The organism is Streptomyces sp. 12E (assembly GCF_055633275.1).
In genome coordinates this window covers 2,705,405-2,760,097 of the sequence record NZ_JBVNCJ010000001.1, presented here as the reverse complement: position 1 = coordinate 2,760,097, position 54,693 = coordinate 2,705,405, and the positions used below count along the sequence as shown (strand labels likewise).

At 71.7% G+C, this 54,693-nt stretch carries 49 protein-coding genes, 3 tRNA genes and 3 pseudogenes (2 of these 55 only partly in view); 25 read left to right on the top strand and 30 right to left on the bottom strand.

The genetic code is table 11. The features are described from left to right. Positions 1–195, bottom strand: partial view of a hypothetical protein gene (locus ACZ8ZB_RS12885; RefSeq protein WP_470737857.1) — the 5' portion only. 126 nt of this gene lie to the left of the window's left edge; 195 of the gene's 321 nt are visible here — the first part of the coding sequence; it begins with the start codon at positions 193–195; its stop codon lies off the left edge, out of view. Positions 196–333: 138 nt separating this feature from the next. On the opposite strand from ACZ8ZB_RS12885, the gene ACZ8ZB_RS12880 reads away from it, so the two are divergent. Both ACZ8ZB_RS12880 and ACZ8ZB_RS12875 read left to right on the top strand, forming a co-directional pair. Beyond that, positions 334–1,242: an ADP-ribosylglycohydrolase family protein gene (locus ACZ8ZB_RS12880; protein WP_470737856.1), complete on the top strand. Its 909-nt coding sequence runs from the start codon at positions 334–336 to the stop codon at positions 1,240–1,242. Positions 1,243–1,452: 210 nt separating this feature from the next. Further along, positions 1,453–1,935: a DUF7919 family protein gene (locus ACZ8ZB_RS12875; protein ID WP_470737855.1), complete on the top strand. Its 483-nt coding sequence runs from the start codon at positions 1,453–1,455 to the stop codon at positions 1,933–1,935. 14 nt (positions 1,936–1,949) lie between these two features. On the opposite strand, the gene ACZ8ZB_RS12870 is transcribed toward ACZ8ZB_RS12875, so the two are convergent. Both ACZ8ZB_RS12870 and ACZ8ZB_RS12865 read right to left on the bottom strand, forming a co-directional pair. Further along, positions 1,950–2,156, bottom strand: a complete 207-nt coding sequence (locus ACZ8ZB_RS12870; protein WP_470737854.1) for a DUF397 domain-containing protein — start codon at positions 2,154–2,156, stop codon at positions 1,950–1,952. Then, positions 2,156–3,001: a helix-turn-helix domain-containing protein gene (locus ACZ8ZB_RS12865; protein ID WP_470737853.1), complete on the bottom strand. Its 846-nt coding sequence runs from the start codon at positions 2,999–3,001 to the stop codon at positions 2,156–2,158. Before ACZ8ZB_RS12865 ends, ACZ8ZB_RS12870 begins: the two co-directional genes overlap by 1 nt. A 202-nt stretch (positions 3,002–3,203) precedes the next feature. Between ACZ8ZB_RS12865 and ACZ8ZB_RS12860 the strand changes: the two genes are divergently transcribed. Further along, on the top strand, positions 3,204–3,863 hold the full coding sequence (locus ACZ8ZB_RS12860; protein WP_470737852.1) for an ATP-binding protein: 660 nt from the start codon (positions 3,204–3,206) through the stop codon (positions 3,861–3,863). Between the two features lie 3 nt (positions 3,864–3,866). Here ACZ8ZB_RS12860 and ACZ8ZB_RS12855 read toward each other — a convergent pair whose 3' ends face one another. Then, positions 3,867–7,022, bottom strand: a complete 3,156-nt coding sequence (locus tag ACZ8ZB_RS12855; RefSeq protein ID WP_470737851.1) for a DEAD/DEAH box helicase — start codon at positions 7,020–7,022, stop codon at positions 3,867–3,869. Between the two features lie 162 nt (positions 7,023–7,184). On the opposite strand from ACZ8ZB_RS12855, the gene ACZ8ZB_RS12850 reads away from it, so the two are divergent. Next, the gene (locus ACZ8ZB_RS12850; RefSeq protein WP_470737850.1) at positions 7,185–8,228 is read left to right on the top strand and encodes a YDG/SRA domain-containing protein; all 1,044 of its coding nucleotides are present in this window, start codon (positions 7,185–7,187) and stop codon (positions 8,226–8,228) included. Positions 8,229–8,610: 382 nt separating this feature from the next. On the opposite strand, the gene ACZ8ZB_RS12845 is transcribed toward ACZ8ZB_RS12850, so the two are convergent. Next, the gene (locus ACZ8ZB_RS12845) at positions 8,611–9,423 is read right to left on the bottom strand and encodes a helix-turn-helix domain-containing protein (RefSeq protein WP_470737849.1); all 813 of its coding nucleotides are present in this window, start codon (positions 9,421–9,423) and stop codon (positions 8,611–8,613) included. Between the two features lie 302 nt (positions 9,424–9,725). On the opposite strand from ACZ8ZB_RS12845, the gene ACZ8ZB_RS12840 reads away from it, so the two are divergent. After that, positions 9,726–10,700: an alpha/beta hydrolase family protein gene (locus tag ACZ8ZB_RS12840; protein WP_470741472.1), complete on the top strand. Its 975-nt coding sequence runs from the start codon at positions 9,726–9,728 to the stop codon at positions 10,698–10,700. A gap of 155 nt (positions 10,701–10,855) precedes the next feature. Here the strand turns inward: ACZ8ZB_RS12840 and ACZ8ZB_RS12835 are convergent. Further along, positions 10,856–11,035: pseudogene (locus ACZ8ZB_RS12835) on the bottom strand (ISAzo13 family transposase); the annotation flags it as partial. Between the two features lie 93 nt (positions 11,036–11,128). Further along, a complete protein-coding gene (locus ACZ8ZB_RS12830) occupies positions 11,129–12,058 on the bottom strand; it encodes an alpha/beta hydrolase (RefSeq protein WP_470737848.1) in 930 nt (309 codons plus the stop codon). Positions 12,059–12,166: 108 nt separating this feature from the next. Between ACZ8ZB_RS12830 and ACZ8ZB_RS12825 the strand changes: the two genes are divergently transcribed. The 3 genes from ACZ8ZB_RS12825 (at position 12,167) to ACZ8ZB_RS12815 (ending at position 13,880) form a co-directional block, all read left to right on the top strand. After that, complete coding sequence (locus tag ACZ8ZB_RS12825; RefSeq protein WP_470737847.1) at positions 12,167–12,613, top strand: MarR family winged helix-turn-helix transcriptional regulator; 447 nt, start codon at positions 12,167–12,169, stop codon at positions 12,611–12,613. 51 nt (positions 12,614–12,664) lie between these two features. Then, positions 12,665–12,874, top strand: coding sequence for a hypothetical protein (locus tag ACZ8ZB_RS12820; RefSeq protein WP_470737846.1), 210 nt, complete (start codon positions 12,665–12,667; stop codon positions 12,872–12,874). Between the two features lie 169 nt (positions 12,875–13,043). Continuing rightward, the gene (locus ACZ8ZB_RS12815; protein WP_470737845.1) at positions 13,044–13,880 is read left to right on the top strand and encodes an MBL fold metallo-hydrolase; all 837 of its coding nucleotides are present in this window, start codon (positions 13,044–13,046) and stop codon (positions 13,878–13,880) included. Positions 13,881–13,907: 27 nt separating this feature from the next. Here ACZ8ZB_RS12815 and ACZ8ZB_RS12810 read toward each other — a convergent pair whose 3' ends face one another. Further along, positions 13,908–14,918 (bottom strand): SEC-C domain-containing protein, encoded by a 1,011-nt coding sequence (locus ACZ8ZB_RS12810; RefSeq protein ID WP_470737844.1) that lies wholly within the window; start codon positions 14,916–14,918, stop codon positions 13,908–13,910. 223 nt (positions 14,919–15,141) lie between these two features. On the opposite strand from ACZ8ZB_RS12810, the gene ACZ8ZB_RS12805 reads away from it, so the two are divergent. From ACZ8ZB_RS12805 to ACZ8ZB_RS12795, 3 genes are all read left to right on the top strand, one after another. Next, a complete protein-coding gene (locus ACZ8ZB_RS12805) occupies positions 15,142–15,516 on the top strand; it encodes a DUF6412 domain-containing protein (protein ID WP_470737843.1) in 375 nt (124 codons plus the stop codon). Positions 15,517–15,625: 109 nt separating this feature from the next. Continuing rightward, complete coding sequence (locus ACZ8ZB_RS12800; protein ID WP_470737842.1) at positions 15,626–16,342, top strand: YidC/Oxa1 family membrane protein insertase; 717 nt, start codon at positions 15,626–15,628, stop codon at positions 16,340–16,342. Positions 16,343–16,597: 255 nt separating this feature from the next. After that, positions 16,598–17,455 carry a fumarylacetoacetate hydrolase family protein gene (locus tag ACZ8ZB_RS12795; RefSeq protein ID WP_470737841.1) on the top strand — a complete coding sequence of 286 codons (858 nt, stop codon included), beginning with the start codon at positions 16,598–16,600 and terminating at the stop codon, positions 17,453–17,455. A 113-nt stretch (positions 17,456–17,568) separates the two neighbouring features. Here the strand turns inward: ACZ8ZB_RS12795 and ACZ8ZB_RS12790 are convergent, their stop codons facing one another. The 3 genes from ACZ8ZB_RS12790 to ACZ8ZB_RS12780 all read right to left on the bottom strand — a co-directional run bounded on the left by ACZ8ZB_RS12790 (position 17,569) and on the right by ACZ8ZB_RS12780 (position 22,000). Continuing rightward, positions 17,569–20,253, bottom strand: a complete 2,685-nt coding sequence (locus ACZ8ZB_RS12790; protein ID WP_470737840.1) for an erythromycin esterase family protein — start codon at positions 20,251–20,253, stop codon at positions 17,569–17,571. A gap of 191 nt (positions 20,254–20,444) precedes the next feature. Beyond that, positions 20,445–20,936, bottom strand: coding sequence for a heme-degrading domain-containing protein (locus tag ACZ8ZB_RS12785; RefSeq protein WP_470737839.1), 492 nt, complete (start codon positions 20,934–20,936; stop codon positions 20,445–20,447). Continuing rightward, complete coding sequence (locus ACZ8ZB_RS12780) at positions 20,933–22,000, bottom strand: Gfo/Idh/MocA family protein (RefSeq protein ID WP_470737838.1); 1,068 nt, start codon at positions 21,998–22,000, stop codon at positions 20,933–20,935. Before ACZ8ZB_RS12780 ends, ACZ8ZB_RS12785 begins: the two co-directional genes overlap by 4 nt. Positions 22,001–22,056: 56 nt before the next feature. On the opposite strand from ACZ8ZB_RS12780, the gene ACZ8ZB_RS12775 reads away from it, so the two are divergent. Next, positions 22,057–23,184: an ROK family transcriptional regulator gene (locus tag ACZ8ZB_RS12775; RefSeq protein ID WP_470737837.1), complete on the top strand. Its 1,128-nt coding sequence runs from the start codon at positions 22,057–22,059 to the stop codon at positions 23,182–23,184. 260 nt (positions 23,185–23,444) lie between these two features. Here the strand turns inward: ACZ8ZB_RS12775 and ACZ8ZB_RS12770 are convergent, their stop codons facing one another. After that, positions 23,445–24,950 (bottom strand): PQQ-dependent sugar dehydrogenase, encoded by a 1,506-nt coding sequence (locus ACZ8ZB_RS12770; protein ID WP_470737836.1) that lies wholly within the window; start codon positions 24,948–24,950, stop codon positions 23,445–23,447. 310 nt (positions 24,951–25,260) lie between these two features. On the opposite strand from ACZ8ZB_RS12770, the gene ACZ8ZB_RS12765 reads away from it, so the two are divergent. The 3 genes from ACZ8ZB_RS12765 (at position 25,261) to ACZ8ZB_RS12755 (ending at position 28,036) form a co-directional block, all read left to right on the top strand. After that, the gene (locus ACZ8ZB_RS12765) at positions 25,261–26,040 is read left to right on the top strand and encodes an HAD-IIA family hydrolase (RefSeq protein ID WP_470737835.1); all 780 of its coding nucleotides are present in this window, start codon (positions 25,261–25,263) and stop codon (positions 26,038–26,040) included. A 90-nt stretch (positions 26,041–26,130) separates the two neighbouring features. Then, a complete protein-coding gene (locus ACZ8ZB_RS12760; RefSeq protein ID WP_470737834.1) occupies positions 26,131–26,766 on the top strand; it encodes a sortase domain-containing protein in 636 nt (211 codons plus the stop codon). Positions 26,767–27,004: 238 nt separating this feature from the next. Beyond that, positions 27,005–28,036, top strand: a complete 1,032-nt coding sequence (locus tag ACZ8ZB_RS12755) for a glycoside hydrolase family 6 protein (RefSeq protein ID WP_470737833.1) — start codon at positions 27,005–27,007, stop codon at positions 28,034–28,036. 65 nt (positions 28,037–28,101) lie between these two features. Here ACZ8ZB_RS12755 and glxA read toward each other — a convergent pair whose 3' ends face one another. From glxA to ACZ8ZB_RS12740, 3 genes are all read right to left on the bottom strand, one after another. After that, the gene (gene glxA, locus ACZ8ZB_RS12750) at positions 28,102–30,042 is read right to left on the bottom strand and encodes a radical copper oxidase GlxA (protein WP_470737832.1); all 1,941 of its coding nucleotides are present in this window, start codon (positions 30,040–30,042) and stop codon (positions 28,102–28,104) included. Next, the gene (locus ACZ8ZB_RS12745) at positions 30,039–32,048 is read right to left on the bottom strand and encodes a glycosyltransferase family 2 protein (protein ID WP_470737831.1); all 2,010 of its coding nucleotides are present in this window, start codon (positions 32,046–32,048) and stop codon (positions 30,039–30,041) included. Before ACZ8ZB_RS12745 ends, glxA begins: the two co-directional genes overlap by 4 nt. A 467-nt stretch (positions 32,049–32,515) precedes the next feature. After that, positions 32,516–32,589 (bottom strand) — tRNA-Lys (locus tag ACZ8ZB_RS12740). 222 nt (positions 32,590–32,811) lie between these two features. On the opposite strand from ACZ8ZB_RS12740, the gene ACZ8ZB_RS12735 reads away from it, so the two are divergent. The 3 genes from ACZ8ZB_RS12735 (at position 32,812) to ACZ8ZB_RS12725 (ending at position 36,195) form a co-directional block, all read left to right on the top strand. Further along, a complete protein-coding gene (locus ACZ8ZB_RS12735) occupies positions 32,812–34,143 on the top strand; it encodes a peptidoglycan-binding protein (RefSeq protein ID WP_470741471.1) in 1,332 nt (443 codons plus the stop codon). Between the two features lie 87 nt (positions 34,144–34,230). Further along, positions 34,231–35,463 (top strand): SPFH domain-containing protein, encoded by a 1,233-nt coding sequence (locus ACZ8ZB_RS12730; RefSeq protein WP_470737830.1) that lies wholly within the window; start codon positions 34,231–34,233, stop codon positions 35,461–35,463. A 126-nt stretch (positions 35,464–35,589) separates the two neighbouring features. Then, positions 35,590–36,195 (top strand): lytic polysaccharide monooxygenase auxiliary activity family 9 protein, encoded by a 606-nt coding sequence (locus ACZ8ZB_RS12725; protein ID WP_470737829.1) that lies wholly within the window; start codon positions 35,590–35,592, stop codon positions 36,193–36,195. An 88-nt stretch (positions 36,196–36,283) separates the two neighbouring features. Here ACZ8ZB_RS12725 and ACZ8ZB_RS12720 read toward each other — a convergent pair. From ACZ8ZB_RS12720 to ehuB, 6 genes are all read right to left on the bottom strand, one after another. Then, positions 36,284–36,357 (bottom strand) — tRNA-Lys (locus ACZ8ZB_RS12720). 86 nt (positions 36,358–36,443) lie between these two features. Beyond that, positions 36,444–37,202 carry an IclR family transcriptional regulator gene (locus tag ACZ8ZB_RS12715; protein ID WP_470737828.1) on the bottom strand — a complete coding sequence of 253 codons (759 nt, stop codon included), beginning with the start codon at positions 37,200–37,202 and terminating at the stop codon, positions 36,444–36,446. A gap of 209 nt (positions 37,203–37,411) precedes the next feature. Then, positions 37,412–38,212 carry an ectoine/hydroxyectoine ABC transporter ATP-binding protein EhuA gene (ehuA, locus tag ACZ8ZB_RS12710; RefSeq protein WP_470737827.1) on the bottom strand — a complete coding sequence of 267 codons (801 nt, stop codon included), beginning with the start codon at positions 38,210–38,212 and terminating at the stop codon, positions 37,412–37,414. Next, positions 38,202–38,852, bottom strand: coding sequence for an ectoine/hydroxyectoine ABC transporter permease subunit EhuD (gene ehuD, locus ACZ8ZB_RS12705; RefSeq protein WP_470737826.1), 651 nt, complete (start codon positions 38,850–38,852; stop codon positions 38,202–38,204). Before ehuD ends, ehuA begins: the two co-directional genes overlap by 11 nt. Then, positions 38,852–39,565 (bottom strand): ectoine/hydroxyectoine ABC transporter permease subunit EhuC, encoded by a 714-nt coding sequence (ehuC, locus tag ACZ8ZB_RS12700; protein WP_470737825.1) that lies wholly within the window; start codon positions 39,563–39,565, stop codon positions 38,852–38,854. The genes ehuD and ehuC overlap by 1 nt, the downstream gene beginning before the upstream one ends. Next, on the bottom strand, positions 39,562–40,476 hold the full coding sequence (ehuB, locus tag ACZ8ZB_RS12695; RefSeq protein ID WP_470737824.1) for an ectoine/hydroxyectoine ABC transporter substrate-binding protein EhuB: 915 nt from the start codon (positions 40,474–40,476) through the stop codon (positions 39,562–39,564). Before ehuB ends, ehuC begins: the two co-directional genes overlap by 4 nt. Here ehuB and ACZ8ZB_RS12690 point away from each other — a divergent pair. Beyond that, positions 40,475–41,026: a DUF3830 family protein gene (locus tag ACZ8ZB_RS12690; RefSeq protein WP_470737823.1), complete on the top strand. Its 552-nt coding sequence runs from the start codon at positions 40,475–40,477 to the stop codon at positions 41,024–41,026. The genes ehuB and ACZ8ZB_RS12690 overlap by 2 nt on opposite strands. 27 nt (positions 41,027–41,053) lie before the next feature. Here the strand turns inward: ACZ8ZB_RS12690 and ACZ8ZB_RS12685 are convergent. Next, positions 41,054–41,408 (bottom strand): annotated as a pseudogene (locus ACZ8ZB_RS12685) (NAD(P)-dependent oxidoreductase); the annotation flags it as partial. Positions 41,409–41,410: 2 nt separating this feature from the next. Between ACZ8ZB_RS12685 and ACZ8ZB_RS12680 the strand changes: the two are divergent. The 4 genes and pseudogenes from ACZ8ZB_RS12680 to ACZ8ZB_RS12665 form a co-directional block, all read left to right on the top strand. Continuing rightward, positions 41,411–41,777: pseudogene (locus ACZ8ZB_RS12680) on the top strand (maleate cis-trans isomerase family protein); the annotation flags it as partial. Next, positions 41,774–42,505, top strand: coding sequence for a maleate cis-trans isomerase family protein (locus ACZ8ZB_RS12675; protein WP_470737822.1), 732 nt, complete (start codon positions 41,774–41,776; stop codon positions 42,503–42,505). The pseudogene ACZ8ZB_RS12680 and the gene ACZ8ZB_RS12675, both read left to right, overlap by 4 nt. 101 nt (positions 42,506–42,606) lie before the next feature. Continuing rightward, positions 42,607–43,410 (top strand): hypothetical protein, encoded by an 804-nt coding sequence (locus tag ACZ8ZB_RS12670; protein ID WP_470737821.1) that lies wholly within the window; start codon positions 42,607–42,609, stop codon positions 43,408–43,410. A 379-nt stretch (positions 43,411–43,789) separates the two neighbouring features. Beyond that, positions 43,790–44,890 carry an LLM class flavin-dependent oxidoreductase gene (locus ACZ8ZB_RS12665; RefSeq protein ID WP_470737820.1) on the top strand — a complete coding sequence of 367 codons (1,101 nt, stop codon included), beginning with the start codon at positions 43,790–43,792 and terminating at the stop codon, positions 44,888–44,890. Here ACZ8ZB_RS12665 and ACZ8ZB_RS12660 read toward each other — a convergent pair. Continuing rightward, complete coding sequence (locus ACZ8ZB_RS12660) at positions 44,866–46,713, bottom strand: putative bifunctional diguanylate cyclase/phosphodiesterase (RefSeq protein ID WP_470737819.1); 1,848 nt, start codon at positions 46,711–46,713, stop codon at positions 44,866–44,868. The genes ACZ8ZB_RS12665 and ACZ8ZB_RS12660 overlap by 25 nt on opposite strands. A 458-nt stretch (positions 46,714–47,171) precedes the next feature. On the opposite strand from ACZ8ZB_RS12660, the gene ACZ8ZB_RS12655 reads away from it, so the two are divergent. Further along, the gene (locus tag ACZ8ZB_RS12655) at positions 47,172–48,389 is read left to right on the top strand and encodes a M6 family metalloprotease domain-containing protein (RefSeq protein ID WP_470737818.1); all 1,218 of its coding nucleotides are present in this window, start codon (positions 47,172–47,174) and stop codon (positions 48,387–48,389) included. A gap of 47 nt (positions 48,390–48,436) precedes the next feature. Here the strand turns inward: ACZ8ZB_RS12655 and ACZ8ZB_RS12650 are convergent. The 3 genes from ACZ8ZB_RS12650 to ACZ8ZB_RS12640 form a co-directional block, all read right to left on the bottom strand. Beyond that, positions 48,437–48,510 (bottom strand) — tRNA-Lys (locus ACZ8ZB_RS12650). Continuing rightward, positions 48,501–49,076: a bifunctional DNA primase/polymerase gene (locus ACZ8ZB_RS12645; RefSeq protein ID WP_470737817.1), complete on the bottom strand. Its 576-nt coding sequence runs from the start codon at positions 49,074–49,076 to the stop codon at positions 48,501–48,503. Before ACZ8ZB_RS12645 ends, ACZ8ZB_RS12650 begins: the two co-directional genes overlap by 10 nt. Before the next feature lie 106 nt (positions 49,077–49,182). Further along, the gene (locus ACZ8ZB_RS12640) at positions 49,183–49,548 is read right to left on the bottom strand and encodes a hypothetical protein (protein WP_470737816.1); all 366 of its coding nucleotides are present in this window, start codon (positions 49,546–49,548) and stop codon (positions 49,183–49,185) included. A gap of 321 nt (positions 49,549–49,869) precedes the next feature. On the opposite strand from ACZ8ZB_RS12640, the gene ACZ8ZB_RS12635 reads away from it, so the two are divergent. Then, positions 49,870–50,355: a hypothetical protein gene (locus ACZ8ZB_RS12635; RefSeq protein WP_470737815.1), complete on the top strand. Its 486-nt coding sequence runs from the start codon at positions 49,870–49,872 to the stop codon at positions 50,353–50,355. Between the two features lie 171 nt (positions 50,356–50,526). Here the strand turns inward: ACZ8ZB_RS12635 and ACZ8ZB_RS12630 are convergent, their stop codons facing one another. The 4 genes in view from ACZ8ZB_RS12630 to ACZ8ZB_RS12615 are tightly spaced (each overlapping or abutting the next) and all read right to left on the bottom strand, a layout consistent with a single transcriptional unit that may run on beyond the window. Beyond that, positions 50,527–51,876, bottom strand: a complete 1,350-nt coding sequence (locus ACZ8ZB_RS12630; RefSeq protein WP_470737814.1) for an AAA domain-containing protein — start codon at positions 51,874–51,876, stop codon at positions 50,527–50,529. Further along, positions 51,873–53,474: a hypothetical protein gene (locus ACZ8ZB_RS12625; protein ID WP_470737813.1), complete on the bottom strand. Its 1,602-nt coding sequence runs from the start codon at positions 53,472–53,474 to the stop codon at positions 51,873–51,875. The genes ACZ8ZB_RS12630 and ACZ8ZB_RS12625 overlap by 4 nt, the downstream gene beginning before the upstream one ends. Then, complete coding sequence (locus tag ACZ8ZB_RS12620) at positions 53,465–54,604, bottom strand: hypothetical protein (RefSeq protein WP_470737812.1); 1,140 nt, start codon at positions 54,602–54,604, stop codon at positions 53,465–53,467. The genes ACZ8ZB_RS12625 and ACZ8ZB_RS12620 overlap by 10 nt, the downstream gene beginning before the upstream one ends. Continuing rightward, on the bottom strand, positions 54,555–54,693 hold the final stretch of the coding sequence (locus ACZ8ZB_RS12615) for a phosphatase PAP2 family protein (RefSeq protein ID WP_470737811.1). It continues 821 nt past the right edge of the window; 139 of the gene's 960 nt are visible here — the last part of the coding sequence; the start codon falls outside the window, past its right edge — the gene reads right to left on this strand; its stop codon occupies positions 54,555–54,557. The genes ACZ8ZB_RS12620 and ACZ8ZB_RS12615 overlap by 50 nt, the downstream gene beginning before the upstream one ends.

Genomic DNA, 54,693 nt, shown 5'->3' with positions numbered 1-54,693 from the left:
CGCATCGAGGTCCGTCTCCGAGGAGGCCTCCAGCGCACGCTGGAGATCCGCTTCGAAGGTCTCCCGGTCGCCGGGGAAGCCGTGCCCGGGCCGCGGAGCGGCCCGGATGTCGCCGATGGTCCTCAACGGCAACGGCAACGGCAACGGCAACGGCAACGGCGCAGGGACGGGTGTTTCCGCGTGCTCCGCACCCACGATCTCCCGCTCCTCGATCTCCCCGTTCCACGAGGAGCGTTCCGCACGTCCGCACCCTGTGCGGGCATCGTCCGGATCAGAAGCCCGGCGGCTCCGAAAGGGAGTGCGGGAGAGCCGTCGTGCTGCGAGACTGCGCCGATGATCGACGTGCCTACCGCTGTGCTGGACTCGTTGTACGGACTCGCGTTCGGCGACGCCTTCGGCGACCGCTGGTTCGGCATCCTGCGCAGGCAGGGCCCGGCAGCCCTGGAGGCGCGCACGCCGCCACCGGAACCGCTGTGGCGGTGGAGCGACGACACCGCTCAGGCGCTGGTTCTCGTCCGGGAGCTCGTCGAGGGCGGGGGCGTCGTCGACCAGGACCGCCTGGCACTACGCCTCGCGGCGGCCTACGCCGAGGACACGCACCGCGGCTACGGAGCCTCGATGCACGACGTGCTGCGCCGGATCGGTACGGGCGAGCCCTGGCAGGAGGTGGTCGCCGGACAGTTCGGCGGCCAGGGCTCCTGGGGCAACGGTGCGGCCATGCGAGCCGCCCCGCTCGGTGCCTGGCACGGCGCCGACCTCGACGCGGTCGCCGAACAGGCCGCCCGCCAGAGCGCTGTCTCGCACCACCACCCTGAGGCGGTCACCGGAGCGGTGGCGGTCGCCCTGGCCGCGGCGCTGGCGACCCGCAGCCGGGGCGGGCCAGCTCCGGCCAGGCCGGACTTCCTTCGGGCAGTCGCCGAACGACTCCCCGACAGCGACGTCCGGTCGGGCGTGCGGATCGCGGCCCGGATGCCGGAGCGCACCTCGGTCCGGCACGCCGCGGAGGTTCTGGGCTCCGGCTACCGGATGTCGGGGCCCGACACCGTCCCGTACGCCCTGTGGTGTGCGGCGGGGCACCTCGACGACCTGCACGAGGGCCTGTGGGTCACGGTCGCCGGGCGCGGCGACATCGACACCACCTGCGCCATCGCGGGCGGGATCATCGCCGCCCGCACCGGAGTCGCCGCCCTTCCTCCCGCATGGCACGCGGCCTGTGAACCGCTGCCCCCGGTCGTGACGTAGCAAGGCCTCCCACCGGGACGAGTTCAGGCGCCGCCGACGGATGGGTGCGCCTCCGAGGGCGGTGAAGGCTTCGTGGATGCCGTCGTGGATCCCCCGCCGGCTCCGCGGACGGCGGAGCCGGTGCGGGTGGGCGAACGCGCGCTTCACGGCCGAGCGTAGGGTGCCCGGGTCGGAACCGTGCTCGGGGCCGCGGCGGGCGATGATGTGCGGGTGTTCTACGAGGACCTCAGCGCGTACGACTACCAGGACGACGACACCTTCACGGACCTGGAGTCGGGCTTCTACGGACTCTGGTACCGCCCCGCGTACACCCGCCTGAACGTCGGCTGGCTGGAGGCCGGCAAGCCGTACGCGACGGGGCCGGTCCCCGAGGCGTTCGTGGAGAAGCTGAAGGCCGTCCAGCGGGTGCAGTGGATGAACGTCTGCCTGGGCGTCCACGAGTGCGACCTGTGTCCGGCGGGAGACGAGCCGCCCCCGGAGGGCAACGGGGAGCTGCGCATCCCGGGCGACCCCGGCACCGCCTACGCCGCCCCGTTCCTCATCACGCACTACGTCACCGCCCACGGCTACCGCCCGCCGCAGCCCTTCATCGACGCCGTCCTCGCGGTCGACGTCGACGCGTGGGCCTCCGCGCGCTGGCCCGACGTGCCGTTTCCCTGGGTTCCGGGGGACGCGGAGCGCATGGTGGAGTAGGTGGCTTGGGAGTGTCAGGCGCACACGGCCGGTCGCTCGCGTCTCAACCCCGCCACGAAGAAACGCCATGCACTGGCTTCGACGGAGACGACAGAACCGTCCACGTCCTTGGAGTCACGTATGAGGACGCCGTACGGGACATGGGCGCACTCCACGCACTCGGTGCCGCTGCCGCCGCTATAGGAGGACTTGAACCAGGTGGGCTGTGACGGGGACGTCATCAAGGCTCCTTGCTGATCCGATCAATGAGGTCAGTGGAAGACTCAAAATCGAGCGCCTGTGCGCTGAGGTACTCGAACGCCAACCTATAACGCTCCAGTTCCTCTGGCTTCTCCATGAACAACCCACCGCCGAGGAGGTCTACGTACACCACATCCAGCTCCGGAGCCTGCCCGCGTAGGAAGGCGAAGCTACCGACGGCTGCTGCGTGAGCGCCTCGCGCGAAAGGGAGAACCTGCACGTTGATGTGCGGGCGTTCAGTCAATGCGAGGAGGTGTTGCAACTGCTTCCGCATGACCCCCGGGCCACCTACCTGCCGCCGTAGCGCTGCCTCGTCGATCACGGCCCAGATGCGTGGCGGCTCTTGGCGGTCCAGCAACTCCTGCCGCTTCATGCGGATGTCGACCATGTGCTGGACCTCGCGCTCCTCGCACCGCACCTCCGAGGCACGGTGGACGGCTTCGGCGTATGCCCGGGTTTGGAGCAGGCCGGGGATGTACATGCAGGCGTAGTGGTCCTCGCGCACGACCTCGTCTTCGAGGGTGAGCATGAGGTTCATGGACTCGGGGATGGGATCGGCGAGAGAGCGCCACCAGCCTTGGATCTTGGCGCCCTTGGCTAGCTCGACCAATGCAAGGCGTTCCTCGTCCGTCGCGTCGTACTCACGGCACAGCGCGTCGACGGCTGGCCACTTGACCGTGCCTTCCTTGGTTTCGTAGCGGCTGAGCGTTGCCTTCGAGATGCCGACTCGAGCACCTGCCTCCTCTAGCGTCAACCCCTTCAACTCGCGGAGTCGCCGCAGGTCAGCGCCAAGCTGGCGCCTTCGGGTGGTGGGTCCAACTGCCATGGATCAAGCCCTTCTTGTCCGTTGAGTGATCATTGCCGCCTGCCAGGAAGGACGGCAAGACGGTGTGCGCCGGGGGCGCGTACGGCAGTGACGTGCTCCAGCAGGCCGCTAGTGAGAGTTCCATTTTGAGAGTTTCAATGCAACTCTCGGTGTGGGACACACTCCATGGCGTAACCATCGTGTCCCAGGCAGGAGTAGAACCATGGATGAATCTGTCAGCATCCCCCTGGCGTCCTGGGAGTTTCCATTCCTTGCTGAGCCAGAGGAGGTTGCAGTCCTACGCGGTCTCGTACGGACCCGGCTGAGCGACTGGGGCCTGCAAGAGCTCAGCGACTCGGCTCAACTGTGCGTCAGTGAACTCGTGTCCAACGTGATCACGCACGTCGGTCGCGGAACCCCCGCCAGCCTCGCCGTCTCCCTGAGAGGCGCTCGCCTCCGCATCGAACTGCAAGACCCGGACGCTCGTGCCCTTCCCGCGCTCCTAGAGGCGAGTGATGACGCGGAAAGCGGACGGGGCATGGCGCTCGTAGACGCCCTGACGGAACGTTGGGGCATCGAACTGCACCATGACAGCAAGGTGACGTGGTGCGAGCTCGTCGCCACCTCTGCCACACCCGGTGGGCATGCTGGCGCGCGCATCACCAGAGCCGCCCAGATTCTCAGCTCCTATGGTGACGGCGAGCTGTTCAGCACCTCCCGACGCAGTCGGCTGGGTGCGATGGCGGCAGAAGCAGCCGCCATCGACGTCATCGCCGACCTGCTGTACTGGCTCCAGACGCACGGACATGACACGGACGAGATCCTGGACCGCGCCCAGACGCACTTCGAGGCCGAACAGGAGGTGACACGCGTCCCCCGCTGACGGTCAGCCCGCCGCTACTGCCTTGGCGTACGACAGCACATCCGCCGGAATCTCATGTCTCAACTTCCAGGTAATGGCCATCGGCTTGCTGCCCTTATGGCCTTGGTACTCGGCAGGTCCCAGAAGCATCCAGGGCTGAGCACCGCCTATGTCGGTGGTCTTGTAGCGGCGGACGAAAAGCAGTACCTGGCTGCCTTCGGCGACATGATTTTGGTACCTCAAACCGGTCGGGGACGTTTCGGAGATCTGGTTCTGGGACTCCCAATGGAACCGCTTCTCGCTCAGTGCGAAGTCGTGGTAGCGAGTCTGAGGGGAAAAGTCCTTCTCATCCTTTTCCAGGGTGATGAGGAGCGCGTCCGTCGCGATCGACTCGCACCACTTCACGCCTTCGCGGAAGTCACCGGGCATGAAGCCCCCGATATCCGCCTGACCGAGCGCGGGAAGGATCTCTTCTCGGCTGTAGGAGGCGTGCACGGTCAGCGGAATGCTCCGATCACCAGCGACGCCGAGGAGAGGAATGGGTACGTGCTCGGTATGGGCGAGGTTGTACGCCAGCACTTGGCGTAGCTCGCTACGGAAGGCCTCCTGCTTTCGGAGGGCGGCAAACCCCGCTTCGTAGCTCGCAAAGCCCTTCCTCGTGATGCCCCCCAACGGCCATAGCTGGAAGAAGAACATGCGGGCATATGCCTTCCCCTGCTCACTGAGGTCGCCGTAGGGAACAGCATCGTCTTCGAGCAGGCGTGTGTACGCGTCTACCCGCAGGGGGTCGTCGACGTGTAGGAACGCGGGCACTCGTTTGAGGAGAGCAGCCTCCCCTCCAAGTGCCTCGCGGTCCATCAAGCTGGAGCGGCGGAGTAGTCCGGTCCAGGAGTTTCCGTTTCCGCGGTACACCTCCTTGATGTCTCGGCCGCTTTCCTCCAGGTAGCGGCTGAGGAGGGGCTCGCCGTAGTCGGCGACTTCACGCGCCAGTGTGGTCACGTTGACGCTGAGCTGGTCCTTGATGTTGGCGATGATGGTGTGCTTTGCCTTCTCCTCCAGCACGATCTCGCAGCCGGAGGGGAGCTTCGGGAAGTCATGCTCGATGTGATCCAGAAGCCGCTTGCGCGTCAGGTTCGTGAGGGCACGGAACTGGTTCTCGAAACGGAACTCCTTACGGTGCTGGCCGATGAAGTCCAGCACGGTCAACACGGCTTTGTTGCCGGAACGTCGTAGTCCACGGCCGAGTTGCTGAAGGAACACAGTCGCGCTCGACGTTGGACGGAGGAGAATCAGGGTGTCCACGTCCGGGACGTCGACGCCTTCGTTGAAGAGGTCGACCGAGAAGACCACCTGAAGTGCCCCTGACCTCAGGTCTGCGAGTGCCTGCCGCCGTTGATCGGCCGGCGTCTCCCCGGAGACCGCGACGGCGTTGAAGCCAGCCGAACGGAAGGCCTCCGCCATGAAGCATGCATGAGCAACGGAGACGCAAAACCCCAAGGCCCGCATGCGGTGAGGGTCTGCCACCTTTTCCTCGACGGCCTTGACAACGAGGCCAGCGCGGACCTTGTTGCCCGTCAGAACGTTGTTGAGCGCGCTGATGTCATACGCTCCGCGCTTCCACTCCACGTTGCTCAGATCAGTGGTGTCACTGATGCCGAAGTAGTGGAAGGGGCACAAGAGCTTGTTGTCCAGGGCTTCCCACAGTCGCATCTCGGCGGCGATGCGACCGTCGAAGAACTCATCCTGGACGTTCTTTCCGTCCATGCGCTCCGGCGTAGCAGTCAGGCCCAGCAGTTCCATCGGCTGGAAGTGATCGATGATCTTCCGGTAGGTCGGTGAGGTTCCGTGGTGGAACTCATCGATCACGATGACGTCGAAGTGATCGGGTGCGAGACGATCAAGATTCCGTGCGTTGAGTGACTGGACGCTCGCAAATACGTGCGTCCAGCGCGCTGGGATTTCACCGCTATGCAGGGATTCTCCGAAGTTCGCATCGAGCAAGATGTCCTGGTAGGTCCGCAAGGACTGCTGCAAGATCTCCTTGCGATGAGCGACGAACAGGAGGCGCAAGTCGCCCCCACGTCTCTTGCGGAGCTGCTTGTAGTCAAGCGCAGCCATGACGGTCTTGCCCGTGCCGGTCGCCGCTACCAAGAGGTTCCGGTGCCGATCATGGACCTCACGCTCGACGTCGAGGCGCTCAAGCATGTCCCGCTGATAGGGATACGGCCGCACCTCAAGGCCGGACAGCGTGATGGCCCGGCCTGCTGACGACGCACCGCCAGCCACTGCCAGCGCTTCCTGCAGGCGACTGCCATCGGCGTCAGGGTCGTACACCTCGAAGGACGGGTCATTCCAGTACGACTCGAACGTCGCTTCAAACTTCCGCATCACATCGGGCGTGGCTACGGAGGACAAGCGAACGTTCCACTCCAGACCATCGAGGAGGGCGGCCTTCGACAGATTTGAGCTACCGACGTACGCGGTGTCGTAACCGCTGTCCCGTCGGAACAGCCAAGCCTTGGCGTGCAGCCGCGTCGAACGCGTCTCGTAGTTGACCTTGACCTCGGCTTCGAAGTCCTCGACCAAGCGGTCCAACGCCCGCCGCTCAGTGGCGCCGATGTACGTCGTGGTCAAGATCCGTATCGGTACCCCCCGCGCATGAGCCGCACGCAAGGACCGTTCAATGACCCGCAGCCCGTGCCACTTGACGAAGGCGCACAGAAGATCCACGCGGTCGGCTGTAGCAAGCTCTGCGCGCAGCTCGAATCCGAGGCTGGGGTCCTCGGGTGAGTTGGTCAGGAGCGCGGTATCTGAGAGCGGGATGCCGGGGCGTACGGCGAAGACTCCTGGCGCCTCCTGCCGCGTGATCGCTAGGAGCTGCTGAGGGCCGTCTGCGACGAAGTCCACCCATTCTTGGGCGCCCTTCAGTGTGCCGATGGACTCCAGGATGTGGTTGGCCGCGTGCACGCGCTCCTCGGCAGGCAAGTTCTGTAGAACGCGACGCACGGTGTGTGAGACGTGCCGTGCAAGTACGTGAGAGACCGACTCCGAGCCCACTGCTTCGCTCATCGGATGCCAGCCAAGTTGAGAGAGCTGCTGAAGCTTCTGCTCGAAACGGAGCGTGATCAGTTGCTCGTACAGGCCCGCGGCAGGTTGGGACAAATCCTCCAGCTCAGACACACGGACTCCTTCGATCGCGGTGGACAACTCGGCCCATGTGTAACAGAGCGCTCTGACAGGCCAGGATGAGGTTGACCGACACTGTCCGCTGGATGGTCACAACTCGGCTGCATCGGAGGGGAGTTCGGTAAAAAACGATCACTCTCGATCCAGTATGGGTGGATGAGAATCGAACGTGTCATCGGACATATAGAGGGCGTGCCCGTAGGCGCGGTCTTCCATCGGCGAAAAAATGTGCAGCACGCGAAACTGCACCAGACGAACCAGAAGGGCATCTCTTGGCTGCTCGACAAGGACGGCAGCAAGGTCGGGGATGCGATCGTCCTGCACGGCGGCTATGTGGACGACGAGGACCACTGGGAGTGGATCCGATACACGGGGGCTTCGGAGGGGAAGGACAAGGACGAATCCACCGGAAGGCTCCTCCGTAGCCAGTCGTGGTCCTACCCGGACAACGCTGCGCTCCTGCTCAGCTATGAGCGTGGTCATCCCATCCGCGTGATCCGAGGCTACGAGGGGGATCCGCGGTACTCACCCTCCAACTCCTACAGGTATGACGGCCTCTACGAGATCACGGAGGTGCGCACGGCGACCTCCAGGTACCCGGCTCCTGACGGGTCTCCGATTGACATCTGTCAGTTTGACCTGCGGCGCTTGTCCGACCGGGAACAGGTGCAGACCGCGGTCGAACGGCACGTCATCGACGTATTGAAAGAGCTTGACGAGGAGCCGGACGAGCAAGGCGACGGACAGCAGGAAGACGAAGAGCCGCCTGGCGAGCAGTGGCATGTGGAGAAGTTTCCGCGCTCGCGCAGCATGCGGGTGCGCCGCCTGGTTAGGGACACGGCTGCCGCGCAACGGATCAAGCAACTCTATGAGGGGGAGTGCCAGCTGTGCGGCCTGCGCCTGACGGGTCCGGACGGTAGACCTTACAGTCAGGGCGCCCACATACGGCCTCTGGGTAAGCCCCACCACGGACCCGACGTCGAGCCGAACATTCTGTGCCTCTGCCCCAACTGTCATGTCCGACTTGACATCGGCGCGATCGCAGTGGATGAAGACGGGTCCGTCATCGTGCGATCAGACCTTGCAGGAGCGAAGCTCTTGCCGAAGCTCACCGTGAGGGACGGCCACCGAGTCCACCCGGAGTATCTCCGTTATCACCGGAGGTACTGGGAGCAGAGAGCTTCTGATCAGGAGCCGTGAACTGCGGACATCCGCACCAGAAGGCGACTGCATGGCAAGTGAGGCGACGCGTGCGATAGATATACCCTCCACCTGATCGCGTACGGCTGGAGCGTCGGCGCGACTTCGAGAGCCGGGACGGCAAGCTGCTTGCGGAGAACGACTCCACGCTGCTTGCGGAGGGCGCCGCGCTGGGCGCCCGGGGCGGGTTCACACCCCATCTCGCCGCGACCTGCCCCCTGACCGACGACCCGGCCCTGCCCACCGAACTCACCGCACAGCCTCAGACCGAGATCACCCAGTGGCCGTCGATACACCACTCCAGCGGACGTGACCCGGCCCACCGGTCAGCGCTTTCCCGTGGGGGCCGGCAAAGTGGCAGTTGAGCCAAGACATCGCAGGTCTACCGCACGGTCCTGGCATAGCCACCTGCGCTCATGCCGAACTCCCGCCGGAAGTGCCGGTTGAGCTGGCTCTGGTCACAGTAACCGAGCTCGGCGGCGGTCTCTGCCACGGATCGTCCCGCTGCCAGCATGGACTTGGCGCGTGCCAAGCGCAACAGGGTCCGGTAATGGTGCGGTGGAACCCCGTAAGCCTGCCGGAAACTCCTGATCAAGTGGCGTTTGCTGCAACCGGCGACTGCTGCGAGATCGTCGAGCTTGGTGTTGGAGTTCAGTTGGCTGTGGAGCATCTCCCGTACTTGACGAAGCGCTCGAGGACGAAGTGCCGGACTCGCTGCGCCGGGAGCGTCCGCATGCCTGGCGAGCAGGACGTTCAGCAAGTGGATCAGCGACGACTCGAGATCCAGCTCGTCCTCGCCGTCCGCCAAACCCCTGTGCAGCGCAGCAATGCCGTTGAAGAGGCTGCGGTCTGAATAGGTCACCTCATGAAAGCGCGGCCGGCCTGTGCCGACTGGCAGGAGATCGGCGTCGATGAACATCAGTTGCACGATGGCCTGGCCGTCAGCGGCGGCTTTGTCCTGATCGAGGCAGCTCACGACCTCATGGGGCTCGATCACCGTCACCGCGCCAGGAACAGGGGGACCCTGGGTTCGCCCGAGGTACTGAAAAGGGGGTGCAGAGCCGCCATGCGTGATCTTGACGGTGTACCCGCTGTTCACAACGGTCGGGAAGTCACCCTCGGCAACGCGCAGAGCCAGGCTCTCGACTCCGAACCGTGCTCTTCTGCGACGCCCTTCGATCGCGGACTCAGCCATGTCATTTTCGCCCTAGTTCGGCTTGTTCGGTTGATCTTACAGTTCTCGGCAAGACAAGCGCATCCGTCGGGCCAGGGAGGCGTGACAGTCGATGGTTGAGCCAGTCGCCCTCCCTCTGCCGTCAGACCGCGGGACGAACACCTGACGAGATCTGTGCACCGCTGCGGAGATCACCGTCCACACCGACCCAGGTGCCGGACGGCCGTTCCTGGCCCATCAGGCTCGCGGCTACGACCGCCAGTTCCATGCCCACCGCCAGTTACGGCAGGCGCTATGTCAACACCGATCTCGAAAGGGCTCCGATGAGCAAGCCGTACAGCGACGCCGCCAACATCCCGGTCAACGCGTCACAACCCGTCCTCACCTACCACCCGGTCACCCTCGACGTTCCCGGCCGGCCCGTGCCGCTGGAGGTCAAGGTGTCGATCCCCGCGACCGGCACCGACCTGCCGCTCATCCTCCTGTCCCACGGGCACGGAATGGCGAACTTCCTGTCCTCCTACAACGGCTACGGGCCGCTGGCGAACTTCTTCGCCGCCCACGGGTTCGCGGTCATCCAGCCGACCCACCTGGACTCGACGGCCCTCGGCCTGCGCGACACCGACCTCAAGGACGCGCCCCTGTTCTGGCGTGACCGCGCCACCGACATGCACAACATCCTCGACCGCCTCGACGACATCGAGGCCGCCGTCCCCGGTCTTGCCGAACGGCGGATCGACAGGGACCGTGTCGGCGCCGTAGGGCACTCCCTGGGCGGCAACACCGTCTCCCTCCTCCTCGGAGCCCAGATGCTGGATCCGGACGACGACCGGCCGAAGGACCTCTCCGACTCTCGTGTCAAGGCGGGAGTGCTCATCGGAGCTCCGGGCATCGGCAACGACGAGCACTTCGCCGAGTGGGCCAAGACGAACTACCCGGTGCTGTATTACACCGACTTCGAGCAGATGACAGGCGCCGGCCTGATCATCGTGGGCGATCAGGACCTCAACCCCAACTTCTCCAATCGGCTCAGCTACCGTGCTGACGCTTACTCGGCCAGCCCCGGCGGCAACAAGACCATGGTGACCATGTACGGCGCCGGTCACATCTTCGGTGGCATATCCGGATACGACGCGGCAGAGACGAACGACGAGAATCCCGAGCGCGTGGCGACTCTGCGGGCTCTCGTGTGGGCCTACTTGCGCAGTCAGCTCTATTCGACCGACCCGTCCTGGAAGAACGCGGTGAACGCCCTGGAGAACGGTGAAGACCCGATGGCCATGGTCGAAACGAGGTAGTTCCGCGAGGTGGGCGGCGGCGCGACGGCCGCCGCCCACCGCACTTCATCGCACCGAGACCTTCCACCCCGGCACGGACCGCACAGGAGCAACCGCCATGTGGACCACGTTCGCCGCAACCGTCGGCGGAAGCGCCGCCGGCCTCACCGGCCTGCTTGGTCAAGGAGTGGGCGGGCGTCGTCGATGGCGTTGCGGATGGTGCCGCGGCCGACGCCGAACAGGTCGGCGAGGGTCTGCTGGCCGCATAGGCCGCGTTGCGAGGGGACGGTTGCCAGGATCCGGTCCGCGTCGGTGATTTCTTGGCGGAAGAGGCCGCCGCGGGCTCCGGGGCGCCGGTACGGATACGGGAACGGGAGACGTGGTGTCGGCGGCGGCGCTCCTGCGCGGGCGTCGCCGCCAGCATCGCGTGGAGGCCGTCGGGGTCGGCGTCAGCGGACCGGTTCGGGGCGGTCGGCGTCCGGGTGGCCGGCGGCCAGGTGGGTGGTGAGGAAGCGGGCGGCGCGGTCGAGCGCGGCGTCCGCCTCGTCGAGGCGGCCGTAGTGGTGCTGGAAGACGTGGGGGAGGCCGGGCCCGATCTCGAGCGTGACCTCGACGTCGTCGGCGCCCGCGCGGGCGGCCAGCCGGACCGCGTCGTCGAGCAGGATCTCGTTCGCCCCGACCTGCGCGAGGAGCGGGGGCAGTCCGGTGAGGTCGGCGAGGACCGGGCTGGCCAGGGGGTGCGCCCGGTCGCCCGCGCCGACGTAGAGGTCGGCGTAGGCGCGTATGTCGGCCTCGGTGAAGAGGGGGTCGGCGTCCTCCTTGGAGCGGATGCTCCCTCCGGAGAGGGTGAGGTCGGCCCAGGGGGAGAAGACGACCACGGCGGCCGGTTGCGGCAGTCCGGCCTCCCGGGCCGCGAGCAGCGTGGCGACGGCCAGGCCGCCGCCGGCGGAGTCGCCGGCCACGACGAGGTCCCGTGGGTCGGTGCCCGCCGCCAGCAGTTCGCGGTAGGCCGCGAGCCCGTCGTCGACGGCCGCGGGGAAGGGGTGCTCGGGCGCCAGCCGGTAGTCCACCGACACCGCCCGCAGCCCGGCGCGGCGGGCCAGTTCGCCGACCATTCCCGCATGGGTGTCGGGCGAGCCGATGACGTAGCCGCCGCCGTGCAGGTAGAGCAGCCGGCCGCGGCCGGAGGCTCCGGCCGGCTCCAGCTCCAGGGCCGGCCGCCCGCCCAGGACGGTCCTGCGGGTGACCACGCCCTCCGGCGCGGGGCGGGTGATCGCCGCGCCGAAATCGCGGCGCTGCTCCTCGGGGGTGGGCTGCGTGTCGCCGCGAGGGGCGGAACGGAGTACGGCGTCCAGGGCGTCGCGCTGCTGTCGGGACATGCGGGGCCTCCACGGGTCGGGTGCGAAGATGGATTCCTGGGAATCCATCTGTCCGAGCCCAACCTGATTCCGAGGAAGATGATTCCCAGGAATCCACTGGAGGCTGGTGTGAGCCACGTCACTTCGATCTTCTCCGATCTCGTCCGCGTCGAGACCCGGCTCTACAACGCGGTGAACGCCCGGCTGCGCGCCGAACGGGGTCTGAGCCTGGGGCAGTTCGATTTCCTGGAGGTCATCGACCGGGTGCCGGGGTGCCGGGTGCTCGACATCGTCGGCGAACTGGCGATCACCGTGGGGGCCGTCAGCAAGGCGGTCGACCGGCTGGTGGCCGCGGGCTGGTGCCTGCGGGTCGCGCACCCCCAGGACCGCCGCTCGTCCGTCCTCCGCCTCACACCCGAGGGCGAGGAGCAGCTGGCCGCCTCCCGTCCCGTCGTCGAGAGCGAACTCGTCTCGCTGACCGGGGCGGTTCCCCCTGACGACCTGACCCGCGTCGCCTCGACCCTGGCCACCCTGCGCGCGACCCTCGAGGCGGGCTCCCACGGCCGGCCGGGCTGAGAGTCGCGCGGTCGACCGCGTTCGGGAGGTGACGAGGAAGGAGGTGCGGCGGTGGGGGAAGATGCGGTCATGACGATGTGCAAGAAGTGCGGTGCGCAGAAACGCGGTTGGCGCCGCTCCTGCTCCCGCTGCCGCTCGGGGCTGGACTGGACGCAGCCTGCCGCGGACGCCGCTGACCTCGCTTCGGCGGGGGGACTGTTCGGCTGGCTCTGGCGAGGAGTCAAGGGGGTCGTGCGGCTGGTGCTGCGCACGACCGACTGACCGGACCCGGCCGACGTGCGCACGAGCGGCGGCTCCGGGTGGCCGGTGGGCCGACGGGACCGCCGTGCCCGGGCTCGCGGGCTCCCGTTGCCGATGGAGGTGTGTAGATCCGGCTCTGCCGCTCACCCGGCCCCCGTACGGGACTCGCGTACGACGGAGGGAGTCGATCGTGCGGCAGGAACCGCCCGAGGGCACCGCGGAGGTCCTCTTCATCGGCAACGCCACCCTGCTGATCCGGTACGGGGAGCTGACGCTGCTGACCGATCCGAACTTCCTGCACCGGGGACAGTTCGCCCACCTCGGCTACGGGCTGGTCTCGCGCCGACTGACCGAGCCCGCCCTGGACGTGGCGGACCTGCCCCACGAGGAGCTGGACGCCGTCGTCCTCTCGCACCTGCACGGCGACCACTTCGACCGGGTGGCCCGGCGCGGGCTGGACCGGGGGCTGCCGTTCGTCACCACCCCGCACGCCGCCCGCCTGCTGAAGGGCCTGCACGGCTTCCGCCGCGCCACCGGCCTGCGCACCTGGCAGAGCCGCACCCTGCGGCACGGGGACTCCTCCGTGCGGATCACCTCGCTGCCCGGCCGCCACGCGCCCGGCCCGCTGCGGGCCCTGCTGCCGCCCGTGATGGGCAGCCTGCTGGAGTTCGGCGACCGCTCGGGGGAGGTCCGGCTGGTCCTCTACCTCTCCGGGGACACCCTGGTGTACGACGGGCTGCGCGAGATCGCCGCGCGCCACCCGGACATCCACCTGGCGGTCCTGCACCTCGGCGGTACGACCCTGCCCGGCGGCCTGGTGGTCACCATGGACGCCGGGCAGGGCGCCGACCTGCTCGACCTGCTGCGCCCGCGGCGCGCGCTGCCCGTGCACCACAGCGACTACACGGTCTTCCGCTCCCCGCTGGAGGACTTCCTCGCGGAGGCGGAACGCCGGGGCCACGGGGCGCGCCTGGTGCGGTGCGCCGCGGGCGAGCGGGTGACCGTCGGCGACCGGGCCACGGCCTGAACCGCGGACCCCCGCCCCGGGGGGCCGTCACACGCCGTGGCACTCCCCGTACGTCCGCCCCGAACCGCACCAGCACGCCGCCGACCCCTCCGGGGGCCACGCCACCGCCCGGCCGCGGGCCGCCAGCGTCGTGGCGTACTGGGGCAGCAGGGCCGGGTCGGCGGGGGAGGCGAGCTCGGAGGCGGCGAAGGCCTCGTACGACGGGACCGTGCCCGTGACGACGCCCAGGTTCGCCGTGCCCGACGCCGCCAGCTCCCGCAGGGCCGCCTCTATGGCCGCGAGGTGCTCCCCGTAGGAGGGGTACTCCTCCGCCAGGGGCGGGTACGCCTCTGTCAGCTCCGCCAGTTCGCCGGCCGGCCAGTGCAGCACCGCCACCGGGAACGGGCGGGACAGCGCCTCCCGGTACGCGCCCAGTTCGGCGCGCAGGCGGATGATCTCCGCCTCCAGTTCCACCGGGTTCTCCGAGCCGAGCGACCACACCCGCTTGGGGTCGTGGAGTTCGTCCAGGCCGATCGGGAGGGTGTGGACGGTGTCCGCCAGGGCGTCCCACTCGTCGTGCGCCGCGCCGAGCATCCTGCGCACGCGGTGGCGGCCGAAGAGGAGCGGGTGGGTGGCGCGCGCGGGCTTCTCGACGCCGGTCAGGAGGAGGAGCACCGCCTGGGTGAACGTCTCGTGCGCCTGCTCCAGCTCGTCGTGTGCTTCCAGGGACTCCGCGACGATCACCCAGGGGGCGGGGTCGCGCGGGGCCGCCGCGCGGATGCCGGTGATGATCGCGCGGGCCTCCGCCTCGTGGCCGTACTCCCAGAGGTTCGACGCCTTGAGGGCCCGGACCAGGTGGGGGGCGTCCAGCTCCTGGGAGGAGGCCAGCAGACGGTCGTAGAGGGCGGTCGCGGCGGGGCGGTCGCCGGAGAGCTCCCGGTGGGCGGCGGCCCGCAGGAGCAGGGCCTCGGCGTCCTCGGGATACCGGTCGGCGATCCGCTCCAGACGGTCGGCTTCGGCGGTGTGGTCGACGTTTTCGGCAGGCGTGTCGGGGCGCATGGATGACACCGTACTGCCGGGAGGCGACTGGAGGTGAGGGAGCGGGGGCGTGCGGGCCGTCCCGGGCCCGCTCGCGGAGCCCTGCGGTCCGGACGGTGAACGTCCGGCCGGCGGAACCCTTGTGCCGTGCCGGACGTTGTGGTGTCGCGGTGGCCGGCCCCGATCCGGTGAATCCGGTGGGACCGGTGGGACCGGTGGATCCGGTGGGACCGGTGGATCCGGTATGGCGCCGGCACGGTGGGGACGACGGGACGACGGGAAGGGGGGACGGCGGGTGATCCGACATCGGGCGACCGTGCGTTGCGCCTTCGCCGTGCTCCTGCCGCTGCTCCAGGCCGTCCTGCTCCTGCTGCCCACCGCCGGCGGGCTCTCCCTGGCCGAGGTCACGCTCGCCGCGACCGCCGCCGTCGGCAGCGCGCTCGCCGTCTGCGCGCTCGTCGCCGCCCGCTGCGCGCCCGCCGTGCCGCCCACCCGGGTGCGCACGGCGATACGCGACCGCGACCGGCGTACGGCCTTCCTGCCCCAGCGCGACCCCGACGCCAGGGGGCGCACCAGACCCCGAGCGCCCGGACACGCCCTCCTGGCGACCGCCGCGTAGGGCACCCCTTCGGTACGTCCGTTCCGTACGTCCACCACGCCCCGCTGCGGGTCGTCATGCCGCCGTTCCCCGTACATCCGGCACGACGAGACCCCCGGAGGGCTCACCCATGTCCGTCTTCGCCAGCCTGGTCGAGCACCTGGCCGACCTGCTCCAGCCGCTGTTCGGCGCCTTCGCGGCCGCCGCGGCGATCGTCCTGTTCACCGCGCTCGTACGACTCCTCGTCCACCCCCTGTCCCGCGCCGCCGCACGCGGACAGAAGGCCCGCGCGGCGCTCCAGCCGCGCGTCGCCGAGCTGCGCCGCAAGCACGGCCGCGACCCCGAGAGGCTGCGGCGGGCCGTGCTGGAACTGCACGCGCGGGAGAAGGTGTCGCCGCTTGCCGGGTGCCTGCCCAGCCTGCTCCAGCTGCCCGCCTTCTTCCTGCTGTACCACCTCTTCTCCAGCGAGACGATCGGCGGACGGACCAACGAGCTGCTCGGGCGCCGGCTGTTCGAGGCGCCGCTCGGCGGCAGGTGGGCGGACGCGCTCGGGGACGGCGGGGTGTTCGGCGGGCCCGGGCTCGTCTACGTCGGGCTGTTCGCGGTCGTCGCCGTCGTCGCCTGGTGCGGGTACCGGCTGTCCCGGCGGATGACGGCCGCCAACCCCGCGATGCCCGCGGCCGGCGAGGGGGAGCAGGTGCCGGGGCTGGGGGCGGTGACCAAGGTGATGCCGTTCATGTCCTTCCTCACGCTCGTCACCGTCGCCGTCCTGCCGCTGGCCGCCGCGCTGTACATGGTGACCAGCACGACGTGGAGCGTGGCGGAGCGGGCCGTGCTGTACCGCTGAGCGCGGGGCGGGACGAGACGGGGGCGCCGTGGGGGCCGGGTGCGCGGTTCCCCGCGCCCCCGGGAGGAGTTGGGGCTGCCGTTGGCCGGGGCCTGTCGGGGGCCGGGTGCGCGGTTCCTCGCGGTCCAGTACGTGAACGGGGTCTTGCGGAGTGGAACGCCGGATCGGAGGATCGACCAGTCCTCCGATGACTGTGCCCCGCCGCATCCGGGCCGGGGTCGTCGGGCGGGCCCGCGATCGAGGGAGACGGGAAACATGAAGCTGCTGCGAGTCGGCACGGCGGGACAGGAGCGGCCGGCGCTGCTCGACGACGAGGGGACCCTGCGCGACCTGTCGGGGCTCGTCCCCGACATCGACGGGGCGCTGCTCGCCGACGAGGCCGCGCTCGGCCGGATCAGGGCCGCCGCCGGCACCGGCGAGCTCCCCGCGCTGGACGGGACCGGGCTGCGGATCGGGCCGCCGGTGGCGCGGATCGGGAAGATCGTCTGCATCGGGCTGAACTACCACGACCACGCCCGTGAGACGGGGGCCGAGCCGCCCGCCGAGCCGGTCGTCTTCTTCAAGGCGGCGGACACGGTCGTCGGCCCCGACGACCCGGTGCTGGTGCCGCGCGGGTCGGTGAAGACCGACTGGGAGGTCGAACTGGCGGTCGTCATCGGGCGTACGGCGCGGTACCTGGAGTCGGCGGAGGAAGGGCTCGCGCACGTCGCCGGGTACGCCGTCGCGCACGACGTCTCCGAGCGGGAGTTCCAGCTCGAGCGGGGCGGGACCTGGGACAAGGGGAAGAACTGCGAGACGTTCAACCCACTGGGGCCGTGGCTGGTGACCGCCGACGAGGTCGGCGACCCGCAGGACCTGTCGCTGCGGCTGTGGGTCAACGGGGAGCTGAAGCAGGACGGGACGACCGCCGAGCAGATCTTCCCGGTGGGGGAGGTCGTGCGGTACGTCAGCCGGTTCATGACGCTGTACCCCGGTGACGTCATCAACACCGGTACGCCGGCGGGGGTGGCGCTGGGGGAGCCGGAGCCGAAGCCGTACCTCCGCGCCGGGGACGTGGTCGAGCTGGAGATCGCCGGACTCGGGCGGCAGCGGCAGGAGTTCAAGCAGGCGTAGCGCTCCGCGGGGAGGCGGGGGCGGGGAGTCGCGGTGCGGGTGCGGTGCGTTGTGGTTTGCCGCGCGGTTCCCCGCGCCCCCGGAGGGCGCGGGGCCGCCCGGCCGGGCCGAGTTCAGCCGCCGGGGAGCAGACGGCTCGGCCGGACCTCGTGCAGGTGCACCACCACGTCCGCCGACCTCAGCAGGTCGACCCGGTCCGGGTCCCGGGGCCAGTGCGTGCCGATCTCCCGTTTGGGACGGGGCACCGCCAGCCAGGCGCGGACGGCGGGTGGTGCGGTGCGCAGGTCGAGGTACCAGTCGCGGTGGCTCACCCGGTCCAGGGTGTGCTCGACCGAACCGGCCGCGACCGGTCCCGAGCGGAACACCTTCACGTCCTCGTCACGGGGGTCGGAGACGCCCTCGTCGGTGGCGTGGAAGGAGCCGTGGCCGAAGGCCAGGCCCACGACCCGGTAGGCGTCCCCGAGCGCGCGGCGGAGCAGGCCGCCCTGGATGACCGGGTAGTCGGGGTCGTAGCCCTCCAGGTAGACGTGGCCGTTGTGGGCGGCCAGCACCGCCCGGGTGCCGGTCTGCCGGAGCCACCAGAGGGTGTTGTCCGTCATCACCGTGTCGCGGTAGGCCAGGGCCTCGCGTTCGTCGGCCGGGTCGTCGTAGTCGAAGGCGTTCTGGCGTGCGACCTGGTGGACGACCTCCGCGTTGCGCACCGCCCGGACGTGGTCGTCCCCGGCCCCGGTGCGCCCGGCGATGCTCCGGGCGCGCAGCAGTTCCAGGACGCGTCCGGTGCGTTCGGCCTTCTCCTGCCGCACGGCCAGGGGTTCCTCGAAGGCGGCCACCATGTGCTCGCCGGCGGGCAGGGTGGGGCGCAGGCCCTCGTACAGGTCGGTGACGGCGGGCAGCAGGTCGGGGTGGGCGCGCCGGACGTGGCCGACGACCCGGTCGTACAGATCGGGGCCCGCGTAACTGCTGTCGTTGCCGGCGAACCTGACCGGGTCGTCGGGGTGGGCGACGTTGTGGGCGCGCATCCAGCGGATCAGGTCCAGCACCTCGCGGGTCCGCATGAACAGGTAGGCGTTCTGGAACTCCTCGGCCATGATCCGGGCGGGGTCGCCGCGCCCGGTGAGCACGTAGTCGTCGAGGCGGAGCCCCGCGCTGAAAGGGGCTTCGAGGACGAGGGAGCGGAAGCCCTTCTCCTCGACCAGGTACCGCAGCACCCGGTGCTGGAGGGCGAGGAAGTCGCGGGAGCCGTGGACGGCCTGACCGACGCCGACCAGCCGGGCGTCACCCACCGCCTCCCCCAGGGGGCGCAGGTCGTCGAGGGGGCCGGTGGGCTCCACGGTGCGCAGCGGACGGGCCGCCTCCTCCAGGGCGGGCAGCAGGCCGGTGGACGTCCCCGGCGCGAGGGGCCGCGGTTCGGCCGCTTCACGGGCGAGTCTCCGGCTCGGCCGGATCTCGTGCAGGTGCACCACCAGGTCCGCCGACCTCAGCAGGTCGACCCGGTCGCCGGGCGGCGGGTAGTCCGTGCCGATCTCCCGCTTGGGCCGGGTGACGTCCAGCAGGGCGCGGGCGGCGGGCGGCGCGGTGCGCAGGTCGGCGTACCAGTTCCGGTGGCCCACCCGGTCCAGGAGGTGCTCCAGCGAGCCGGGAGCGGCGGGCTCCACCTCGACCCGGCCGACGTCGTCGTCGGCCGGGTTCTGCAGGCCCTGCGCGGTGGCGTGCACGGCGCCCCGGTCGAAGGAGAGGCCCACCGCCAGGTAGCCGCCGCCCAGCCGCCGCCGGAGCACCGTGCCCTGGGCGAGGGGGAGGGCGGGGGTGGAACTGCTGGTGTACAGGTGGCTGTTGTGCCCGCCGAGCACCAGCCGGTGGCCGGTGCGGCGGTGCCACCACAGGGTGTTCTCCGCCATGACGGTGTCACGGTGGGCCATGGCCCGCGGTACGGCTGCGGGGTCGGTGAGGTCGAAGGCGTACAGGCGCGCCACCTGGTCGATCACGGTGGCGTGCTGGACGGCCCAGGCGTGGTCCCGGTCCGTCCCGGCGGGTTCGTGGGCGCGGAGCAGCTCCAGCACGCGTCCGGTGCGCTCGGCCCGGGCGCGCCGCTCGTCCAGGGGCTCGGTCACGGCGGCGCGCATCCACGCGTCGACGGGCAGGGTGGGGCGCAGGCCCTCGTACAGGTCGGTGACGGCGGGCAGCAGGCCGGGGTGGGCGCGCCGGACGTGGCCGACGACCCGGTCGTACAGCTCCGGGCCGGCGTAGCCGCTGTCGTTGCCGGCGAACCTGACCGGGTCGTCGGGGTGGGCGACGTTGTAGGCGCGCATCCAGCGGATCATGTCCAGGTACTCCCGGCTGTGCAGCAGCAGGAAGGCGTCCCGGAACTCCTCGGACATGATCCGGACGGGGTCGCCGCGCCCGGTGAGCAGGTAGTCGTCCAGACGGAGCCCCGCGCTCCAGTTGGCCTCCAGGACGAAGGAGCGGAAGCCCTTCTCCTCGACCAGGTACCGCAGCACCCGGTGCCGGAAGGTGACGAAGTCGTGGGAGCCGTGGGCGGCCTCGCCGACGCCGACCACCACGGCGTCACCGACCGCCTCGCCGAAGGGGCGCAGGTCCTCGAAGGGGCCCGAGGGCTCGGTGGTGCGCAACGGACGGGCGGCCTCCGCCAGGGGTGACAGCACGTCGCCGGCGGCCGTGGGAGGTCCGTCCGAGGCCCCGGGGTCCCCGCCGGCCGGGGCCGCCGCGGCCGTCCCGGACAGGAGGACGAGCCAGACGAGCAGCGCGGCGGCCGGCCGCCTTGGTATGAGGGGTGTCATGACGCCAGCGTCGCCGCCGCGGCGCCGGACCGCGCGCCGGGTGTCACCCGGCCGGAGCAGCGCCGCGCCGGCGGAGCGGCGGCGGGCGGCCGCCGGAGGCGAGGGGCGCGTCCCCACCCTCCGCCGTGTCGGCGGGAGCCGGACGGGCCCGGGAGGGCCGCCCCGCGCCGACGGGGACGGCCCGGCCGTGTCTACGAACGGGACAGGAAGCGCTCCAGGGCCTCCACCACCAACTGGTGGTCCTGGAGTTGGGGGAGGCCCGAGACCGTCACCGCGCCGATGACGCCCACGCCCTCCACCGTGAGGGGGAAGGAGCCGCCGTGGGCCGCGTAGGTGTCGGGGTCCAGGCGGGAGGACGCCTCGAACGTCGTGCCCTTGGCGCGGTAGCGGGAGCCCACCAGGTAGGAGGCGGCGCCGTAGCGCTCGACGACCCGGCGTTTGCGGGCGATCCAGGCGTCGTTGTCGGGAGCGGAGCCGGGCAGCGCGGCGTGGAAGAGCTGCTGGCCCGCGCGGTGGATGTCGATGGCGACGGGGGCCTGGCGCTCGCGCGCCATCTCCACCAGCAGGGAGCCGAGAGCCCACGCGTCGTCGTGCGTGAACCGGCGGAGGACCAGGCGGCGTTCCTGCTCCTCCAACTCCTCCACGCTCGGGGTCGGTTCGGAAGACTGCTTCGGGGTGGTCACAGCGTCACCGTAACCCTTTCCAGGGCCGACCGGCGGGCGGCCTCCAACACGTCCAGGGCGGCGGCCGCCTCGTGCGCGGTCACCGGGTTGGGGGCTCCGGCCAGCAGGGCCTTCGCCACGGCCGCGTAGTAGGCGGGGTAGTCGCCCGGGAGGGTGGGCACGGGGTGTCCGCCGCCGGTCACCGGGGACTCCCCGGCGCCGATGCGGCCCCACAGCTCCTCGGGTTCCATGCCCCAGCCGGTGCCGGGGCGCTGGCCGTCGCGCAGGGCGGCCTCCTGGGGGTCCAGGCCGTGCTTGACGTAGCCGGACTTCGAGCCCAGGACGCGGAAGCGCGGGCCGAGCTGGGCCGTGGTCGCCGAGACGTAGAGGTGGGAGCGGACGCCGTTCGCGTGCGTCAGCGCGAGGAACGTGTCGTCGTCGGTCCGCGCGCCGTCGCGCCGGATGTCCGCCTCGGCGTAGACGGCGGTCACCGGGCCGAAGAGGACCAGCGCCTGGTCGACGACGTGGCTGCCGAGGTCGTAGAGCAGACCTCCGATCTCTGCGGGGTCGCCGGACTCCCGCCAGCCGCCCTTGAGCTGCGGGCGCCAGCGCTCGAAGCGGGACTCGAAGCGGTACACGTCGCCGAGCTCGCCCTCCTCGACCAGCCTGCGCAGGGTGAGGAAGTCGTTGTCCCAGCGGCGGTTCTGGAAGACGGAGAGGAGCAGGCCGCGCTCCTCGGCCAGCGCCGCCAGCTCGCGCGCCTCGGCCGCCGCGCCGGAGAGCGGCTTGTCGACGACGACCGGCAGACCGGCCTCGAGGGCGGCCCGGGCGAGCGGGACGTGCGTCCTGTTCGGGGACGCGATGACGATCAGGTCCAGTTCGCCGGCGCGGGCGAACAGCTCGTCCGGGCTCGCGGCGACGCGTACGTCCGGGAACTCGTCGCGGGCCTGTCGCTGCCGCTCGGGGTTCGAGGTGACCACCGTGTCGAGCGCGAGGTCCTCGGTCGCGGCGATCAGCGGGGCGTGGAACACGGAGCCCGCGAGGCCGTAGCCGACGAGTCCGACGCGGAGGGGGGTGCCAGTCATGGCTCCTACTTTCGCAACGCTGTTGCCAAAGTGCAAGCAGGGGAGAGAATGGGCCGGTGAACAGGACGAACGACGGCATCGGCGGGGCGCACGGCACGCACGGGGCCCCGCTGGGGGTGAACCTGCTCGCCCTGCGCAGCCACAACACCGCGCTCGTGCTGGACCTGCTGCGGACCGCGGGGACGGAGGGCATCAGCCGGCTGGAGCTCGCCGAGCGGACCGGGCTCACCCCGCAGGCGGTCAGCAAGATCACCGCCCGGCTGCGGGAGGACGGCCTCGCGGCGGAGGCGGGGCGCCGGGCGTCCACGGGCGGCAAGCCGCGCACGGTGCTGCGGCTGGTCCCGGAGGCGGGGCACGCGGTGGGCGTCCACCTGGACCGGGACGAGGTGCGGGCGGTCCTGGTCGACCTGGACGGTGCGGTGGTGGACCGGCGGCGGGCCCCACTGGACCTGGGCGCGGGGGCGGAGGCGGTCCTGACCCGAGTGGCCGGGGCGGTCGAGGCGCTGCGGACGCCGGGTGCGGCCGGGACGGACCGGTCGCCGCTCGGCGTCGGGGTCGCGCTGCCCGGGCCGCTCGACCACGACACGGGCGTACTGCACCGGGTCACCGGTTTCCCCGAGTGGGACGGCTTCCCGCTCCGGGACGCGCTGGCCCGGCGGCTCGGCGTGCCGGTGGTCGTCGACAAGGACACCAACGCGGCGGCGCTGGGTCTCGCGGTCGGTGGCGAGGGCGGCTCCTTCGCCTACCTGCACCTGGGCACGGGGCTGGGGGCGGGACTGGTGATCGGGGGGAGCGTGCACCGGGGGACGAGGACCGGGGCGGGGGAGTTCGGGCACCAGGTGATCCAGCTGGACGGGCCGCCGTGCGGGTGCGGCGAGCGGGGGTGCGTGGAGGCGCTGTGCCTCGGGGCCGTGGCGCGGGGGGAGACGGAGGAGGCGGCGCGGGTCCTGGGGGTGGGGGCGGGGAACCTGGTGGGGTTGCTGGACATCGACCGGGTGCTGCTCGGGGGGCGGACGGTCGAGGGGGACCCGGAGGCGTTCGTACGGGGCGTGCGGGCCGTACTGGACGCGCGGGCCCGGCGGACGGGGGACGCGGCGGTGCCGGTGCGGGTGGTGGGCGGCGGGGTCGCGGAGGGGGCGGCGCAGCTGGTGCTGGCGCCGGTGTTCGGGCGGGGGGACGCCTGACCGGAGGGGGCTTCGGCCCCCTCCGGCACCGGGCTCGGCGCGGCCTTGGTGCGGCCGGCGGCGGAGGTCTCACTCACCGGCGTTCGCCGGTCGGCCCCCCGCTCCCGGCTTCTCCCCCGCTCCCGGCTCCGCTCGAGCGGGGGACCCCCGTGAGCGGGGGGGACACCCCCCACCGCCCGCCCGTGCCGCCCCGGGGGCGCCTCCCAGGCCCTTGGGGCACCGGGGGAGGCGCGACCGCCCGCAGCCGCGCGGGCGGCGTGTCAGCGGCCCACCGCGCAGGCGTCGCCGTTCAGCGTGAAGCGTGGGGGCGGCGTCCTGTCGCCCGTGTGTTCCGCCAGGTAGCCCAGGGTGATGCTCGCGCCCGGTGCGATCGTGGCGTTGTGGGCGGCGTCGGATGCCTTGATCACGTTGCTCAGCTGGGTGAGGTTCGTGTTCCAGTCGGAGACGATCGTCTGGTCGAGGGTCAGCGGGAACTCCAGTGTCCAGCCGTTCACCGGGGCGTTGCCGGTGTTGGTGACGGTGAGGCCGACCGTCATGCCGGTTCCCCAGGACGTCACCGTGCGGTCCACCCGGCAGGTGGGTTCCTCCCGCGAGAAGGACACCTTGTGCAGGCCGCCGGGCAGGTCGTTGACCATGTAGAACTCCCCGTCGACGGTCGTGCCGACCGACGTCACCTGCGTGGGCGTCCTGCCGATCTCGGCCTGCTCGTAGCCGCCCCGCCCGTCGGGTCGCAGCGCCCAGACCGTGGAGGAGCAGTAGTCGGTGGCGATGTACGTGCCGCCCACCAGGTCGGCGTACTCCCGGCCCCGGTACACGTGGCCGCCGATGACCGAACAGCCGCCGGTGTAGGGGGAGTAGGTGAAGACCGGCTCGGTGTGCTCCCCGCCGGGCCCGCAGTCCCCGTCCGTGAACCTCTCCAGGCCCTCGTAGCAGGACCAGCCGAGGTTCAGCCCGCCCCGGCCGGGGGCGATGTGGTCGATCTCCTCCCAGTGGCCCTGGCCGACGTCGCCGATCCACATCGAGCCGTCGGCCCGGTCGAAGGAGAACCGCCACGGGTTGCGCAGCCCGTACAGCCAGATCTCCGGGCGGGCGCCGGGCGTGTCCACGAAGGGGTTGTCGGAGGGGACGCAGTACGCGAGCGAGCCGCACGCCCGGCTCACGTCGATCCGCATGATCTTGCCCAGCAGGGTGTCCAGCCGCTGTCCGGAACGGAAGGGGTCCCCGGAGCCGCCGCCGTCGCCGATGCTCCAGTACAGGTTGCCGTCGGGGCCGAAGGCGAGCTGGCCGCCGTTGTGGTTGTTGTACTCGGCGTGCTCCTGGGAGAGCAGGGGCTCCAGGCGGGAGTCGTCGAGCCGGTAGCGGGCGAGGGTGACCGCGCCGTCGGGCGGCGCCGTGTACGCCAGGTACAGCTCCTGGCTGTCGGCGAAGTCGGGCGGGAGGGCGATGCCGAGCAGGCCGCGCTCGTTGCCCGACTCGTCGACGGACGCGGTGACGTCGATCAGCGGGGTCCGCTCCAGGCCGGTGTCCGGGTGGTAGACGCGGACGGTGCCGGACTTCTCGGTGATGAACAGCCGGTCCGTGCCGTCGTCGGGGGCGACGATGGCGGTGGGGCGTCTCAGCCCGGAGGCGACCTGGGTGGTGGTGGCGTCGATCGAGGGCAGGGGGACGGCGGGCGCGTCCTCCTCCGGCGCCGCGGTGGCGGACGGGACGAGGGCCGGCACCACCGCGAGCAGGGCGCACAGGACGAACGCCAGACGGAGCCGCACCCTAAAGGCATGCATATGACAAACCACGATCTCCTTCTTTCCGCGTGCTGTCGGCGACCGATGAACGGGGCTGTGGGGGCACGGGTGGTCATGGGAGCGCTCCCGCCACTTCAGGCTGCGACGCACAGGGCACAGCGGCAACACGCGTTTGCGCCACGTTCGCGCCGTCCGGCGCGAACGCCCCTCCCGCCCCGCCGCCACCGAACCGCCCGCCCGCCCGCGAGCCGAGCCGTATCCGGCGTTCCCTCAAGATCCGGGTCTGTTTAGGCTGGGGCGCACGCAGGACCGCGTACGGCAGGAGATCCCGCAGATGGCAGACCGCAAGCCGATCGAATCGTGGCTCACCGACATGGACGGGGTGCTGATCCACGAGGGCGTACCGATTCCCGGCGCCGACGCCTTCCTCAAGAAGCTGCGCGAGTCCGGGAGGCCCTTCCTGGTCCTCACCAACAACTCGATCTACACCCCGCGCGACCTGCACGCCCGGCTGCGCCGCATGGGCCTGGAGGTGCCGATCGAGAACATCTGGACCTCCGCCCTCGCCACCGCCAAGTTCCTGGACGACCAGCGCCCCAGCGGCTCGGCGTACGTCATCGGCGAGGCCGGACTGACCACCGCGCTGCACGACATCGGCTACGTCCTCACCGACCACGAGCCCGACTACGTGGTCCTCGGGGAGACCCGGACGTACTCCTTCGAGGCCATGACGAAGGCGGTCCGCCTGATCAACGACGGCGCCCGCTTCATCTGCACCAACCCCGACGAGACCGGCCCCTCCACCGAGGGACCGCTCCCGGCGACCGGCGCGGTGGCCGCGCTCATCACCAAGGCGACCGGCAGGCAGCCGTACTTCGCGGGCAAGCCGAACCCCCTGATGATGCGCACCGGGCTCAACGCCCTCGGGGCCCACTCCGAGAGCAGCGCGATGATCGGCGACCGGATGGACACCGACGTCCTGGCCGGCATCGAGGCTGGCATGCAGACGTTCCTGGTGCTCACCGGCCTGACCCGGACCGAACAGGTGGAGAACTTCCCGTACCGGCCGTCCAAGGTCGTGGACTCCATCGCGGACCTGGTCGACCTGATCTGACCCCGTTCACCCGTACGGAGCAGTCGCCGCCCTCGCGGGGATGCGGCGCCGGGACCCGCGCGGGACCCTCCAGATGTCTGGAGGTGCACGATGGGTTCCCCGCTGAACACCCTCCGTACGGGCTGCCCGTCCGGTGCCGGACGGCCGCTCGCCGGTGCGGCCTGGGCGGCGCTGCTGCTCGGGCTGTGGCTGTGGGGCGGTGAACGGGGCGACGTACCCGCCGGCGTGTCCGGGACCGCCGTCGGCGACATGGCGGCGGCCGGACGGCCGCCCAGGGCCGGACTGCCGCCCGCGCACCGTTCCTTGGGCGCCGCGGCGCCGCGGCGCCTCGACATCCCGGCCCTCGGCGTCCGCGTGCCGGTGGTGGCCGACGGCAGCGGCCGGCCGGGCGCGGTCCGCTGGTACGCGGACGGGGTGGCGCCGGGGGAGTCCGGCACCGCGCTGGTGGTGGGGTCCGCCGCCCTCCGCCCGGTGGACGCGCTCGAACCCGGACAGACGGTCCGGGTGACCCGCGCGGACGCCGGGACCGCCGAGTTCACCGTGGAGGACGTCCGGGTCCTCTCCCGCGAACGGTTCGACGCCCGGCGGGCCGCCGAGCCGCGCCCCGCGGACCGGGCCGAACTCCTGCTGGTCGCCTGCGCCGAGGACCCCGGCCGGGCCGCCGGCGGCTGCGCGGCCGACGCGATCGTCTCGGCGTACCTGACCGGGACCGGAACCGGCCCCTGAGCCCCGCACAGCCCTCCCGACCCGGCGACCGGCGCCGCCCCCCCCGGCCCGGTCGCGGTCCGTGATCCCCGCAGGCGGCTCCCGCCGCCGGACCCCGTACGGCACGGCCGGACGCCCGCGTGGCGCCGGGCTGTGACAGACGGCGGACAAGGTCGGGTTCGGCCTCGTGGGCGCCGCGGGACGTATGTCAGGATTGGGGCTCGGAGCACATGGAACAAGTGCACCCAAGGGGGGCTCGATGTACGGCAGCAGGGGGGTCGGGGCGTTCGTCGGGGGGCGGGCGTCCGCGGCGGTGCTGGGGGCGGCACTGCTGATCACGGGATGCTCGTCCTCGGACGGCAAGGGGGACGAGCCGGACGCCGGCGCGGGGATCACGCAGCAGCCGAAGGAGTCCGACCCCTTCTGGGTCAACCCGGACGGCAACGCCGCGCGGCAGGTCGCCCGGCTGCTGGAGGACGGCGAGAAGGAGCAGGCCGACCAGATCCGCAAGATCGCCCAGCAGCCCGTCGGCGAGTGGATCAGCCCGGAGAACCCCGAGGAACAGGCCCGCGGCTTCACCGAGGCCGCGGACGAGGCGGGCCGCACCGCGCTGCTGGTCCTGTACAACATCCCGCACCGCGACTGCGGCCAGTACTCGCAGGGCGGCGCCGCCGACGGCGACGCCTACCGCGCCTTCGTCGACGGTGTCGCCCAGGGCATCGGGGACCGTCCGGCGACCGTGATCCTGGAACCCGACGCGGTGCTGCACCTGGTGGACGGCTGCACCCCGGGCGAGTTCCACGAGGAGCGCTACGACCTCCTCAAGGGCGCCATAGCCAAGTTGAAGGGCCTGAAGAACACCAAGGTCTACCTGGACGCGGGCAACGCCGGCTGGGGCGACCCCGACCAGATCCACGAGCCGCTGAAGCGGGCGGGCGTCGACCAGGCCGACGGCTTCTCGGTGAACGTCTCCAACTTCTACTCCACCGAGGACTCCATCGCCTACGGCAAGCGGCTCTCCGCCAAGATCGGCGGCAAGCCCTTCGTCGTCGACACCAGCCGCAACGGCAACGGCCCCTACACCGAGGGCGCCGCGGACGAACGCTGGTGCAACCCGCCCGGCCGCGCCCTCGGCGAGACCCCGACGACCAGGACGTCCGACCCCCTGGTCGACGCCTACCTGTGGGTCAAGCGCCCGGGGGAGTCGGACGGCGAGTGCAAGGGCGGTCCGAAGGCGGGCGAGTGGTGGCCCGAGTACGCCCTGAAGCTGGCCGAGGGGTCAACCTCCTAGGGGCGCGGGGAACCGCGCGACGAGCGCAGCGCTCCCGCGCCCGAGAACGCACCCGCGGGAGCGCGCTACGGCACCCGCACCCACCGCGCCTTGCTGGGCGTCCCGTCGCCGTCGTTCACGAACAGCATGTACCACCCCGACTGCACCAGGTTCTCGTTCTCCGGCACCGTCACGGTGATCTTGTCCCCGTCGGTCGTGAAGTCCAGCGCGATCGACCGCTGGTCCACGTCCGTGACGTGCGTGGACGCGCTCGGCCGGATCAGCCGCACGCTCTTGACCGACGCCGCGTCCGCCGAGGTGAACGTGCCGGACCCGCCGCGCTCGATGGTCTCCGGCCCCTCCGACAGATCGGGCTGCTCGTTGTCGCCGTACAGGTACGGCGGCGTGTAGATCTCGATGCGCTGCTCGAACTCGCCCGGCTTGGTGTTCGCCTTGTCGGCGTAGAGCGAGTCGGAGCCGAAGACCATCACGCGGCCGTCGGGCAGCAGGACGGAGCCCGAGTGGTAGTTGCGGCCCACCAGCGGGTCGGCGACCCGCCGGAACGCGTTCTTCTCCGTGTCGTAGATCCGCGCCTCGAGGATGTCGGAGTCGCTGCGGCCCCGGTAGTCCTCCGAGCCGCCCGTGACCAGCACGTCGTCGTTCGGCAGGATCGACGCCTGCGGGTAGCGGGTGCCCTTGTCCAGTGACGGCCCGTCGACGAACTTCGGGTCGTCGGCCTTGAGGTCGACGATGCGGGTCTTCTCACTGGCCTTGCGGGACTCGCCGACCCCGCCGCCGCCGATCACCATGTACTTCTCGTCCTGCGCGGGCGGCAGCAGCACCGTGCCGGACGTCTCCAGCATGTCGGGGTCGCTCAGCCCGGGGACCTTCGTGAACGTGTTGGTCTCCACGTCCCAGACACCCGGGTCGCGGCCCACGTCGTCCGGTCCGTAGCCGGCGTTCGAACCCGAGTAGAAGACCTTGCCGTTCTGCATCAGGAACAGCGCCGGGTACGTCGGGAACTGGCGGACCTTGTCGGTGTACTCCCACTCCTTGGTCTCCGGGTCGTAGATCTCGTTCTTGCCCGGGACCAGCTGGCCGATGTCGTCGAGGCCGGAGACGCTGAGGATCCTGCCGTCGCTCAGGGTGGTGAGCGTCGGGTACCAGCGGGCCTCCTTCATCGGGTCGACCTTGATGTACTTCTCGGCGACCGGGTCGAACTCGAAGGCGTCCCGGATGCCCTGGAAGTCCTTCTTGTCCAGGGCGAGCTTCTCGGCGATGCCGTACGTGTTGCGCGCGTCGGCGCCGGTCAGGCCCTGCACCCTGTAATTGTCCTGGGTGCCGGTCTCGTACTTGGCGCCCTCCTGCTGTGCCTCGACGTAGATGCGGCCGACGCCCGGGGTGTTGCCCAGGAACTCGCCGGTGGCCGGGTCGAAGTTCTTCTCGGCGCGTGGGACGAGCACCGGGTCCTTCGAGACGAAGGTCTTGCCGTTCTCCTTGCCGGTGAACTTCGTGCCGGCGGGCAGGGTGATCGGCTTGTCCGGGTTCTCGTTGTGGACGAGCATCAGGCCGCCGGCCTTCTTCACGTCACCCTTGAGCTTCTCGTACCGCTTGGTGCCGCCCGCGATCAGCAGGTTGCCGTTGGCGAGCTGGGTGTGGCCGGTGCAGAACAGGTCGGTGGGCGTCGGCACCTTCTTGACGGTCCCCTTGACGGGGTCCCAGATCCGGGTGTCGTACCTCTTCGCGTCGAAGTTGTCCTGGTCGTTGCCCGAGCCGGCGACGAGCAGCACCTTCCCGGTGCGCAGCAGCGCCGCGTGGATGGTGTTCTGCCGGTACTCCTCGGGGAACTCGACGATCTCCCACTTGCCGTTCTCGGCCTTGTACTCGGGCTGGTCGATCTTGTACTGGTGGTATTTCTCGGTGCCGAAGCGGTAGAGCCACGGCCCGTTCATTCCGGCCAGCGCCAGCACCACCGCCGTGCCTATCGTGATCCGACGGGCCCGACGGCGGCCTGCACGGTCCTTCATTCCTTACGTCCCCCAAGTCCACCAAGGGCGATCTGCATGGTCTGGTCGTTTCCGGGGGCGTCCCCGGTGCCCGCGGGCCCGCCGTGCGAGGCGGCCCAGGCGGGCCGGTCCTGCGGGGCGTGCTGCTGCTGCGGCATCTGCGGCGGCTCCTGCGCGCGGGGCGCCCCGGCGGCGTCCGGCCGCCCGCCCCCGGAGTGGGCGCCGGGCTTCTTCCGGTCCTGCCGCATGCCGTGCCGCCAGGCGAACATCGGCGCGGCGGTGATCAGCAGGGCGAAGGTCGCCCAGATCACCATCGCCGGATGCGAGTGTCCGTGGACGAAGCCGGCGGCGATGGAGCCGGCGAAGATCAGGATGAAGTACCAGTGGTACCGGAAGGTCCCGAACCAGGTGTCCGGGCTGGCCGAGTCGCCCTTCGGGGTGACCACGAACTTGCTCTTCCTGCGCAGGACGGAGTCGATCAGCGCCTTCGCGTACAGCGGCGCGGACAGCGCGGACATCACCATGCCGGCCACACCGCCGGAGCCCTCCGGCTCGTGCGGCGAGACGTTGTGCCGGCGGTTCCAGACGTACAGGCCGATCTGCAGGGCGGAGGCGTTGCCGTAGAGCATCAGCCAGACCGTGGGGTCGATGTTCACGCCCGAGGCGCCCAGGCCCAGGAACAGCGCACAGCTCAGCGCCGCCAGGATCCAGTTCAGGGCCGACATCGGATAGAAGATGATCATCATCGTGTAGTTGAAGAGCTTGCTCGGCGGGAGCGAGTACCAGCCCTTCCAGTACTGCTTGAGGATCGTCTCGTACGTACCGCGCGACCAGCGCATCTGCTGGGTGAAGAAGTCGGTCCAGGCGTTGGGGCCCTCACCGACCGCGAGCACGTCCGGGGTGTAGACCGAGCGCCACTTCCGCCCCGTCGCCGGGTTCTTGTGGCGGTGCATCTCGAAGCCGGTCGCCATGTCCTCGGTGATCGAGTCGTACAGACCGCCGATCTGCTTGAGCGCCTTGATGCGCACGGCGTTGGAGGTGCCCACGAACATCGGCGAGCCGTAGCGGTTGCCGGCGCGCTGGATCAGCGCGTGGAAGAGGAACTGCTGGGACTCGGCGGCCTTGGTGACGAAGTTGTCGTAGTTGCCGTAGACCTGCGGGCCGATGACGAAGCCGACGTCGGGGTCGCGGAAGAAGCCGAGCATCCGCTCCAGGTAGTTCGGCAGCGGCACGTGGTCGGTGTCGACCGAGGCGAAGAAGTCGTAGTCGTCGCCGTGCGCGTCCAGCCAGGCGTTGTAGTTGCCGTGCTTGGTCTTGGCGCGGTGGGCGCCCTTCTCCTGGTTCCACTTCGCGACCCCTTTGCGGGAGAAGTGGTGCACGCCGAGCCGGGCGCACACCTCCTTCACCTCGGGGTCGTCGCCCTCGTCGAGCAGCCAGACGTGCATCAGGCCCCGGTGGCGGATCCTGACGGCCGCCTCCAGGGTCTTCGTCACCATCTCCAGCGGCTCCTTGCCGGGCACGAAGGAGGTGAGGAAGGCGACCCGGGTGCCGGTCTCGGGCACCACCGGGATCGGGTCGCGGGCGACCAGCGTGGCGTGCGCGTTCGACAGCACGTTCATGCAGCGGAAGAACTCGATCAGGCCGATCGAGACGAGCATGACGATGTCGAGGGCCGGCAGCCACTCGAACTCCACGTAGTCCCGCTCGGTCCAGTGCGAGGGCTGCAGCAGCCACACGAGGAGCACCAGCGACAGCACCGGGGCCGCGGCCAGCATCAGCGCGATGCGGATGCGGTGCGGCTCCTGGCCGATCAGCGAGCGGTACTGCACCTTGTACGGTCTGTTCGGATCGGGCTGGGTGAGGGGACCCGCGAGCCGGCTGTAGTGCTCGTAGTCGTATCTCGGCAGCGCCTTCTTGATCCGGCGGAACGTCCCCGTGTTCCAGTTCCGATGGCCGGGCACCCTGAGCTGGGTGGTCCGGGACGGATCGTCGTCGTCCCTCTGGGACCCCGTCGGCGTCGACGTCATGAGTCATCCCCCCAACACACGACGGTCGCCGCGTGTCTCGTCGCTTTCTCGCGTCCGATCCGGTCCCCCTCGACCGTCACGGACGTACCCGTGGTGGACCGCTGTCACCACGTCATCCACACCTTATAGACACGGCACAGCGCCGTTCCGGTTGCATGACGCCTCCCCTCGGCATCGCTTCGTGAAGCGGGACCTTCGTCCCGGATCGTCAGCAACCGGTTTCTCGCCCCCCAACCGCCGCGAATCCGCGGCAACGTGAAGAACCCAGGTTCTACGGTGCCCATCATGATCGCAAGGCGCGAAACACGGTGTTCACCGGTCATACGGGTCCATTGTGAACGCTGAGGGAGTCCCGGGGGGCCGATGTTGCATACGTGCGCCGAGTGGGTTGCGTTCAACGGCCGCGAGGGGGTATCCGGCCAAAAACCGACGGGCTCCTCGTCTGCACGAGGAGCCCGTCGGGTCGGTGCGCCGCCAGGGACTCGAACCCCGGACCCGCTGATTAAGAGTCAGCTGCTCTAACCAACTGAGCTAGCGGCGCGCGCTGACGGCGTAACTCTACAGGACCCCGGCGGGTGCTCCCGACCGCCGTCCGCCCGGCCGCCGTCCGCCCGGCCGCCACCCGCGGGCCGTGCCCGGCACGCGCCCGGTTCACCGCCCGTACATCGTTCGGACCGTCAACATGCGCGTGCGGAGGACGGTTGCGAAACTGGCCGTCGTGCAGGGACGTGAAGAAATCGACCGGGAGTGTGAGGGGAATCGCATGGAGTCTCCGGTATTCGAGGAAATCGATCCGGCGGACGATTGCGACTGCCCCGGCTGCGCGCACTGGCGGCGCGTCCTTCCGCATTCCGGGACCGGCCGCTTTCCCGGTCATCCGGCGGCGCACCGGACCGCCCTCGTCGTGGCCGCCGTGACCTCGGCCGCGGTCGCCGCGCCCGCCGCCCCCGCGGTCGCCGCACCCTCGGCCCAGCGGCCCGCTGTTCCGGACGTTCCCGCAGGTGAAGGGCGAGGTACCCCGCAGGGGAAGCGGGCTCCGCTATATGGTCCCGGCGGTCGGGCGGCCCCACCCGCGAGCCCCGTGCGGGTGCCCTCGATCACCCGCGCGGACATCGTCGAGCGGGCCCGGAACTGGGTCGCCCGGAAGGTTCCGTACAGCGTGGCCTCGTACTGGTCCGACGGTTACCGGCAGGACTGTTCGGGTTATGTCTCGATGGCCTGGCGGCTGCCCGGGAACGAATGGACGGGGAGCCTCGGGAAATACGCCGAGAGAATCACCAAGGACGAACTCCAGCCGGGCGACGTGCTGCTGTTCCACGACGCGGCCTCCCCTTACGGCGGATCCCACGTCGTCCTTTTCGGCGGCTGGGCGGACACCGCCCGCTCCCGGTACGTCGCCTACGAGCAGACCACCCCGCACACCCGTCGGAAGACCACCCCCTACGCCTACTGGAGCAACTCCGCGCGCTACGTCCCGTACCGCTACAAGGGGGTGACCGACGGCGCGGCGGGGGCGGGAGCGCCCCGCCCGACGGGCCGGATCCCGTTCCCCGGGGTGGCTTATTTCGGCCCCGGGGCGGAGAACGAATACGTCGCCGAACTCGGCCGGATGCTCGTCGCCCGCGGTGCCGGGCGCTTCTACTCCGCCGCGCCCGGTCCGCGCTGGACGGACGCGGACCGGGCGGCGACCCGGGCGTTCCAGGAGGCCCAGGGGTGGCGGGGCGCGGCGGCGGACGGGCTGCCGGGGCCGCTGACCTGGGAGCTGCTGGTGACCGGCGGGGGCAGGGACATCCCGAGCGGAGGTTCCGCTTCCGTTACTGCCCGGTTCTCGTCCGCCCCTTCCTCGCACGGGGTGCCGGGCTATCCGGGCCGGGCGCCGTTCCGGCCGGGCGCCGTCGACGACCATGTCACGCGGCTCGGGAGGCAGCTGGTGAAGAAGGGGTTCGGCCGGTACTACACGAAGGGGCCGGGACCGCGCTGGGGCGAGGCCGACCGCCGCAACGTGGAGGCCTTCCAGCGGGCCCAGGGCTGGCGCGGCGGAGCGGCGGACGGCTGTCCGGGCCCGGAGACCTGGCGGCGGCTGTTCCTCTCCTGACCCGTCCCGGGCGTGAGGCACCGCCCGGCGCCCACGTCCCTCGAAGTGACCGGTGTGACGCATCTGGCGCGGAGGCTGGAGGCACGCATGACCACGACGACATCCCCCCTTCCGGGCAACGTCCCCGAGGACGTCCCGGAGAACGTCCCCGAGCCCGGCGGTCCGGTGGACGGCGGTCCGGTGGACGGCGGCGCGGTGGACGGCGGTCCGATGGACGGCGGCGCGGCGGCAGCCCGGCCGGTCCGGCTCATCCACACCGGGTCCACCACCGAGATCCCCGTCCACCTGCTGTTCCGCGACGCCCCCGAGCCCGCGCCGGTGCGGCTGCGCCCGGCGGTCGTCGCCCGCCGCACGGACGGGGGCGGGCACGGAGCGGGGAAGCGGCCCCGTCCGCGCGGTCCGGCCGGCGGACGGACCGGACCCGCCGTTCCGCGGGTCGACCCCGAACTGGTGGAGCGGCCCGCCCGGGTGCTGCCCGGCCTCGCGGGGGTGCTCGCCGGGGTGTGCGGGGCGGCCGGCTGCGTGGCCGTCTCGTGGTGGGCGGGCGTGCTGCCGCCGCCGGTGACGGAGGCGCTCGGACCGGCTTCGCGCTCCGGTGCGGCGGGGCTCGGCCCCGCGCAGTGGGCGGCGTACGCGGGGGCCGGGGCGCTCGGCCTGTTCGGGTTCGGCGGGCTGGCCCGCGGACGGACCGGGCGTGCCTGGGCGCTCGAGCTGTTCGGCCGCTACCGGGGGACCGTCCGGCGGACCGGGCTGATGTGGGTCAACCCGCTGCTGCTGCGCCGCCGGGTCGACGTACGGCTGCGACACTGGCGCGGTGAGCCGATGCGGGCGGCCGACCGCAGCGGGGTCGCGCTGCGGGTGGCCGTGCTGGTGGTGTGGCGGGTGCGGGACACCGCGCGGGCGACGCTGGGCGTCGAGGACCACGAGGCGTACCTGCGCGCGTGCGTCGAGGCGGCGCTGGTGCGGGTGCCGGTGGCGGCGCCGGGCGCGAGCGAGGGCGCGGTGGAGGCGGCGCAGGACGCGCTGACCCGGTTGGTGGCGGCGGACACCGCGCCGGTGGGGGTGGAGGTGTTCGCGGTGCGGCCGCTGCGGGTGGAGTACGCGCCCGAGGTGGCCGCCGCGATGCACCGGCGCAGGATCGCCGCGCTGGACGCCCAGCACCGGGCGAGCGTGCTCGGCTCGGTGGTGGACTCGGTGGAGGACACGGTGACCCGGCTGACCATGCGGGGGCTGGTGGAGCTGGACGACTACGAACGCAAGGTGCTGGTGAAGGACCTGACGGTGGCGTTCTGCGCGGGACGGGGGGAGACGGGCCCGTGAACGGCGGGGGAACGGGACCTGTGATTGGTATGGACATGCTCAATCTGTGCCCATAATCTCAGACTTGGTCTAGACCTACCTGCACGGCTCGAGGAAACTCCCCCCACGTTCACCAGGAGCGGCAGCATGCGCACAAGGACCAAGATGTACGCGGCCGCGGTGGGACTGGCCACGACCGGAGCACTCGTGCTCTCCTCCGGTGGTGCCAGCGGCCACGGCTACACCGATCTGCCGGTCAGCCGGCAGAAGCTCTGCCAGAACGGCTCGGTGACCAACTGCGGATCCATCCAGTGGGAGCCGCAGAGCGTCGAGGGCCCGAAGGGCTTCCCCGCCTCGGGTCCCGCCGACGGACGGCTCTGTTCCGCGGGCAACGCGCCCTTCGCCCAGCTCGACGGCCCGAAGACCCCCTCGGGCGGCGCCTGGCCCACCACCCGGGTGTCCGGCGGCCAGAACTACACCTTCCGGTGGCAGTTCACGGCGATGCACGCCACCACCGACTTCAGGTACTACATCACCAGGCCGGGCTGGAACCAGAACCACAACCTGGCCCGCTCCGACCTCAACCTCACGCCGTTCCTGACCGTTCCCTACAACGGCCAGCGCCCGCCGCAGACGCTGTCGCACAGCGGCCGGCTGCCGTCCGGGCTCAGCGGGCACCACGTGATCCTCGCGGTGTGGACGGTCCACGACACGGGCAACGCGTTCTACGCCTGCTCCGACGTCACGTTCTGAGCGTCGCGTGCTGAGCGTCCCGGACCGCCGCGACACCCCGTCCGGGCACGCCAAAGGGCCTCTCGCTCCCACGAGAGGCCCTTCTCGGTGCGCCGCCAGGGACTCGAACCCCGGACCCGCTGATTAAGAGTCAGCTGCTCTAACCAACTGAGCTAGCGGCGCATGACTCCCGCCGTCCGCTTTCGCGGTCGGCGACAGGGAAAATACTACCCGGTCCCGGAGGGTGGTCCGTGCCACCGCCGGCCCGCCTAGATCGTCAGGGACAGCAGCACCGGGGCCGCGCTGCGGTTGAGCGTGTCGGCGGCCCGGCGCAGGCGGTGGGCGTGCGCGACCGGCAGGGACAGCGCCAGACAGCCCACCGAGGAGCCGGCCGTGAGCGGGACGGCCGCGCAGACCGTGCCGACCGCGTACTCCTGGAGGTCCAGCACGGGCACGGTGGGCGGCTGCGCCGCCAGCCGGGAGAGCAGCAGCGCGTCACTGGTGATGGTGCGCGAGGTGAGCCGGGCCATCCGGTGCCGGGCGAGGTGGTCGCGCCGGCCGTCGTGGTCGAGCTGGGTGAGCAGGCTCTTGCCCACCGCGGTGGCGTGCGCGGAGCAGCGGAAGTCCACCCACTCGTTGACCTTCGGGGTGGCCGGGCCGTCGGCGTACTGGGTGACCCTGACCTCGCCGTCGACGTACCGGCTGAGGTAGACGGCGGCGCCCACCCGGTCGCGGAGCCGGTCCAGGGTGCGCTGGAGCTTCTCGCGCAGAGCCTCCTGGTGTCCCTCGGCGGCGCCCAGCCGGGCGAAGGCCGCCCCGGTGACGTACCCGCCGTCGGCGATCTGCTCGACGTAGGCCTCGCGGCGCAGCATCCGCAGGAGCGCGGTCAGCCGCTCCGCGGCGAGGCCGGTCTCCCGGGCGATGTCGGTGTCGGTGACTCCTGTGGTGTGCCGCGCCACCGTCTCCAGGACGCGCAGCGCGTCCTGGACCGAGCGGTACGGCGCGGTCGGCTCGTGCCTCAGCGCCACGGTTTCCCCCTGCGCTCGCGTATGGGGCCGCAATCCGGTCAGCGAATCCCCTCCACGATAGCCGCCGAGCGGCTCCCGGAAAGCGGGTGTTGACAAGAATGCGGCCCCCTGATCTGCGGCGTCGGCCCGCTGGCATGTGCCGGTGGACTGCTCCACGGCGTGTGTCCCGGACACTGCCCCGCTCACGGTCCGCGGTCACAGCTCCGTGGTCACAGCACCGCGCTGAGGAACTCCCGCGTCCGGTCGTGCTCGGGCTCGCTGAAGATCTTCTCCGGCGCGCCCGCCTCGATGATCCGGCCCTGGTCGAACATCAGCACCTGGTCGGAGATGTCCCGGGCGAAGTTCATCTCGTGGGTGACGCAGAGCATGGTGATGTCGGTGGAGCGGGCGATGTCCCGCAGCACGTCCAGCACGCCCGCGACCAGCTCCGGGTCGAGCGCCGAGGTCACCTCGTCGAGCAGCAGCACCCGGGGCCGCATCGCCAGCGCCCGCGCGATCGCCACCCGCTGCTGCTGACCGCCGGACAGCTGTCCGGGGCGCTTTCCGAGGTGGTCGGTCAGCCCGACCATCTCCAGCAGCTCCCGCGCCCGCTCCTCGGCCGCGTCCTTGGACATGCCGAGCACGGTGACCGGGGCCTCGGTGATGTTCCGCAGCACCGTCATGTTCGGGAACAGGTTGAACTGCTGGAACACCATCCCGATCTTCTTGCGGACCTCGCGGACCCGCTTCTCGGGGGCCGGGAACAGCTGCTCCCCGTCGACGGTGATCGTGCCCTCGTCCGGCTTCAGCAGCGTCATCAGCAGCCGCAGGATCGTGGTCTTGCCCGAACCGGACGGGCCGATCAGCGTGACGTGCTTGCCGGCGTCCACGGAGAAGTCCAGGTGGTCCAGGACCGTGTGGTTTCCGAACCGCTTGGTGACCTGTTCGAGTCGGATCAGCTCGCCGGTGCCGCGCGGGCCCCCGGGACGCTCCGGCTTCTTGCCGAACGGGGCGTGGGTGTCAGTGGACAAGGCGTCGCTCCAGGGCTCGCAGGGCAAGGGAGGCCAGGTAGGAGATGACGACGAAGGCCACGCCGATCACCGTCAGGGGCTCGGTGAACTGGAAGTTCTGCTGGGAGAACAGCCGCGCCTCACCGAGCATCTCCAGCACGGTGACGGCCATCAGCAGCGGCGTGTCCTTCAGCATCGAGATGACGTAGTTGCCGAGCGCGGGCACCACCCTGCGCACGGCCTGCGGCAGGATCACCGCGGTCCACGTCCGGCGCGGCGGCAGGTTCAGCGCCGTCGCCGCCTCCCACTGGCCGACCGGCACGGCCTCGATGCCCGCGCGGTAGACCTGCATCGTGTACGTCGAGTAGTGCAGCCCGATGGCGAAGACGCCGGTGGTCAGCGCCGAGAAGGTCACGCCCCACTCGGGCAGCACGTAGAAGAGGAAGAACAGCTGCACCAGCAGCGGGGTGTTGCGGACGAACTCCGTGACGGCGCCGACCGGCCAGGTCACCCAGCGCGTCGGCGCCCGCATCAGCAGCGCCCACACCAGACCCAGCGCGAACGAGATCAGCGAGCCGAGGGCCAGGATCTGCAGGGTGACCAGCAGACCGTCCCAGAAGTGCGGCATGAAGTCGGAGACCGCGCTCCAGTCCCACTTCATCAGGCCGCACCTCCCACGGTGGTCGTCTCGGGCCGCTTCAGCTCCACGTCCGGGTCACGGACCGGAACCTTGCCGACGCCGGCCTTCAGCTTCTTCTCCAGACCGCGCATGACCCGGGTGAGCAGGAAGGCGATCACGAAGTAGATCAGCAGGATGTACGTGTAGATCTCCGCGCTCTCCTGCAGCGCCAGGCGCACCAGGTTGCCGCTGAACGCCAGGTCGCCCATGCCCATGATCGACACCAGGGCGGTGCCCTTGAGCAGTTCGACCAGCAGGTTGGAGAAGGGCGGGATCATCTCCGGCACCGCCTGCGGCAGCAGGATCAGCCGCATCCGCTGCCAGGGCGTGAAGCTGAGCGCGACACCGCCCTCGCGCTGGGCCGGGTCGACCGCGGCGAGGGCGCCGCGCACGATCTCCGAGCCGTACGCCCCGTAGGTCAGGCCGAGCGCCAGGGTGCCCGCCCACAACGGCACCAGCTGCCAGCCGAAGGCCGGGGGCAGCACGAAGAACACCCAGAAGATCATCACCAGCGCCGAGGTCCCGCGGAACACCTCGGTGTAGAAGCCGGCCAGGAAGCGGACGATCCACAGCCGGTGGGTGCGCGCGACGCCGACCACGAAGGAGACCGCCGTCGCCAGCAGCGCGCTGAGGACGAGCAGCTGCACCGTCACCCAGACGCCGTCGAGTACGAGTTCCCAGAGTCCCGGTGTCATCCGCCGCAGAGCTCCTTCGCGGTCAGATTCGTCATCTCGTCCTCGGTGAACCCGAAGGGCCTGAGGATGCGAAGCAGTTCACCGCTCTTCTTGAGCTTCCGCAACTCGACGTTGAAGGCGTCCCGCAGCGTGGTCTCGGTCGGCCGGAAGGCGAACGCGCCGCCGTCGACGTGCGGCTTCCCGCCGACGATCGGCTTGAAGGCCTCCGTGACCTCCGCCTTGCTCGACTTCTTCACCACCTCGCGGGTGGTGAGCGCGGTCCCGGCGAAGACGTCGACGCGTCCGGCCTCGACGGCGTTCAGGCCGGCGACCTGGTCGGGGACGATCAGGATGTCGCCCTCCTCGTACCCGGCCTCGACGGCGTACGCGATCTCCGCGTACCCGGTGCCGGTGGCGAACCTCGCCTTCTTCTCCACGACGTCCCGGTAGTCGTGCAGGCCTTTCGGGTTGCCCTTGCGCACGATGAACGCGTCGAGCATCTGGTAGTCGGGGTCGGAGAAGATGACCTGCTCACAGCGCTCGGGATTGACGTACATCCCGGCGGCCACGACGTCGAACTGCTGGGAGTTCAGCCCGGGTATCAGCGAGCCGAACTCGGTGGGCACGGGCTGCACCCGGTCCACGCCGAGCCGTCCGAAGATGACCCTGGCCAGTTCCGGCGCCTCGCCGGTCAGCTCGCCGTCCCTGTCGATGTAGCCGAACGGGATCTCACCGGCTATGCCCAGGCGGACGACGCCCGCGGCCCTCAGCCGGTCCAGCAGGTCACCCCCGTCGGTGGCCGCCGCCGTCGGCACCCGGGAACAGCCCGCGGCACCCAGTGCGCCGAGCGCCGCGACCCCCGCGAGCAGCGACCGGCGTGTGGGTCCGGGGGCTTCCCGGAGTCGTCTCAGTGGTTGCAGTGGTGGAGCCATGGCGGCGCGGCTACCCGAAGCGATGCGATTTATTCCGGCCAGTTTCGGCCCCGTCCGGCGGCCGGGCGGTCGTGACCGGGGCGGGACGACGGGGGACACGGCAGACCGGTTCCTGGAGATCTCCCTGGTCACGCGCGGGATCAGCCGCACGGCCCGCCTGCCCGACGACCGGGCCCCGCTCACCTGCGAGGCCGTCCGGAAATCACCCCCGCCGTCCGGCGACGTCCACCACGCCGAGTACGCGCGCAACGAGGTCCACGCCCTCTTCCCGCCCTTCGCGGGACGGGACCGCCCCTGGAGAACCCGACCGTCACCCCCCGTCCCGGGCGACCTGCGCTGCTTCTCCTTCGCGGGCGCCGAGCCGGGCACGGCGTCCCACGGTCACGGCCGCGAGGTCCGCCCCGGTACGACGGTCGTGGACCTGGCCCTGTCCCACGAGCGCGACGACCTGCTGCTCGACGGCGGCGTGGGCCGGGGCCCCGGCACCGCTCCCGGGACGCGGCGGTCCGGCGGCAGCCGTCGGGGAGCCCCGCGGCGGCCGGTTCGGTGAGCCCGGACATCGGTCCCCCTGGACACGTCAGTGGCCCGGTACGTACCCGCGCTGTTTGTCGACCACGTGCACCAGCGGCCTGCCCGCCGCCCCCAGCTCGAACAACTCCACGAACCGCGCCCCGAGTTCGTCCCGCCGGCCGACCGTGCCCCCGCTCATGTGCGGGGACGCGACCAGATCCGGGAGCCCCCGCAGGGGGCTGTCCGCGGGGGAACGGCTCGGTGGTGAAGACGTCCAGCGCGGCGCCCGCGGTCCAGCGCCGCCGCAGCGCCTCGGCCGGCGCGTCCGCCACCACCAGCCGGCCCCGGCCGACGTCGACGAAGTACGCGGACGGCTGCATCACGCCGAACCGGCGGGCGTCGGACGTGCCGCGCGTCGCCTCTCGCCTCCACGGGGCTGACCCGGCGGATCCGGAAGGTCACCTGCCGCGAGGCGGTGGACCTGGCGCGGCGGGCGGCGGTGCGCGGCCGGCTCGGCGCGGCGGAGGCGCTCTTCCCCTACTGCCTACTGCACCGATCCGCCGGCCTGTGACGTCATACCGCAGCTCGGGGCCGAACTGTGCATACCGGTCATCTCGGCCAACCAGGTGACCAGGTGGGCGGCGTTGCGCCGATTGGGTACCCGAGGGGTGGGACCGTATCAGGCGCCGACCGACGCGTCGGCACGCTCCGGGACCGTACCGCCGGGTCAGGCGTCCGGTCCCGTGGCGCCGGACGTGCCGGAAGGGAAGCAGCAGGAAGGCTGGACATGACCGCACTGGGATTCCTCTATCCGGGCCACTCCGCAGAGGACGACTATCCGCGCATCGAGCAGTTGCTGGGCAGCGACATCCGGGTGGACCTGGTGCACACCGACATCGGTGAGGACGCGCACCGGGTGGACGCGCTGCTCCAGATGGGAGCGCCCGAGCGGCTGGCGGCCGGCCTCCAGCAGCTGCGCCTCTCGGGCGCCGAGGCGGTGGTGTGGGCCTGCACCAGCGGCGGCTTCGTGCACGGCTGGGAGGGCGCCCACGAGCAGGTGCGCAGTCTCGCCCTGGCGGCGGGCATGCCGGCGTCGTCGACGTCGTTCGCCTTCGTGCGCGCGGTGCGGGAGGTCGGGGCGCGGCGGGTCGCCGTCGGCGCGGCCTACCCGGACGACGTGGCCCTGCTCTTCGCCGAGTTCCTGCGGGCCGGCGGGGTGGAGGTGACCGGGGTGCGCAGCTCCGGGACCGTCACGGCGGCGGAGGCCGGCGCCTGGGGCGAGGAGGAGCTGTTCGCGCTGGCCCGCGCGGCCGACACCCCGGACGCGGACGCCCTGCTCCTGCCGCACACGGCCCTGCACACGATCGCCCACATCCCCGCCCTGGAGAAGGAGCTGGGTAAGCCGGTCCTCACCGCCAACCAGGTCACCGCCTGGGAGTGCCTGCGCCTGGCCGACCGCCGGGTGAACGCCCCTGAACTCGGCGCCCTGTTCACCCGGGAGCCGATCGTCCAGGTCTGAGGGCGGCCCGGCGCAACCTCGATCGACCCACGGCGGTCTCACTCCGGTGAGCCCCGCGCCGCGACCGGGCGCGGGGCGCCGGAACCAGGGAGTGAACACCCATGAGGACCACCGCCGTCCGCCGTACCGTCCTGACCGCCTCCGCGGCCGCCCTCGTCCTTCTGGTCACCGCTTGCGGCGGCGGGGACGAGGAGGGCGGGAGCGGCGGCGACAAGGCGGCGAAGGGCGACGCCGCGTCCGGCGCCCCGGCCGCGAAGGCGCTGACCGCCGCCGAACTGGAGAAGCTGGTGGTCGCCCCGGCCGACCTCGAGGACCACAAGGTCGCCGAGCCGGGCAAGGACGACGTCTTCGACCCCGGCACCCTCTCCGTCGAGCAGGCCGAGTGCGAGCCCGTCGCCCAGGCGCTGTCGTCCGTGCCGACGGGCACGCCGGCGGCGAGCGTCCAGCGGCTCGTCACCCAGGAGTCCGAGGCGGCGAAGAAGGGCATGCCGGACCTCACGGGGCTGACGGAGAAGGAGGCCGAGGAGGCGATGCTCGACTCCCTCGACATCACCAAGACGATGACCTCCCTCCGGTCCTACGACGCCGACGGCGCACAGCGGACCCTCGCCGCGCTGCGGGAGGCCGGCAAGAAGTGCGCCGGGGGCTTCGCCATGTCGATCGGCGGTGAGAAGCAGCAGGTCACCAAGGTCACCGAGGAGAAGCTCGCGGCCGGCGAGGACGCGGTCGCCTGGACGGTGGGCACCGAGCTGGACGGCACCCCCGCCGACACGAAGGTCGTCGTCTTCCGCCAGGGCACCACGCTCGCCGGGTTCTCGTCCTTCAACATCGCGGCGGTCGGCCGGGGCGAGGCGTTCGGGCAGCCGACCGCCGTCATCGAGGCGCAGGAGGCCAAGCTCGGCTGATCCGTGCTCCGCCGTGGACCGGGTGACGTCCCCCTCCCGGTCCACGGGGCCCGCGGAGGCGGCGCCATGGGGCGGACACGGAAGAACCCCGGTCCCGCTGGAGCGGGCCGGGGTTCTGTTCGAGCGCCGGGCAGGCCTTGCACCTGCATCTCCCCGCAGGAAGCGGGGCGTCTTTCCTTGGACCACCAACGCGTGACCACTGTCGGGGGGCGACCCCCTCAGCGAGCAAGATGATCGTATCGCATGATCGTCGAGCGCGCACACCGGTGGGCGGCGCGGGGCGGCCGGCCCCTGCGGGAGTGCGCGGGGAATAACCGGGGACCGTCTCCTGTTATGTCGCGCAGCGACCGTCACACCCCACAGCAGGAGGCACCCCACCATGGCCGCAGACGCCGCAGAGGAGATCCGGGGCACCGCCCACGGCACCGCACCCGTCCCGCTCTCCGTGCTGGACCTGGTGACCGTCGGGGCGGGCCGGACCGCGAGCGACGCCTTGCGCACCAGCGTGGACATCGCCCGCCTCGCCGAGTCCCGCGGCTTCCACCGCTACTGGGTCGCCGAGCACCACTCCATGCCCGGCGTGGCCTCCTCCTCGCCCGCCGTGATCCTGGCGCACCTCGCCGCCCACACCGGGCGCATCCGCCTCGGCTCCGGCGGGGTGATGCTGCCCAACCACGCGCCGCTGGTCATCGCCGAGCAGTTCGGCACCCTGGAGGCCATGGCGCCGGGCCGGATCGACCTCGGGCTCGGCCGCGCCCCCGGCACCGACGGGGCCACGGCGGCGGCCCTGCGCCGCTCCGACCGGCTGAACGAGGGCGCCGACGACTTCCCCCAGCAGCTCGCCGAGCTCACCCGCTTCCTCGACGACGACTTCCCCGACGGCCACCCCTACCGCCGCATCCACGCCGTCCCCGGCCCGGTGCAGGCGACCTCGCCCGGCGGCGTGCAGTCCCCGCACCGGCCGCCGATCTGGCTGCTCGGCTCCTCCGGCTTCAGCGCCCGGCTGGCCGGCATGCTCGGCCTGCCCTTCGCCTTCGCCCACCACTTCTCGGCCCAGAACACCGTCCCCGCGCTGGACCTGTACCGCGAGACCTTCCGCCCGAGCGAGGTCCTCGACGAGCCCTACGCCCTCATCGGCGTCTCCGCGCTCGCCGCGGACGACGAGAAGGAGGCCCGCCGCCAGGTGCTGGCCGCCGCGCTCAACATGGTCCGGCTGCGCACCGGCCGCCCTGGCCTCGTGCCCACGCCCCAGGAGGCGGAGGCGTACGACTTCAGCCCGATGGAGCGGGAGTTCGTCGACTCCTGGAACGCCAACGTCGTCCACGGCACCCCCGACGAGGTCCGCACCGGGCTGGACGAGCTGCAGAAGCGCACCGGCGCCGACGAGTTGATGCTCACCGCCAACGCCCACGGCGGCGACGTGCGCCTGCGCTCCTACGAACTGATAGCCGACGCCTACGGATTGCCCACGCCCGCCTGAACCCCGGGCGCGCCCAGCAGCTCGGAGATGCGGTCCGGCGGCACCGGGCGGGAGTACAGCCAGCCCTGACCGGTGTCGCACCCGATCCGGCGCAGCCTCGTCGCCTGCGCCGAGGTCTCCACGCACTCCGCGGTGACCGTCAGACCGAGCCGGTGGGCGAGCTGCACCATCGCCTCGACGATGACCTCGTCCGCCGGGTTCGGCGGGGCGGCGGCGCGCTCCTCGTACTGGAAGCCCCGGACGAAGGAGCCGTCCAGCTTCAGCACCGACACCGGCAGCCGGCTGAGGTAGGCCAGGTTCGAGTAGCCGGTGCCGAAGTCGTCGATGGCGATGCGCACGCCCATGTCGCTGAGCGCCTTCAGGACCTGGATCGGCCGGCCGGACGAGCCCATCACCGCCGACTCGGTCAGCTCCAGCTGGAGCAGCCTCGGCTCGAGGCCCGTCTCCTCCAGGGTGTCGGCGACGTCCGCCACCAGGTCGGAGTCCCACACCTGGCGGACCGCCACGTTCACGCTGACGAAGATCGGCGGCTCGTCCGGGTGCTCCACCTGCCAGTCGCGGGCCTGCCGGCACGCGGTGCGCAGCACCCAGCGGCCGAGCGGCACGATCGAGCCGTCCTCCTCCGCGAGCGAGATGAACCGATTCGGCGTCAGCGTGCCGAACCGCGGGTGGTGCCAGCGGATCAGCGCCTCCACGCCGTGCACCCGGTCGTCCTCCATGCCCACCAGCGGCTGGTACTCCAGCGCGAACTCGCCCCGCTCGATGGCCGGGCGGAGCGTGGAGGCGAGGGCCTGGCGGGTCACGCGGGAGGCGTTGCGCTCCGGGTCGAACAGCGTCCAGCGGGCCTTGCCGTCGGCCTTCGCCCAGTACAGCGTGGTGTCGGCGGCCTGCATCAGCGCGGTGGGCGTGGTCCCGGCGGCGTGCCGCTCGACCACCCCGATCGACGCGGACACCGACAGCCGGCGCCCGGAGAGGTCGAAGGGGGCCTGGATCGTGTCGAGCAGCGACTCGGCGAGGTCGGCGAGCTGTTCGGTGCCGGTGGAGTCCTCGACCAGCAGCGCGAACTCGTCCCCGCCGAGCCGGGCGACCAGCGGGGGACCGGTCCTGCTCCGGCCCGCCTCCTGCGCGCAGTGCGTCAGCCGCTCGGCGACGGCGGCCAGCAGTTGGTCGCCGACGCGGTGGCCCAGGGTGTCGTTGACGGCCTTGAACCCGTCCAGGTCGAGGTAGCACAGCCCGATCCGGCCGGTGCCGCCCTCCTCGTACGACTCCGCGTCCAGCGCGGCGGTCAGCCGCTCGAAGAACAGGGTGCGGTTGGGCAGCCGGGTCACCGGATCGTGCGACCGCACGTGCCGCAGCTGCGCCTGGAGTTCGTGGTGGTCGCTGATGTCGGCGACCGACAGCAGCACGTCCCCGCCGCCGGCGGGCAGCGGGGAGACCGTCACCCGCACCCACAGCGCGTGCCCCTCCGGGTGCTTCAGCCGGCGCGTGCAGCGCAGCCTGGTCCGCTCCCCGCGCAGCAGCTCCCGGTAGGCGTGCCAGGCACGGGCGTCGGAGGCCAGGTCCACCAGATCGGCGGCGGCGGCGCCGGCCAATGACTCCGGGGCGCGGCCCAGCAGGGCGGCGAGGGCCGCGTTGGCGCCGGTCACCATGCCCTCGCGGTCGACCACGGCCATGGCGAGCGGCGCGGCCGCGAAGACGGAGCGGTACGGCGGTGACGGCGGGGGCGGGGATTCCGTACGCGGAGACGTAGCGATCTCACTCTCTGTGACGCTCGGCCGGTTGAGTTCCGCCGCGGGCGCCGGCCCTTCGGACGTTCCGCTCACCGCTCGCTCCCGCAGTGCACTCGATCGCTGTCCGTGCAGAAAGTCTCTGATTCTCAGGAAAGTGTGCCGATCATAGAGGTCCGCGTCGGGCCCTTCCAGCCACTGTCCGGCCTCCAGGGCGGATCCGCATCCCTGCCAGATCGTTTCTGCCCGCGGGGGGACGGCTTATGCGGACCCTCGACCAATTGTGACGTTCCGTGAGTGCGCGGGATGTCGGTCCCGACCGGTCCCGCCCGGATACCCGCGTTTCTCACCCGTCCGGTGCAGCCGAACGAGGCGCAGTATGACAAATCAGCACACTCTGGGTGCGGTGTCCCGTGAACCGTCTCCCGGAGGTCCCCGTGCCGCGTCAGCTCACCCCGAGAGGACTCGGCCGTGAGGTTCTTCGGCGACGGCCGGGGCGGCTGAGCCGATCGGGTGCACCGGGCGTACGGCCCCGGCTGCGCAGCACCGCCGCGATGTGCACCACGATGTCGGCGCTCGCGGCGACCTCGATGGTGAACGTCCCCTCCGTCACCGAACCGTTCTCGGCGGCGCCCTGCGCCCTCACCCGCACCGCCGCCCACCACTCCGAGGGCCTGGACACCTGGAACACCGCCTACCCCCGCCCCGCCCGCGGCCTGGACGCGGTGATGGTGTTCCTGTCCTTCCCCGACTCCCGCCCCCTGACCACGCCCGCCGAACTCACCGCCGACCACTTCCCCGCCACCACCCGCTTCTTCGAGCAGGCCTCCTACGGCAGGTTCACTCTCCGCCCGCACGCCCTGCGGCAGTGGCTCCGGATGCCGCGCCCCTCCACGGCGTACGACATACAGCGCGACTGGACCGTCGCCCACCGGTCCGCCTACCTGCGGGACGCGCTCTCCGCGGCCGACCCGCACGTCGACTTCTCGCGCTACGACATCGTGTACTTCGTCGCCGACCCGGACGCGCCGGGCGTGGACTCCGACGCCACCAAGGTCGTCAACCTGGACCGTCCGCTGCGCGCCGACGGCGCCGACATCCGCCGGGTCGTCACCGTGTTCGAGAACCACCCCCCGGACCGGCTCGTCCTCGCCCACGAGACCGGACACGTCTTCGACCTGCCCGATCTCTACCACCGGCCCGTGGACGGCAAGGGCGACTGGGACACCCACGTCGGCGACTGGGACCTGATGGGCAGCCAGTTCGCCCTCGCACCCGACCTCTTCGGCTGGCACAAGTGGAAGCTGGGCTGGCTGGAACCCCGCCAGGTGCGCTGCGTGCAGGAGGCGGGGCCGGTACGGCTGACGCTGGAGCCGCTCGGGGCGGGGCCGGGCACGCCGGTGACGGGCGCCGCCGGGGCGCCGTCCTTCGGTCTCGGCCGGGGCATCAAGCTCGCGGTGGTGCGCACCGGTCCCGACAGCGTGCTCGCCTTCGAGGCCCGCGGGCCGGTCGGCAACGACGCGAGGGTCTGCCGGCAGGGGGTGCTGGTGTACAAGGTGCGCAGCGGCACCCGGTCGGGACGCGGCCCCATCGAGGTCGTCGACGCCCACCCGCACACCGAGGCGTGCTGGGCGGACTCGGTCTACCCGCCGCTCGCCGACGCCCCGGTCGCCCTGGGCGAGAGCTTCACGGTGCCCGGGGAGTCCGTACGGGTGGCGGTGGAGGGGCGTACGGCGTCGGGGGCGTGGACGGTGCGGATCAGCACGCGGTAGGCACGGTGAAGGCCCCCCGCTTCCGCGAGGGGCCTTCACCGTGTCTGTGCGCCGCCAGGGACTCGAACCCCGGACCCGCTGATTAAGAGTCAGCTGCTCTAACCAACTGAGCTAGCGGCGCCTGCTGACGTCGTAGACATTAGCACCCTGATCGGCGGGAGGAGAAATCGAAATCCGCACGGCCGCGCGGGCCGCCCGCACGGCCGCCCACAGCAGCACCTCCGGACCCGGCAGCCAGGGGTGACGGGTGTCGGGGGCGACGAGCCAGCGGGAGCCGGAGCGGGCGGTGGGCGAGGGGACGGTCACCGCGTCGCCGACGCCGTGGCACAGCAGCGGAGGGACACCGTCCGTGCGTGAGCCGTGCGCGCCCCACTCCTCCCACTCCAGGAGCGCCGGGAGCCGCCGCGCCGTGCCGGGCGCGGCGAACAGCAGCATCCGCCCCCGGAGCTCCGCGACCGGACCCGAGCCGGGCCCCTCCTCCCACATCCGGTCCAGCATCCGCCGCCCGAAGACCGCGGGCGCGCTCACCACGTCGAAGACCGCGCCGCAGGGCAGCACGACCGGCGCGTCCGGCCGCTCCCTCCAGTGCGAGAGCGTGCTGCGCGGATACGCGCCCGCCGAGGCGAGCCAGGTGGCACCGTCCGGCGTGACGCCGCTGACCTCGGAGGCGTTCCGTGTGCTGCTCATGACGGAAATATCTACCCGTCGTGAGGGGGCGGCTGCGCAGAGTCGCGTAAATCGGGGACGTGGAAGCGGAGAACGGGGTATCTTGCCCGCCCGGCATATGCCCGGCTCATGCGGGGCCGGCCTGCACCGGTCCTTCTCCGCCCCGCATCAGGTCCCGGCCGAACTCGACCATCTTCTTCGCGTAGTCCTCGGTCCACTCGGCGCGCTCGGCGATGTCCGCCGGCGTCAGCCGGTCGAAGCGCCGGGGATCGGAGAGCTGGGCCGCCGCCACCGCCTGGAACTCCGTCGCCCGGTCGGCGGCGGCACGGAACGCGAGCGTCAGCTCGGTCGCCCGCTCCAGCAGCGCGCGCGGATCCTCGATCGACTCCAGGTCGAAGAAGTGCTCGGGATCCGAGGCCGCCTCCGCGGGCTCGAACAGCAGGGGCGCGGGGCGTAGCCGCGGCTGCTCCCGGCGCGGCGTGTGCTCCGCCATGACTTCTCCTTCGTACGTCGCGGTCGGCCCCCCTGGAGGGCGGGCCACCGTCCATTGTCCCGCGCCCCCGCAAGAGGGCCGGAGGACCGCGCCCTCGGGCGCCGCGTGAATGGCTTCCCAGCTGCCCGGGGCGTATGCACGGACCGCTGTTCCCCGCCGGGGGCGCCGAGGCGTGCGGTGAACGCGGTGATCCACCGCCGCAGCCGCTCGTCGCGGTCACCCGCGGCTGCCGGTCCCGGGATACACTGTTCCGCTCCACCACGATCGGAGGCCACCCGAGTGTTCCCCGCACGGGCACGTGCCGGCGTTCCAGTGGCTCTGGTGATTCTCACCCTGTCCGGCTGCTCTTCCCTCTGGGACTGCACCGACACGACCGCGGAGCGCGGTGAGGCCGGTGTCAGGGTGCAGGTCGAGGACGTGTCCGGGCGGCCCCTCGGCGTCACCGCCGAGGTCGTCGACTGGCGCCTCGAGCCCCACCCGCAGGTGCCCTCCGAAGGCGACCACGTCTCCTTCCGCTACCGCTTCGACGGCGCCGACGGAGGATCCGGTCCCGCGGTGGACGCCTGCGCGGTCGACGAGGAGCGCGTGGCGCTGGGGTGCCAGACGGTCCATTCGTCCGAGGCGTTCGAGCGGGGCGGTGTCCTCACGGGCGACGGCTGGCTCGCCGTCGAGCACCCCGAGCGGGTTGCCGGAGTCCTCCTGGTCCCCAACGACCAGTCCTACGTCGGACGGACCTGCGAGGAGGACATCAAGGACGGCGGCGGTCCGCACCCCCCGGAACCAGCCGCCATGGGGGACCGGCTGTAGGCCGTCCTCCAGCGGGCGGGCGGGAGGCGTCGTCGCGCACGCTGTCGAAGGGCGACGCGCAGAAGGCGGTGCTCGCCCGGGCCCTGCCCGTCCAGCCCGACCTGCTGGTGGTTCAGGCTGCTGAGGAGGCCGTGCCCGGCGGTGCTGCTGCGGACCCCAGGTGAGCCGGGGTCAGGTCCGCCAGGCCACCCGGTGTTCCGCCAGGTGCGCCAGGACCGCGTGGTTCGCCTCCCAGCCGTCGGGAAATTTGACGAGCGTGCCCAACTGGACCGGTTCCGTGGACGGGTAGTCGTCCAGCAGGCCGGTCACCCCCTCGCGGCAGACCACGATGCAGGCGTGGCGGTGGCGGGAGGCGAGGACGCACAGGCGGCCCGTCTCCAGGTGGAAGGCGGTGGCGTCGGGGCGGCCGGAGAGGGGGTGCAGGACGACCGTGACGTCGTACTCGCGGCCCTGGAGCCGGTTGGCCGTGTCGACGGTGACGTCCGGCACGCCCAGTTCCGTGAGCGCCGCCCGTACGGCGGCGGCCTGGTCGCGGTGGGCGGTCCCCACGGCGATGCGGCCGGCGGTGAGGGGAGCGGGGTCCGGGGAGCGTTCGGAGGTCGCCGCGCCGCCCCGGTCCAGCAGCCGGCGGACCACCAGCGCCACCGCGTGCACCGCCTCCGGGTCCGTGCGCGGGGTGTGCCGGGCGGGGAGCTCCAGGAGGCCCCAGCCGGACTCCGCCGCCTCGTCGATCACCCGGTCCGCGGCCGAACCGTCCGACGGGACGGAGAAGGCGAGCGCGCGGTCGCCGTGGTCCGTGCCGCTGCGGAACGGCGTGTACGGGTAGAAGGCGTCGGAGACCAGGGGGGCCGCCGACGCCGGGAGCCGCCAGGACACCGGCAGGCGGTGCTGCGGCAGTTCGGGGTTGTGGGCGAGCAGGGTGGTCACGGCGGACGCCGACGGGTCGTACGACAGGCCCGCCCACTGCTCGCCGCCCACGATGGAGAACGGGTCCAACTGCCCCGGGTCGCCCACGAACAACGCCCGCTCGAACAGGTTGGCCACCGCGAGCAGCGCGTCCGAGCGCATCTGGTACGCCTCGTCGACGATCGCGTGCTCCCACGGCTCGACGCCCTTGACGTGCGCCCACTTCGCCGCCGTGGAGATCACCACCGGCAGCCCGGCGAGATCGGCGGCCTTCGCGGACGTGCGGACGCTGTCCAGCGCGTCCAGCGCCTTGTCGTAGGGGTCGGTGTCGCTGCTGTGCAGCCGGCCCACCGGCAGGTCGGGGTTCTTCTCGGCGAGGCGGAGGACCAGGTCGTCGACCTGTGCGTTGGTCTGCGCCACCACCATCAGCGGGCGGCCCGCCGCCGCCAGCTCCAGCGCCGCCCGCACCACCAGCGTGGACTTGCCGGCGCCGGGCGGGGAGTCGACGACGACACCGCGCGCGGCGCCGCGCAGGGTGTCGAGGAGGATCGCGTCGGTGGCGCGGGCGGCCGCCGCGCCGGGGTCGAACACGGCCTGCCGGTCAGGGGCGGTCACAGCACGTCCTCCTCGGTCACCGGGTCGGCGGGCTCGGGCACGGCCTCCTCACCGGGCGGGCCGCCGTGGGTCCACGGGGTCTCCTCCGGGTCGGGCAGCTTCGCGCCGCCGCGCGGTTCGTGCTCGAACAGCGTGAAGCACACGAGGTCGCCCTTCTCCGGGACCGAGCCCTCCTCCGGCTCCTTGCCCCGGCCCATCCTGTCCATGACGCGGAGGACCAGCAGGCCGCCCTCCGGGCCGTCCTCGTAGCCGGCGAACTCCACCGTCTGCGGCTTCCCGCCCAGCGAGCGGTACGCCCGCACCCGTTCGCCGAGGTGCGGGCGGTCGTCCGTGCGGACGGTGACCAGCGGGCGCGGGCTCGGGCGTCTGCTCTCGCTGTACGCCATCACCACGTCGACCACCTCGCCCGCGAACGCCTCCCCGGACAGCCGCCGGGCCGCCATCACCAGCGGGTCGTCGAGCGCCTCCTGCGCCTCGAGACGGGCCTGCTCCCGCTCGCGCACGGCGAGCTTGTTGGCCGCGGTCACCGCGTCGTCGCGGCGCGGCTGCGGCGGCTCACCGGCCAGGACGCGGTCCCGGTGACCGGTGAACGACCAGCGGTCGCGCGTCCACCGCTCCTCGACGCGCGCGCCCTCCGGAAGCTCCGCCAGCAGGTCGAGCCCCCGCCACACCGCGTCCCAGGTGGGCCGCGTACGGCTCTCCACCAGCGCGCGGATCTCCCGTTCGGCCCGCGTCAGCGCGCCGAGGCGGTCGTCGGCCTCCAGGCCGTCCTCCGCCGCCGCGAGCGCGGTGCGGGCCCGGTCGTAACGCTCGATCGCGGGAGCGAGCAGCTTGTTGTCGAAAGCCGGGTCGGTCGCCGGGCCCGCGGGCGGGCACACCAACTGGCCGTCGGCGTCCCGCGCCAGCTCGGCCTCCCGCGCGGCCTCGGCCCCCGAGCGTCCCTCGGGCGGGTCGATCCAGGCGAGCAGCGCCCCCAGGTGCTGGTCCTCCAGCGTGGACTGCCCGGTCGCCCAGTGCCGGGCCAGCACGTCGGTCATGGCCAGCAGCAGCGAGGAGCCGGGCACCCGGGCCCGCTCCCCGAAGTGCGTCAGCCACCGCCCCAGCAGCGGCACCCGGGGCGGCGCCGGGAACGGGGCCTCCGGATCCTGCTCCGCCGTGCGCCTGAACCGCGTGGACCGTCCGAGCAGCCGTACGAGGTCGACGCCGGCCCGGGACGGCACGATCAGCTGGGGCGCGTCCGCGCACAGTTCGACCTCGACCTTGACCCGCTTGCCGGTCTCCGGGTCGGTCTCGGAGCGCTCGGCGGCCTCCACGACGTCCGCGAAACCGTCGACGTACGGCAGCACCACGTCGGCCAGCTCGGCCAGGAACGCGAACCGCAGATCGCGGTCGCGCGGCTGCGGCACCACCAGCAGCCGCGGCGCGTCCCGGTCGGTGCCCACCAGCGCGCCGAGCGGGGCGCCCGCCTCACCGGCGGTGATGAGCGGGACGAGGACCAGGGGGCGCTCGGAGAGGTGCCGGTGCCGGACGGTGGCGGCCGGCTGGGCGCGGCCGGTGCTGACGGCCTCGAGGCGGGCGAGGGTGGCGATCAGCGACAAGGGGCCACCTCCGGGGCGGCCGTCGCCAGCGCCTCCGCGCGCAGGGCCGCCGCCCTGCGCAGCGCCGCCACCGCCGGGTCGTCGGGGTCGCCGGCCTCCCCGCGGGCCGCCGCCAGCACCTCCCCGATCGTCGTCAGACCGCCCAGCTCCGCCCGTACCGGACGGCCCAGACGGGTCACCATGTCCTGCGCGCGAGCACGCTCCCGGCAGTGGAAGGCCAGCTCGCACGCGGACAGGCACTCCGGCGCGTAGGTCGCCGGTACCGACTCCACGGCCTCGGTCAGCCGCTCGGCGGGCAGCCGGGGCGAGAAGCACGTGCCCTCGGGGAGCGCGTCGGCGATCTCCTCGATGCGGGTGAGCCGGTCCAGCTGACGGGCGGTCACCGCACGCTGCTTGCGCACGTCCACGGCGGACGCGGTGGGCAGGTTGGAGAAGTCCTTCGGGCACACCAGCAGGATCCGGTGGCGCACCCGCGGGGCCGGGTCCAGCCGCGCGGCGACCTGCTCCAGGGCCAGCACGTACACCGCCGCCTGGCGCGCCGCCGCGCCGACCTTGGCCGGGTCCGCGGCGCCGTCCAGCATCGGGAAGGACTTGATCTCCACGACCGTCCAACTGCCGTCCGGGTGCACCACCACCGCGTCCGGCTCCAGGAAGGCGGGGGAGCCCGCGACGTCGAGCGCGAGCATGGGGTGGTCGAGCAGCGTCCAGGCGCCGGGCGCCTCGGCGGCCTCGCGCAGCGCCAGCTCCGTACGGGCCGTGCGGCCCCGCGGGCCCTGGGCGGTGAGGTCGGGCACGCGCGCGCCGGCGGGCGGTTCGGCTCCGCGGTCCAGCTTCTCGTGGGCCAGGCGCAGCAGTTCCGCACCGCCGTCCGCCTTGACCTTCGCCTCGAACGCGTTGCCCCGCACGAACGCGAACTGGGACTGGCCGAAGACCGACGGCGCGCCCAACGCGTCCGCCAGCACCGCCTTGTCCACCCCGGCGCCGTCGAGGAGCGCGCGCCGTCTGCAGCCCGGGTTGGCGGCGAGGGCGGCCAGGGCGCGCGCGTCCAGCGCCTTGGCCGGGACCTCCGGGCCGCGCAGCTCAGCGAGCCGGTGCCCGAGCGCCTTCTCCCGCGTCCGAAGGGGAGGCACCCGCTCCGGCCCCTGGTCCGTACTCCGGCTCGGGGTGCCGCTGCCGTGGTATTCGCTCACCCGCGGAAGTCTGGCATCCGGCACTGACA

What these genes read in the sequence shown, in the direction of transcription:
- ACZ8ZB_RS12810 (WP_470737844.1), bottom strand. Translation starts at nt 14,918, where the DNA reads ATGCGCCCCGACACGCCTGCCGAAAACGTCGACCACACCGCCGAAGCC.
- ACZ8ZB_RS12725 (WP_470737829.1), top strand. Translation starts at nt 35,590, where the DNA reads ATGCGCACAAGGACCAAGATGTACGCGGCCGCGGTGGGACTGGCCACG.
- ACZ8ZB_RS12830 (WP_470737848.1), bottom strand. Translation starts at nt 12,058, where the DNA reads ATGTCCCGACAGCAGCGCGACGCCCTGGACGCCGTACTCCGTTCCGCC.
- ACZ8ZB_RS12790 (WP_470737840.1), bottom strand. Translation starts at nt 20,253, where the DNA reads ATGACACCCCTCATACCAAGGCGGCCGGCCGCCGCGCTGCTCGTCTGG.
- ACZ8ZB_RS12845 (WP_470737849.1), bottom strand. Translation starts at nt 9,423, where the DNA reads ATGGCTGAGTCCGCGATCGAAGGGCGTCGCAGAAGAGCACGGTTCGGA.
- ACZ8ZB_RS12655 (WP_470737818.1), top strand. Translation starts at nt 47,172, where the DNA reads ATGTGCACCACGATGTCGGCGCTCGCGGCGACCTCGATGGTGAACGTC.
- ACZ8ZB_RS12640 (WP_470737816.1), bottom strand. Translation starts at nt 49,548, where the DNA reads ATGGCGGAGCACACGCCGCGCCGGGAGCAGCCGCGGCTACGCCCCGCG.
- ACZ8ZB_RS12745 (WP_470737831.1), bottom strand. Translation starts at nt 32,048, where the DNA reads ATGACGTCGACGCCGACGGGGTCCCAGAGGGACGACGACGATCCGTCC.
- glxA (WP_470737832.1), bottom strand. Translation starts at nt 30,042, where the DNA reads ATGAAGGACCGTGCAGGCCGCCGTCGGGCCCGTCGGATCACGATAGGC.
- ACZ8ZB_RS12840 (WP_470741472.1), top strand. Translation starts at nt 9,726, where the DNA reads ATGAGCAAGCCGTACAGCGACGCCGCCAACATCCCGGTCAACGCGTCA.
- ACZ8ZB_RS12755 (WP_470737833.1), top strand. Translation starts at nt 27,005, where the DNA reads ATGTACGGCAGCAGGGGGGTCGGGGCGTTCGTCGGGGGGCGGGCGTCC.
- ACZ8ZB_RS12800 (WP_470737842.1), top strand. Translation starts at nt 15,626, where the DNA reads ATGTCCGTCTTCGCCAGCCTGGTCGAGCACCTGGCCGACCTGCTCCAG.
- ehuD (WP_470737826.1), bottom strand. Translation starts at nt 38,852, where the DNA reads ATGAAGTGGGACTGGAGCGCGGTCTCCGACTTCATGCCGCACTTCTGG.
- ehuC (WP_470737825.1), bottom strand. Translation starts at nt 39,565, where the DNA reads ATGACACCGGGACTCTGGGAACTCGTACTCGACGGCGTCTGGGTGACG.
- ACZ8ZB_RS12780 (WP_470737838.1), bottom strand. Translation starts at nt 22,000, where the DNA reads ATGACTGGCACCCCCCTCCGCGTCGGACTCGTCGGCTACGGCCTCGCG.
- ACZ8ZB_RS12730 (WP_470737830.1), top strand. Translation starts at nt 34,231, where the DNA reads ATGACCACGACGACATCCCCCCTTCCGGGCAACGTCCCCGAGGACGTC.
- ACZ8ZB_RS12670 (WP_470737821.1), top strand. Translation starts at nt 42,607, where the DNA reads ATGAGGACCACCGCCGTCCGCCGTACCGTCCTGACCGCCTCCGCGGCC.
- ACZ8ZB_RS12690 (WP_470737823.1), top strand. Translation starts at nt 40,475, where the DNA reads ATGGCGGCGCGGCTACCCGAAGCGATGCGATTTATTCCGGCCAGTTTC.
- ACZ8ZB_RS12850 (WP_470737850.1), top strand. Translation starts at nt 7,185, where the DNA reads ATGAGAATCGAACGTGTCATCGGACATATAGAGGGCGTGCCCGTAGGC.
- ehuB (WP_470737824.1), bottom strand. Translation starts at nt 40,476, where the DNA reads ATGGCTCCACCACTGCAACCACTGAGACGACTCCGGGAAGCCCCCGGA.
- ACZ8ZB_RS12735 (WP_470741471.1), top strand. Translation starts at nt 32,812, where the DNA reads ATGGAGTCTCCGGTATTCGAGGAAATCGATCCGGCGGACGATTGCGAC.
- ACZ8ZB_RS12760 (WP_470737834.1), top strand. Translation starts at nt 26,131, where the DNA reads ATGGGTTCCCCGCTGAACACCCTCCGTACGGGCTGCCCGTCCGGTGCC.
- ACZ8ZB_RS12880 (WP_470737856.1), top strand. Translation starts at nt 334, where the DNA reads ATGATCGACGTGCCTACCGCTGTGCTGGACTCGTTGTACGGACTCGCG.
- ACZ8ZB_RS12765 (WP_470737835.1), top strand. Translation starts at nt 25,261, where the DNA reads ATGGCAGACCGCAAGCCGATCGAATCGTGGCTCACCGACATGGACGGG.
- ACZ8ZB_RS12870 (WP_470737854.1), bottom strand. Translation starts at nt 2,156, where the DNA reads ATGACGTCCCCGTCACAGCCCACCTGGTTCAAGTCCTCCTATAGCGGC.
- ACZ8ZB_RS12865 (WP_470737853.1), bottom strand. Translation starts at nt 3,001, where the DNA reads ATGGCAGTTGGACCCACCACCCGAAGGCGCCAGCTTGGCGCTGACCTG.
- ACZ8ZB_RS12665 (WP_470737820.1), top strand. Translation starts at nt 43,790, where the DNA reads ATGGCCGCAGACGCCGCAGAGGAGATCCGGGGCACCGCCCACGGCACC.
- ACZ8ZB_RS12805 (WP_470737843.1), top strand. Translation starts at nt 15,142, where the DNA reads ATGGCGCCGGCACGGTGGGGACGACGGGACGACGGGAAGGGGGGACGG.
- ACZ8ZB_RS12675 (WP_470737822.1), top strand. Translation starts at nt 41,774, where the DNA reads ATGACCGCACTGGGATTCCTCTATCCGGGCCACTCCGCAGAGGACGAC.
- ACZ8ZB_RS12860 (WP_470737852.1), top strand. Translation starts at nt 3,204, where the DNA reads ATGGATGAATCTGTCAGCATCCCCCTGGCGTCCTGGGAGTTTCCATTC.
- ACZ8ZB_RS12795 (WP_470737841.1), top strand. Translation starts at nt 16,598, where the DNA reads ATGAAGCTGCTGCGAGTCGGCACGGCGGGACAGGAGCGGCCGGCGCTG.
- ACZ8ZB_RS12645 (WP_470737817.1), bottom strand. Translation starts at nt 49,076, where the DNA reads ATGAGCAGCACACGGAACGCCTCCGAGGTCAGCGGCGTCACGCCGGAC.